This window comes from Salininema proteolyticum (assembly GCF_042685645.1).
In the GTDB taxonomy this organism is placed as follows: Bacteria; Actinomycetota; Actinomycetes; order Mycobacteriales; family Micromonosporaceae; genus Salininema; species Salininema proteolyticum.
Genome location: NZ_JBHUNX010000001.1, coordinates 1 through 56,181, shown reverse-complemented (window position 1 = coordinate 56,181; position 56,181 = coordinate 1). Strand labels below are relative to the sequence as shown.

Genomic DNA, 56,181 nt, shown 5'->3' with positions numbered 1-56,181 from the left:
AAGGGCGAAGTCCCGGACCAGGTCGGCGGGTTTGGGCCCGGCCAGCATGGCGTCGATCAGCTCGTCCACGACCTTCTGCACCGCCGGGGCCATGGCCTTGACGCTCCGCAGGGTGAACGGTTGAGTGACCATGCGCCGCAGGCGGTTGTGCTCCGGATCGTCCATGAAGAGGAAGCTGATGCCGGCGTCGCCTCCCAGGGCCGGCCCGGTGGAGGGGTATCCGGGGTTGCGGATGTCGACGCTGATCCTGGGGTCGGCCAGCAGCGAGCGCTGCTCCTCATAGCGGGTGGCCAGCCACGGCGTCGAGCCGTCCCAGAGGCGGACGCGCGCGAGCGGTCCGCTCTCCTGCAGGGCCTTGAGTCCCGGGGGCGGGTCGAAGGGGCAGCCTTCGGCCCGCCGCATCGGGTAGGAGGGTGTCTCGGTCGGGGCGGAGTCGGTCATCGCTCACCTTCTCTGTCTTCGGATGCGGGGCGTGTCGGGGCGTCTTCTTTTTAGCCCATAGATCGGAGCGGGATGCCATGGGGCTCACCAGGTCACGGGCATCTCGTGGACTCCGTAGACGAGGGAGCCGTGCCGGTAGGAGAGGTCGGCCGGGTCGCACGCCAGCGCGAGGGCCGGGAGGCGCCGGTAGAGGGTCGAGTAGACGATGTGGAGTTCGAGGCGGGCGAGGGGCTGGCCGAGGCACTGGTGGACGCCGAACCCGAACGCCATGTGGCGCCGCGCGTCGCGGTCGATGTCCAGTTCGGCGGCGCCGGGGAAGACCGACTCGTCCCAGTTGCCGCTCTCGGTGGGGATGACGAGGCCCTCTCCCCTCCTCACCTTCTGCCCAGCGACCTCCAGGTCCTCGAGGGCGACCCTGCGGCGTCCGTTGTGGACGATGCTGAGGTACCGCAGGAGCTCCTCGACGGCCCTGTCGACGACGGCGGGGTCGTCGGCCTCGCGGAGCGCGGCGAGCGCCCGGGGGTTCTGGAGCAGTGCGAGGGTGCCGAGGGTGATCATGTTGGCGGTGGTCTCGTGCCCGGCGACGAGGAGCAGGATTCCGGTCTGCGCGGCGTCGATCTCCGACAGCTCGCCGGAGTCGACGCGGGGCGCGAGGGTGGACATGACGTCGTCGGCGGGCCGGTCCCGCTTGTCCCGCAGGAGCCGGGCCAGGTACTCGACGAGCCGGTCCCTGGATTCGGCGCGGGGCGCCTGGTCGGGGCTCTGGTCGAGCAGGCGCTTGCTGTGCTCCTGGAAGAAGTCGTGGTCCTCGTAGGGGACTCCGAGCAGGTCGCAGATGACCAGCGAGGGGACGGGGAGCGCGAAGTCCCGGACGAGGTCGGCGGGTTTGGGGCCGGCGAGCATGGCGTCGATGCGGTCGTCGACGATCCTCTGGACCGCGGGGCGCATCGCCTTGACGCCGCGCAGCGTGAAGGGCTTGGTCACCATGCGCCGCAGGCGGTTGTGCTCGGGGTCGTCCTTGAAGATGAAGCTGACGTTGGAGCGCTCTCCCACGATCGGCGCCGGCGCGGGGTAGCCCTCGCGGAAGAGGTCGGCGCTGACGCGGGGGTCGCCCAGCACCGCGCGCTGGTCCTCATAGCGGGTGATGAGCCAGGGCGTCGAGCCGTCCCAGAGGCGGACGCGCTGGACGGGCGCCTCTTCTTGGATCCGCATGAGCCGGGGCGGCGGCGCGAACGGGCATCCTTCGGCCCGTTCCATGGGGTAGAAGGGGATCTCGGTCGGCGCGGTGGTGTCGGACATGGTGTGCCTTCTCTCTGCTCGTCGGTGAGCGAAGCGGATGCGGGACACCGGGGGCCGTCGGTCTTCTCCTCTCTGGTCGGGGGCGCGTCCTGGTTCAGTCGACGGGGGTGACGGCGCCCTGGTAGAGGCCGACGATCGCGTCGACGAGACCGGTCCCCGTGGCCCGCCACGTGGCTCGCGGCGGTTTGCGCCCGACGGCGAGGTGCCGCTCGTGGAGCGCGGGGACCACGATCATGAGGTGCCGGGCCATCTCCTGGCGCTCCTCGAGGACCTCCGGGGGGAGGTCGAGGCTGGCGATGAAGCGCTTCTTCGCCTCGGAGAGGGACGGCGTCGCGTTGGTCTCCTCTATAGCTATAGACCTCAGGACGGGATCTGTCATCAGCTGCGCCGAGAATCGGGCGAGATAGGTCGGTTCGCCCAGGGAGTCGAGGTGCTCGGTGTAGGGCACCACGAGGCAGGCGACCCAGTCGCGCAGGTCTCCGGAGTCGCCGGCCTGTTCGATCATCGCCATCCGACGCTCCTCCATGGGCGCGTTGTGCTTGCGGACGATGGCGCGGACGAGGTCCTCCTTGCCGCCGAAGTGGTAGCTGACGGCGGTGTTGTTGCCCTGGCCGGCGGCCTCGCTGACCTGCCGGTTGGAGACCTTGTTGAGCCCCTGTTCGGCGAAGAGCCGTTCGGCGGCGGTGAGGATGGACTCGCGCGTGGCGGCGACGCGCGTCGCGCGGGCTCCGGTCGGTTCGGGGCTCATGGGCCTGTCTCCTCGTCGTTCGGCGGGATCTCCAACAGTTGACCATATCCGTTTGCAAAAAGTCAATCAATTGACTTACTATTTCTCGGTCACGTCACCGACAGATTGGAAACACCTCCCATGGACGAACCGTCCGACACTCCCGCTCACGCCCGGGGAGCGCCGAAGCCCGGGGCCCTGGTGGCCGTGCTGGCCTTCTCCGGCATCGTGGTCTCCCTCATGCAGACGCTGGTCGTGCCGATCCTCCCCCGGCTCCCGAGCCTGCTCGGCGCGAGCGTCTCCGACACGTCGTGGACGGTCACGGCCACCCTGCTGGCCGCCGCGGTCGCCACCCCGGTCGTGGGCCGGCTCGGCGACATGTACGGCAAGCGCCGCATGCTCCTGCTGAGCCTGGTGTCGCTGGCCGCCGGATCGACGGTGGCCGCGCTCAGCGACCACCTCGCCCCGATGCTCGCCGGGCGCGCCCTGCAGGGCCTCGCGGCCGGCGTGATCCCGCTGGGCATCAGCATTATGCGCGACGAACTCCCCCGCGAGCGCCTCGCCTCGGCGATCGCGCTTATGAGCGCCTCCATGGGCGTCGGCGGCGCTCTCGGGCTGCCCGCGGCGGCCTTCCTCGCCGACCGGACCGACTGGCACGCCCTGTTCTGGGCCTCGGCCGGCGCGGCGGTGCTGGCGCTGATCCTGGTGACGGCCATCGTGCCGGAGTCGCCCGTGCGCAGCGGCGGGAGCTTCGACGTGGTCGGCGCCGTCGGCCTGTCGGCGGGACTGTTCAGCTTCCTCCTGGCGGTCACCAAGGGCGCCGACTGGGGCTGGACGAGCGGCCGGACGCTCGGCCTCTTCGCGGCCGCGGCCGTGGTCCTCGTGCTGTGGGGCTTCTGGGAGCTGCGCCAGAAGCGGCCCCTGGTGGACCTGCGCACCACCGTGCGGCGCCAGGTGCTGGTCACCAACCTCGCCTCTATCGTCTTCGGCTTCGCGATGCTGGCGATGTCGCTGGTGCTGCCGCAGATCATCCAGCTGCCGGAGGCCACCGGCTACGGCCTGGGGCAGAGCATGCTGACCGTCGGCCTCGCCATGGCGCCCTCAGGGCTGGTCATGATGGCAATGTCGCCGGTCTCGGCGAAGATCACGAACTCGCGCGGCCCCAAGACGACGCTCATGGTCGGCGCGGTCGTCGTGGCCTGCGCCTACAGCCTGGGGATCGTGATGATGGGGAGCCTGTGGCAGCTGGTCGTCGTCTCCGCGACGATGGGCGCGGGCATCGGCATCTCGTACGGCGCCATGCCGGCCCTGATCATGGGGGCGACGCCGGTGGAGGAGACGGCGGCGGCCAACAGCCTCAACACCCTGATGCGGTCGATCGGCACGTCGCTGTCCAGCGCGGTGGCGGGCATGATCCTGTCGCACATGACCATGGACCTGGGCGGGGTGGCGGTCCCCTCGCAGGACGCGTTCCGCACCATCATGGGCATCGCGGCGCTGGGAGCGGTCGCGGCCCTGGTCATCGCGATGTTCCTGCCGAAGAGGAAGGCCCCGGCGGAGGCCGTGCGGGAGTCCGGGCGTGTTCCGGCCTCGGCGGGCTCGCGGTGAGCGGCCGGGCGGAGCTCTGACGGGGCGAACGCCGACGGGGCCCGCAGCGGCGGTTCCCGTCTCCGTCAGCGGTCGTCCGGTTCCATGGCGTCGAACCGGACCCGGACGGCCGTCGCGTCGTCGTGGAGCTTCCCCGACGGCGCCGGGCCGGCGTTCTCGCGCCGGCGGACCTCCTTGACGAGCGCCTCGGGGCCGGACTCGACGATACGGAGGCAGTCGGCCCAAGTCGAGCCGTATTTGTCGATGAGCCGGGTGATTCCGTCGGTGCACAGCAGCAGGGTCGAGAGGCCCTCGCGGGGAAGGGTCCCCGTCACGGCGCGGGCGGCGGCCTCGGGGCGGGAGTCGGCCACCCAGAACCCGCCGGGCTGGTTGCGGACGCTCGCGACGTAGTCCGGCGCGTAGCGGACCAGGCCCCCGACGTCGACCGGCGCGGGCGGGTCGGGGAGCGCGGCCAGCCGGTCGTCGCTGACGCCCGAGACGGCCCCCTCCCGTTCCCACGCGATGGCGGCGTCGCCGAGGACCAGGTAGTCGACCGCGTCGGCAGTCCACCGGGCCAGGGCGACCGTGGCGCCGGGCGTCAGGGGGTTGTCGACGTCGCAGGTGGCGGAGTGGGCCCCGGTCGTGCGGCGGACGGCCTCGGCGAGGATCTCCGGGAGCGGGTGCGTCGAGGTCGAGCCGGGGATGTCGGCCGAGTCGAGGACGGCGGCCACGGACTCGGCGAGGGTGCGGACGTACCAGGGCACGTCGTGCTCGCAGCCGTCGTCGGGGTAGCGGGTGATGCCGTCCAAGACCAGCGCCCAGTGGCGCCCGGTCCGGGCCAGGTCCTCGTTGGGGCGGTGCGGATCGCCCGGTTCGCTCGCCCCGTCGACCGCTCCGCGGTGTGCCGTGCCCATCGTCGCCTTTCCGTCACCGTGCGATGACCACCGATTCTACCGCCGGCCGGTGCCCCGGGATGGACGCTCGGGGTGCGGACGGCGGGGTAGAATACCGGCAATCGACACGGAAACCGACCATCGGGCCTGCGAGTCGGGGTGAGAGCCGAGGCGGCTCGCGGCCCCGTGTTCACCGCTCCGACCGAGAGGACTGCCATGGACGTCGAAGGTGACCTGATTCCGAGCGGCCGGATAGCCCTGCGGCGGGAGATGCTCGACGGGCGGCCGTGGCTGAGCTACCCGACGCGCGTGGCCGTCCACGACTACGAGGTCACCGGCCTCTACCTGGCCCACCGCACGCCGTTGATCTTCGGCGACGGGCCGTTCTCCTGGGGGCCGCACTGCTGGTCGTCCTTCGAGCCCTACTGGATGTCCGAGGGAGTGCTGCAGCTGCAGCGGCCCGGCGAGTACTACTCGCTGTGGCGGAGGACGGAGGAGGGCGCCTTCGCCCACTGGTACGTCAACTTCCAGCGGCCGCTGAAGGTCTCCTCCGAGGGCTTCGACTCCCTGGACCTGGATCTGGACCTGATCATCCGCCCCGACGGCTCGTACGAGTGGAAGGACGAGGAGAAGTTCCAGCGGCGGGTCGACGACGGCCACATCAGCGCCGCCGAGGCCGAGGCGGTGCGCCGCTCCGGCGACGACGTTCTCAAGCAGTTGGCGGACGGCCGCCCGTGGTGGGAGGCGTGGCGCGACTGGGAACCGCCGCAGGACTGGGTCTGCGGTTAGCGGCGGTCCGGGCGACCGTCGCCACCCGGAATACGAAGGACTTCGACGATATCGGTGTCGACTTGGTCGACCCCTGGCGGAACTCCGGCTGACCGGTTCCGACAGAGGTTCCGGCGCCGAGTCCCGAACCCGCCGAGCGGGTGCCGGTCGAAGCCGGCGCTAGAGCGGACGGGCTGCCGCTGTGGCGGCCTACGCCCCTTCGGCCGGTTCGCGCTCTTCCAGGGCGGCCTCGAGAATCCTCTTCGCCACACCAGGCACGGCCGTGTAGTAGATGTACGTGCCCTCGCGGCGCGTGTGCACCAGCCCGGCGAGGCGCAGCTTCGCCAGGTGCTGGCTGATGGCCGTCGGCCGGGCTCCGGCTATGTCGGCCAGGCAGGCGACGTTCTCCTCCCCCTGGACCAGGGCCCACATGATCTTGAGACGGGTGGGGTCGGCGAGCATGCGCAGGGTCTCCACGGCGCTCGCGACGGACTCCTCGTCCGGCAGATGGAAATCGTCAATCCCCTCGTGCATGAGATCGATGGTACAGGAGCTTGCTATCTTCTTGATTGCGAAGATACGATCCTAGTCATGTTCGCACGAATATGGTCGCTCGCCGACGTCCGGTGGGCCGCCCTCGCACTCGGATTCTTCGCCGCCGCCGGAACCGCCCAGCTCTCCGGCGCGCCGACCTGGACCCACACCGCCCTCTACGCCCTCACCTACGCCGCGGGAGGCTGGGCGCCCGCCTGGGAGGGCCTCCTGGCCCTGCGCAAACCCCGCTTCGAGGTCGACCTGCTCATGGTCGCCGCCGCCGTCGCCGCAGCGGCCATCGGCCAGTGGCTCGACGGCGCCCTCCTCATCGTCATCTTCGCGACCTCCGGCGCCCTCGAGTCCGTCCTCACCGAACGCACCGAACGGTCCCTCAAGGCCCTGCTCGACCTCACCCCCGAGAAGGCCTCCGTCATCGAGGACGGAGAGGAGACCGCCAAGCCCGCCAAGGACCTCCGCGCCGGCGACGTCATCACCGTCCGCCCCGGCGAGCGCATCGCCGGGGACGGCACCGTCACCGCCGGACAATCTGAAGTGGACGAATCCACCGTCACCGGAGAGTCCCTGCCCCGGCCCAAGTCCCCCGGAGACCCCGTCCTCTCCGGCACCGTCAACGGCACCGGCGCCCTCACCGCCCGCCTCACCCGCGACGCCGAGGACTCCATCGTCGCCCGCATCGCCCGCCAGGTCGAGGAGGCGGCCGCCTCCAAGTCCCGCACCCAGCTGACCATCGAGAGGCTCGAACAGCCCTACTCGCTCGGCGTCGTCGCCGCCACCCTCCTGCTCCTGGCCCTGCCCCTGTGGCTCGGGGCGGCCTTCGAACCGACCCTCCTGCGCGCCATGACCTTCATGATCGTCGCCAGCCCCTGCGCCCTCGTCCTCGCCACCATGCCGCCGCTCCTGTCGGCCATCGCCCTCGCCGGGAGGAAGGGCGTCCTGGTCAAGAACGCCTTGACCATCGAGCGGCTCGCCGGCGCCGAGCGGGCCGCGTTCGACAAGACCGGGACCCTGACGGACGGGCGCCCGTCGGCGGCGGAGGTCGTCGTCCTGGCCGGCAGCGAGGCCGAGCTGCGCGAAGCGGTCGCCTCGGCGGAGGGACCCAGCGAGCACCCGCTCGCGAGGGCGCTGCGGGAGCTGGGAACGCCCAGGCCGGTGACGGACTTCCGGGCCGAGCCGGGCCGAGGCGTGAGCGCCGTGCTCGACGGGGAGCGCGTCGCGGTCGGACGACCCGACGCCGAAGGCGAGGACTCCTTGACCGGCGAGGCGGCCGAGGCTGCCGAGCGGTTGGAGTCCGAGGGGCTGACCGTCGTCGCCGTCCGGCGCGGCGGCAAGGCGATCGGCCTGGTGGGGCTGACCGACTCCCTCCGTCCTGACGCCGCGGAGGCCGTCGCCCTGCTGCGCGCCAGCGGCCTCGAGCCGGCCCTCGTCAGCGGCGACGGCGATGCGGCCTGCCGGCGGGCGGCGGAGGAGGCCGGCATCGCCGACCGGCGGTCGCGGCGCCTCCCCGGCCAGAAGGCCGACGACGTCGCCACCGGGAACTGCCTTTACGTGGGCGACGGGGTGAACGACGCGCCCGCTCTGGCCGGGGCGCACGTCAGCGCCGCCATGGGCAGCCGCGGCACCGCGCTCGCCCTCGAGTCGGCCGACATGGTGCTCGTCCGCGACCGGCTCACCGCCCTGCCGCGCATGGTCCGCCTGGCGCGCAAGGCAGAGCGGACGGCCAAGGCCAACCTCGTCTTCGCCGGCACCGTCATCGCCGGCCTCGTGGCCTGGGACTTGGTCGGCACGCTGCCGCTGGTGGTCGGCGTGGCCGGGCACGAGCTGTCCACGGTCGTCGTGTGCCTCAACGGCCTGCGGCTCCTGCGCTCGAAGCACTGGTAGACACCCGACGTTCCTTCCGCGGCCCCGGTCGCCCTCGGCGGCCGGGGCCGCGCCTCTTCCGGCACCGCGCCTCAGAGGCCACCGCCTACCACGCGGGAGTGCCCATGCCTCGGCACCGCCGGCTCTGCGGCCGTTACGGCACCGCGTCGCGGAGGCCTTCACCGACCAGGTAGGACGACCTACGGGTCGGCTCCAGCGCCTCGGAACGCGGGCGGTCCGCCGCCTTCGACCAGGAGTCCGACACCCACCGGGTTCAACCCGGGTTACCAGCTCGTTCACTTTACAGATATGCCTTGTTGCGCAGATTTTAAAATTCCAATATCTTTCTTCCTGCGTGTCCGGGGGCGAACCAGAGCTCCCGGCCGAAACACGACAGTGAAGGGAGAACTCTAGTGGCTGACACTAGATTCCGAAAGAGCCGGTTCGCGGCCACCGCGGCCGTCTTCGGCGCCGCGGCCATCGCCGCCCTCTCGACCTCGGCACCCGCCCAGGCCCAGGGCGACGTCCGTGGGCAGGGCCAGGCCGGTGCCATTTCGGGCAGCTACATCGTCGTCCTCGACGACGCCGAGGCCAACGCCCAGAGCCTGGCCGGACGCTACGGAGCCGACGTCGAGAACGTCTGGAGCGCGGCGATCGACGGCTTCGAGGCGACCATGAGCGCGAGCGAGGCCCGCCGCATGGCCGCCGACCCGGCCGTCGACTACGTCGAGCAGAACTCCGAGGTCCACGTCCTCGACCAGTCCTCCCCGCCCTCCTGGGGCCTCGACAGGATCGACCAGCGCGACCTGCCGCTGGACGACTACTACGGCTACGACTCCACCGGAGCCGGAGTGACCGCCTACATCATCGACACCGGCATCCGCACCAGCCACGAGGACTTCGAAGGCCGCGCCACCTGGGGCACCTCGACCGCCCGCGGCCCCAAGAAGGACTGCAACGGGCACGGGACCCACGTCGCCGGAACCGTCGGCGGAGCTCAGCACGGCGTCGCCAAGGACGTCTCGCTGGTGGCCGTGAAGGTCCTCGACTGCAACGGCTCCGGCACCTGGGCCGGCGTCATCGACGGCATCGACTGGGTGACCGACAACGCCCAGAAGCCGGCCGTGGCCAACATGAGCCTCGGCGGCGGATACAACTCCACGATCAACGACGCCGTCCAGCGCTCCATCGACAGCGGCGTCAGCTACGCCGTCGCCGCCGGCAACGAGGACACCGACGCCTGCACCAAGTCGCCGGCCTCGACCCCGGATGCGATCACCGTGGGCGCCACCGACGACACCGACACCCGCGCCTACTTCTCCAACTACGGCGACTGCGTGGACATCTTCGCTCCCGGTGTGGCCATCACCTCGACCTGGAACGGATCCGACACCGACACCACGACCATCAGCGGCACTTCCATGGCCGCGCCCCACGTGGCCGGCGCCGCCGCGCTCTACCTGGAGGGCAGCCCCGGCGCCTCGCCCGACCAGGTGACCAACGCCCTGACCGGCAACGCCACCACCGGCGTCGTCAACGACCCGCTCGGCAGCCCGAACCTGCTGCTGTACACCGGCTGACGAACACCGCCCCGCACCGGAGATGTCATCGCCACACCGTGTTATCATCGCTGTATGGCGATGACATCTCCGACACACGATGTGTCCGCTGCGGCGGCACTCTTCCACTCCCTGTCCGACCCCAGCCGACTGCGCATCCTCCAACGCCTCGCCGAAAGCGAAGCGCGCGTCACCGACCTGACCGCCGAGCTCGGGCTCGCCCAGTCGACGGTCTCCAAACACCTCGCCTGCCTGCGCGACTGCCGGCTCATCGACAGCCGCACCGAGGGGCGCCAGTCCTTCTACCGCCTCGAACACCCCGAGGTGATCGACCTCTTCGAGGCCGCCGAGACCCTCCTCGAACAGACCGGCCACGCCGTCGCCCTGTGCCCCAACTACGGCGCGGAGGCCGCCTCATGACCACCCTCTCCCCCGCCCGCCGCGAGTCGCTCCACCGCAGAGCCCGCCTACTCGCCTACGCCACGGTCGGCTACAACGTCGTCGAGGGCGTCGTCGCCATAGCCGCCGGGGCCGCCGCGAGCTCGGTCGCCCTCATCGGCTTCGGGCTCGACTCGTTCATCGAGGTCTCCAGCGCCCTCATCGTCCTGTGGCAGTTCCGCTCCCGCATGCCCGAGGCCCGCGAGCGCCTGGCGCTCAAACTCATCGCGCTCTCGTTCTTCGTACTCGCCGGATGGGTGGGCTTCGACGCCGCCCGCTCCCTGCTCGGACACGGCGACCCGTCGCCCTCCCCCGTCGGGATCGGCCTGGCCGCCGCCTCGGTCGTCGTCATGCCTCTGCTGGTGCACGCCAAGCGCCGAGTCGGACGCGAACTGGGGTCGGCCACCGTCCAGGCCGACTCGGTGCAGACCATGCTCTGCACCTACCTCTCCGCCATCCTGCTGGTCGGGCTGGTGCTCAACGCCGTCCTCGGCTGGCCCTGGGCCGACCCGGTCGCCGCTCTCGCCATCGCCGGCGTCGCCGTGAAGGAGGGCGTCGAGGCCTGGCGGGGCGAGCAGTGCGACGACTGCGCCGTGCCCGCCGGAGCCGAGGAGGACTCCTGCTGCGGTCCTTCCGAGCCCGCCGCAGACAAGTGCTGCTCTTAGACGCACGGCCGCCGTCGTCCCGGAAGACTCCCCGGCCGACGGCGACCGGTCACCGGAACACGGCGGCGCCCCGGCCAGAGGCCGGGGCGCCGCCGGACGTTCTAGATGTTGAAGTCGATGTCCTTGTCGTGCAGTGTCTTCACCACGGAGTCGTACATGCGGGCCTTGATGGTGCCGACGGTGTCGCCCTGGCGTTCGACCTGTCCGGCGGCGATCTTCACCGCCGTGGAGCGGACCTCGTCCTCGTCCACGGCCCTGTCGACGATTCCCGCAGCGGCGGCGTCCTCACCGCCGTAGCGGCGCGCGGTCACCATGGCCTCGTGAGCCGTCTGCGGGGTCAGGCGCGCCTGGATGAGGGCCGACATCCCCTGGGTGAACGGGATGTTGATGTCCGCCTCGGGCAGACACCAGAAGCCGCGGTCGGCGCGCATGACGCGGAAGTCGTGCGCCAGCGAGAGCATCGCGCCCGCCGCGAAGGTATGGCCCTGCAGTGCGGCGACGGTGCAGTAGGGGGCGGTGAGCACGCGGGCGAAGAGGCGGTGGACGCTGAGGGCGTAGTCGAGGTAGCCCTCCGGGTTCTCCATGAGCCACTCCAGGTCCAGACCGTTGGAGAAGAACTTCCCGCTGGCCGCCGTCACCAGGGCCTTCGCGCCGGAGGCCGCGTCGACCTCGTCGAGGCGGACATTCGCCTCGGTGATCCAGTCCGGGTGGAACCGGTTCTCGTCGTCCCCGATGTCGAGGACGAAAACGTCGTCGAGCCTGTCCAGCGTTGGCATCGTCGCCTCTTTCCCGCGGTCGGACCGCGTCATAAGTTACTGGTAAGTAATCTCTGTCAATGTACACCCCGACCCCGGCCCCGTGCCAGGCAGGACGCCGGGTGGGAGCCGGAACCGAAACCGTCTAGACCCCGCCGCCCGCGCGCCTTATCCTGGCCCCATGGACTTCGCGCTCGCGGGCCACCGGATCGTACTGACCGGAGGCGGCTCAGGCATCGGACACGCCGCCGTCGACTTCCTCCTCCGCTGCGGCGCCACCGTGTCCACCTGCGCCCGCGACCTCGACCGGCTGCGGGAGTCCTGGCGGGACCTCGACCCCGAGACCGCCCGGCGCCTGCACCTCTTCCGCTGCGACGTCTTCGCCAACGACCAGGTCGGCCGCTTCGCCTTCGACGCCGCCCGCGCCATGGACGGCATCGACGGCCTCGTCGTCAACGCCAACAGCTCCTCCGGCGGCGACGCTCCTAAGACCACCGCCTCGCAGTACAGCAAGGACGTCAACCAGAACATCGCCGCCGCCGCTCACCCGATCATGACGACCCTGCCCTACCTGCGCCGCTCCGAGTGCCCGAGGATCGTCATCGTCGACGGCGTCGCCGGACGGACGCCGGACCCCGCGCTCGCCTCACGCAGCTCCGCACCGGCGGCCCTCGGCTCGTACACCACGAGCCTGTCCTTCGCCCTCGCCAAGGACCGCATCGGCGTGAACAGGGTCCGGGTGGGCGTCATCGACACTCCGCACCAAAGAGAACGCCACCGCGAGTCCGGCAGCGAACTCTCCTATGAGGACTGGCTGCGGTCGGAGGCCGCCAAACGCCGCATCCCCTATAAGCGCGTCGGAACCCCCAGCGAGGTCGCCGGGCCGATAGCCTTCCTGCTCTCCCCGCTCTCCTCCTACATGACCGGCACGGCGCTCGACGTCTCCGGCGGGAAATGACCCGAAAACCGCTGTACACCCGCACACCGCCCGGCCTACCATCGCAGGACGCACTACCACCGCGACCGTAAGGACCGACCCCATGGCACCGCCCGCGCCCGAGCCGACCGTCATCACCCTCGGCGGAGGCTTCGGCATCGACGAGGACACCCTCCTCGACGACTTCGCCCTCGCCCGCACCGGAAAAGACCGGCCGAAAGTCTGCTTCCTGGCCACCGCCAGCGGCGACGCGGCCCTCTACTACGAGCGGTTCGACGCGGCCATGGCGAAGCACGACTGCGAACCCTCGCACCTGAAGCTCTTCGCCAGGGACTCCACCGACCCCAGGGAGCACCTCCTCTCCCAGGACGTCATCTACGTCGGCGGCGGCAACACCGCCAACCTCCTCGCCGTCTGGCGCGTCCACGGCATCGACGCGATCATGCGCGAAGCCTACGAGGCGGGGATCGTCCTCTGCGGCATCAGCGCCGGATCCAACTGCTGGTTCGAGGCCTCCTCCACCGACTCCTTCGGCGACTTCCGCTCCCTCCCCGACGGGCTCGGCCTCCTGGAGGGCAGCTTCTGCCCCCACTACAACACCGAGCCCGAACGGCAGAAACTCTACTCCGAGGCCATCCGCGCCGGAGAGATCCCGCCGGGCCTGGCCCTGGACGACGGCGCGCTCGCAGTGTTCACCGACGGAAAGCTCACGGAGGTCCGCACCCGCCGCACCGACTCCGAGGGCCCGACTCTGTACTCCGTCGACGGAGACGGCGTCGAGCCGCACGCCGCCCTGCCCTTCAGCTCTTGAGCACGACCACGCCGTCCTCGTCGCAGTAGACCGCGGCGCCCGGGTCGAAGACGCATCCGCCGAACTCGACCCGGACGTCGCGCTCGCCGGCGCCGGTCTTGGAGCTCTTGCGCGGGTTGGACCCGAGCGCCTTGACGCCCAGGTCGATCGTGGCCAGGACGCCCACGTCGCGCACCGCGCCGTTGATGACGACGCCCTCCCAGCCGTTGGACTGCGCCATGGCGGCGATCATGTCGCCCATGAGCGCCGTGTGGACCGAACCGCCGCCGTCGACGACCAGGACCCTGCCCGCGCCCGGCTCCCCGAGCACGGACTTCAGCAGCGCGTTGTCCTGGAAACAGCGCACGGTGACGGCGGTTCCGCTGAACGACCGCCTCCCGCCGAACTGGCGGAACTGCGTGTCGCACGAACCGAGGTCCTCCCCGTGCTCGTCGTACAGGTCGGCGGTGGCGAAAACGGTCTCGGACATCGGGCCTCCTCGGGAACGAACGTCGGCACAGTCTAACCCGCACGGCCCGAGCCGGTCCCGCGCGGCCGCCGCGGTCCGCCGGGCCAGACCGTCCGCCCCGCACGGCCGCCGCGGTCCGTCACGCCAAGCGGGCGTTGGCGGCGATGTCCGCCGCCGGGGCCTCGTAGACCACGGCCGGCTCGACGGCCTCCACCGTGGCCCGATTGCTCTCGTCCATTTCGATGCGCAGCCGGCCGTCCTCCGAGTACACGGCGGCGGCCTTCAGCATGGCCGTGACGATCGCCGGGCCCTCCGGATCGGCGGGATCGACCGAACAGCCCGCGAAGATCGGATGCGGGTCCTCCTGGGGGTCGTCGCTGAACGAGTCATTGAGAAAGCCGACGCCGACCACCTTCCCCGCCACTCGCACCTCGAAGAAGCGGCCCGCGCGGACGGAGAAGAAGTCCTCCCGCCAAATCGCGAGGTCGCGCTCGCGCGGAGGGCTCCAAGTGTGGGTCGCCTCGTAGAACCGGCCCCAGGCCTCGACCGCGTCGTCCGGCACCTCCTCCTTCGCCGGCTCGTACTCCGTGACGCCGTAGTCCCGGTCCGGCAGCGCGCCCACGTCCACGATCGGCTCGCGCACCAGCTGAATCCGGAAGAACCCCATCGCCTCGGCGAAGCGGTGGGCCGGGGTGTCGAGCAGGTACTTGGTGTCGAAGTCCCGGCCGTCGTGCCCGGCCAGCCGGCAGACCTCCGCGAAGGCCCTCTTGCCGACCCCGCGACGCCGGTACTTCTCGGCCACCTCCACATACGCGTAGAGATACGCGGGGTGGTGGTCGTTGGTGCCATAGGCGGCGACGCCGACCAGGTCGCCGTCCGCTCCGCGCATGACCCGGCACCGCTTCGGCTTCACACCGTCGCGGTCCTCGCCGAAGGTCTGGCGCCCCTGCGCCTCGGTCCACGTCCGGACGGGGCCCAGCCCGCCTATGATCTCTAGTCTCTTACTCTCGTCCCAGGGGATGAAGACAATGTCATTGATATCGATCACCACCGCACCATACCCAGTGACCAGACTGCGGGCCACCGGTTTTCCCAAGGCCGCCACGTCGTTCAAGCGACAAGGGGCGTTCCGGCCGGGCCGCGCCGGCGGTGCTTCCCCGACGGCCGAGGCCGCCGGGGCGAGCAGATCTTCCAGCCGACGGAAGCCCCTTCATCGCGCGTCACGCGATCCCACAAGACGAGATTCTATGCAGCGGACGGCGATCGGTCAAACGGGACACCGCCCCACCGCACCCCTTCACCGACCGCTCTCACCAGCGCCAATGACGTCCTGCCCGCCCGCGGACACGGCGCGTCCCTCCCTTGCGTTAATATCAAGGGTTTTCCCTTTATCACTTAACTGGCGCCGCGCCGGTTCCACTCGGCCGCCCGCCCCCGTCTAGAATCCAACGCGGCAGCCACAGCCGTGCCACCCGAAGGAGAACCATGACCACAACACCCGTCCGCATCGGCCTCGTCGGCACCGGGCACTGGGCGCGCACCGCCCACGCCGCCGCCCTCTCCGCCCACGACGGAGTGGACTTCACCGGCGTCTGGGGCCGGGACTCCGCCAAGACTGCCGCCCTGGCCGAAGAGTACGGCGTCCAGGCCTACCCGTCCTTCCGCGCGATGCTCGACTCCGTCGACGCCGTCGCCTTCGCCGTCCCCCCGAACGTCCAGGCCGGATACGCCATCGAGGCGGCCCGGGCCGGCAAGCACCTCTTCCTCGACAAGCCGACTGCGCTCACCGTCGAGGACGCCGCCGCGCTCGCCACGGAGACGGCGGAACGCGACCGGGCCTCGGTCGTGTTCTTCAAGTGGCGCTTCGACCCGCCCACCGCCGACTTCGCCCGGCGTGGCGCCGACGGCACGTGGGACTACGGCAGGGCCGTCATGCGCAATGACGCGCTCGCCGAGGGAAGCCCCTACGCCCCTTCCCAATGGCGTCATGACGAGGGCGGGCTGTGGGACGTCGGCCCGCACGCCCTGTCGCTCCTGCTCCCGGCCCTCGGGCCCGTCGACGCGGTCTCCGCCGTGGGCTCGTCGCACTCGACGACGACCGTCCTCCTGCACCACCGCGACGGCGGGGCCTCGACCATGGCGCTCAGCCTCAAGACTCCGCGCGAGGCCTCGGAGATGGAGGTCGTCATCGCCGGGGAGAGCGGCTCCGAGCGGCTGCCCGACTGGGGCAGGACGCCGGTTCCCGCCTACCACTCGGCGCTGGACGAACTGCTGCACCAGATCACGACCGGGGAGAACCGCCACGGCTGCGACGCCGCGTTCGGCCGGGACGTCGTGGCCGTCCTCTCCGCCGCCGACGAGGCGGCCCGAACGGGCGCGGTGGTGTCGCCCGCCTAGCCCGGCACGGCCCGCGGCGGGAGGAGACCGGGCACAGCCTCTCCCGCCGGCACTCCTACCATGAAACGTCCTGTGCCACAACCGCTCTACCTAACGACAGGTCCGGTGCCGCGCCCTGGCCAAGGCCCCGCTTTTGCCCTATTCTGTATCGAAATATCAGAATGTCCTGAACTACAGGGCTTCTGTCCCGGCGATAGGGAAGCGAGGACCTTCCGTATGAAAACCATCCGACACCTCCTCACCGCGGCCGCAGGAACAGCCCTGCTCATCACCGGCGCGGCCGCCCCCGCCTCTGCCGCACCGACAACCGACGCCGCCCCGGGCCCCGTGGCCCAGGCCGCCGCCGACACGGCCTCCGAACAGCGCGCGGTCGCCGAGTACTGGACGCCCGAGCGCATGCGCGAGGCCCAGCCGCTCGACCTGGTCGAAACCGACGCCGCCGACCTGACCCGGGTGCCCTCCGGATCGCCGAGCACCGTCGAACCGACCGCGTTCCCCGAGACCGGAGCCCCCTGGACCGGCGACGGCGACGTGAACACCACCGCCGGCCGCGTCTTCTTCTCCTTCGACGGCCGCGACGCCTCCTGTTCCGGCAACGCGGTCACCAGCGCCAACAAGAGCACGGTCATCACCGCCGGGCACTGCGTCAAGTACGAGGGCAGCTGGCACACCGACTGGACCTTCGTGCCCGGCTACCACGACGGCCAGGCGCCCTTCGGCATCTGGCCCGCCACCCAGACGCTCACCACCCCGCAGTGGGAGGCGAGCGAGGACATCAACTACGACGTCGGCGCCGCCGTCGTGGCCGAACTCGACGGCCGGAAGCTCACCGACGTGACCGGCGGGCAGGGACTGTCCTTCAACGGCTCCTACGACATCGACATGTACGCCTTCGGCTACCCCGCCGCCGACCCCTACGACGGCGAGACGTTCATCTACTGCAGCGGAACGTCCTTCAAGGACTTCCTCTTCTCCGACGACCATGGCCTGTCCTGCGACATGACCGGCGGCTCCAGCGGCGGGCCCTGGTTCTCCTCGTTCGACGAGTCCACCGGCACCGGACTGCAGGCGTCGGTGAACAGCTTCGGCTACGTCTTCCTCCCCGGCACCATGTTCGGCCCCTACTTCGGCGACGACGCCGAGAACCTCTACGAGACGGCTCAGAACAGCTGACCCGCCCCGCACACGCGGGCGCCGGAGCCACCGGCGCCCGCGCTTTTCGCGTGCGGGAGAACGATCCGCCCCGCAAGGCACTCCGCCGGGCTCCGCTCCGCCGTCGAGGACTCCGTGAAAAACGCGTGAAACGCCGCGCCACCATGGCCGGACGTCCCGAGAAACGCAAGAGCGCAGAAGTCTGAGGGAGATCGGATGTCCGACGGTTTCAGCATCGACATAGAGCAGGTGAGAGAGGGGGCCTCCCGGTACCGGGAAGTGAGCGAGAACTACGGCCTCATAGCCGACTACACAGAGGACACGGACGGGGACACGTCGTTCTTCGGAGTCATCGGAGAACCGCTCCTCGGCGCGTACTACGAGTCCTCCGAGAAGGTCAGGGAGATCATGAGGAACCTGGGGGACGCCGGGGCCGGCCTCGGCGACCTCATCGACAGCGCCTGCGCCACCGTCGAGGCCACCGACGAGGAGAGCGCCAACGCCATGTCCGAGATCATCGGGGAGCTGCTCGAATGAGCGACGAAGAAGAGCCCTACACCTTCGACCCCGACCAGGAGCAGTTCGACCCGGACCAGGCTCCCCAACAGTTCGACAACGACTCGACGTTCATGGGCTTCACCGGATCGGCGGGCGACTACGGCATGGCTGCGGCCGGCCAGATCCCCGCCGTCGGCCCGGTCGTGAAGATCGGCCTGAAGGTGGGCGAGACGCGAGAGACGTGGTCGCGCCTGTTCGAAGGCGAGGTGACGGTCGAGAACGTCACCCAGGTCATGGTCGACGCCCTGGACATGGTCAACAGTGCGGCCGGGCTCGTCGGCGACGTGCAGAACATGATAGTGGCCGGGGCCGACGGAATCGGCTACCTCTCGATGTTCCTGAAGAAGGTGGCGAACCTGGGCTTCGACATCGCCAAGACCTGCCAGCCGTTCATGGACTCCGTCGGGTACGTGACGGGCAATCCCGGACGGCTCAAGACGGCCGGGGAGATGTGGCGCTCGGCGGCCGCCAATATCGAGCAGGTGGAGCAGTCCATCGGCGACGCGGCCACCGGAACGATCCAGCCGGCCTGGGAGGGGTACACGGGAACCGGGGCCATGACCCGCACCCAGGACCTCCTGGACCTCAGCGCCGTGACCCGCGCCGTGGCCACGAGCCTCGCCGTCATCGTGGAGGCCTACGCGGACCTCTCCGACCGGGTCATCAACTTCGTCTGGAAGCTCATCATGGACTTCACCCTCAACGGCTTCGACGCGATCAAGGACGTCGTCACGAAGGGCTATTTCGCGGCGATCCCCATCATCATCGACGTCTGCATCATGGCGGTCCAGTACCAGGTCCAGATCATGACGATCCTGCTGCGCGTCGCCGAGGTCTTCATCACCGGGAAGATGCTGACGAAGCAGCTGGGCGACGCCTTCGCCGACAGCGCGGACCTGGTGAACCTCTTGACGAACGCCTCGACGGGCGACGGATCGAACAGCCGGTGAGCACCGGACGCAGGAAAGGAGACCCGACATGACCGACTTCCCCGACATCGACCTGGAGGGCATGGAGCGCCTCGCCGACACCGTCGAAGCGGAGGCCTCGTCCGACGACCACGCGATCACCGTCCGCTCCGGGCCGGGCGGACGGCTCCGGGAGGTCGCGTTCTCCGACCGCGCCTTCCGCATGGGCTGCGAGGACCTCAGCGAATCGATCCTCGCCCTGATCGGGGAGGCCGGACGCCGGGCGGACGAGGAGATGCGCGCGGCGACCGACCGGCAGACCCAGCAGTGAAAGACACGGCCACACCGGAAAGCGAGCACCATGGCAGAGTACGCCAATCCCTTCAAGGGCGACCCCGAAGAAGTCCTGAAGAACCTTGAGAACGTGCAGAAGTCCCTGAAGGAGCGGTTGGCATCGCTCAAGGAACTGCAGGCCGGAGTCAACGGACTGACGACCACGGCCACCGACCCGGAGGGGGCCGTCACCGTGACGGTCGTCGGACGCGGCGAGATCCAAGGGCTGGAGGTGACCCCGGCGGGGCTCAAGATGCGCAAGGACCTCGGGCCCGTGATCGTCCGGACGGTCGAGGAGGCCCGCGATAGGCACCTCGACCGCATGAACGACTTCGACCCCCTCGCCCGGCTCGACCTCTGACGAACGCCTCTGCCGGACCGGTTCCGTCAGAGGGTCTTGGAGAACGGGAACGGGGCCTCCGGCGCCGACTCGCGGACCAGACCGCGGTACTCGGCGTCGGACAGGACCCCGCCCCGTCGAAGCAGAGTGACCGCTTCGGCGAACCGCGCCGCCGCCTCGTCGGCCCGGCCCAAGGCCCGCAGCACTTCGCCCTCGGCCCAGAGGTGCTCCGCCCGTTCCCTCCGGCCGGGAATCGGAGCCCCTTCCCGCCCTGTCCCGAGTCCGGCCAGGAGTTCCGCGGCCTCCTCGACCCTTCCCGCGCGGACGTACCGGAAGACCCGGCTGCGGCGCGCGTCAGTCGTGAAGGGCGCCTGCCCGACACGGTCGGCCGCGTCCACGCACCGGTCGGCACTGCGGCAGGCCCCGGCGTGGTCGCCCGCGGCCTCCAGCGCGCGCGAGCCGAACATGAACGCGTAGTGCTCCGCCTCCGGGCTCGACACCGCCACCGCCAGGCTCGCGGCCTCTTCCGCGACCGACGCCGCCTCGGTGGAACGGCCGGCGAAATAGAGGCCGTTGGCCTTCTGGGACAGGCAGTACGCCCGCTCCACCCCGTCGAGGTCGGCCTCGGTCATGTACCTGTCCACCTCGGCGGCGGCCCCGCCGCCGTCGCCGACCCGCAGCAGGCGCATGTACCTCGCCGTGCGGACCGCATAGAGCTGCCTCCGGTCGAGCAGGCGGGGGTCCGAAGCCGCCCGGTCGATCATCCGGTCCACCGCACGAGGGGACGTGCCGTAGTCCGGGTGCAGCTGGCCCGCGCGCAATGCCATGACGGCCCACAGGGGTGCCGTCCGGGGATACGGCGCCGACATGGCCAGCAGGGCGGTGAAGTTCTCCTCCTCCCGCCCGTACCAGGACGCCGCCGACGACATGTCGGCGAAGGACTCGGGGACGGCCCCCGCGGGCAACTCCCCCGGCCCCGTCGTCGGGCTCCTCGGATTCAGCTTCGGGTTCCTCGTCCTGACGGCGCGGTCCATGGTCGCCGCGTAGTAGCCCGCCAGCCGCTCGACGAACACGGGCCGGCCCTCGTCGAACCAGTCCCGGGGCGCCCGTTCGGCGGAGTAGGCGCGGATCAGGCCCTGGACCTTGTACCTGTCGCCGTCGTGGCTCGCCAGTTCATAGGCGACGAGCCGGTCCAGGAGGGTCCGGGCCTCCCCCGGCTCCACCGCCAGTCCCGACGCCACGGCGTTGACGCTGAGGACGGTTCCCGGGAACTGCCCCAGCAACCGGAAGAGTCCGACGATGTCCGAGTCGACACCGAAGGTGCCCTCCAGCTCGGCGACGCTCATGGCGATACTCGCGCGCACGGCGAAGTCGTCGACCTCCAGCGCCTTCAAGCGGGAGGTCTCCGCCTCCAGGCGCGAGGCGAAGTCCGCCGTTCGGCCGGCGCCCGCCTGACGGCACTCGGCCGCGGCGATGCCCAGCGCGAGAGGCATTCCGGCGCAGGCGAGGACGATCCGTTCCACCGATTCCCGGTGCTCGTCCCACCGTTCCCCGCCGAGGTACTCGCCGACCAGGCGCGCGGACTCCTCGGGGCCGAGCGGTTCGAGGCGTATCGCGGCGCACGCCTGCGGCAGGGCCAGCATCCTCCGGGAGGTGACGATGACTCCGCACTCCCCGGAACCGGGCAGCAGGTCCCTCACCTGGGCGGAGTCCCTGACGTTGTCGAACACGAGCAGCGCCCGCTTGGCACTGGAGGCGGTGCGCCAGAGGGAGACGAGTTCCCGTCGGTCGGCCGACTCCGCGACCGGTGCGCCGAAGGAGCGCAGCAGCGACCGGAGCGCGTCCTCGGGGGCCGTCGGGGCCGATCCGGGCGTGTGGCCCTGGAGGTCGAGGTATACCTGCCCGTCGGGGTACCCGCCGGCTTCCCGGTGCGCCAGCTGGATCGCCGCCGACGACTTCCCCATCCCTCCGGGCCCGTTCAGGCAGACGACACCCGGTGTGCCCCGCACTTCGCCCATGGCGTGGGAGAGCTCGTCGATCTCGGCCTCCCGGCCCACGAAGACGTGGGGAGAGGCGGGGAGCTCTCGCGGCACCGGGCCGGTCGGCTCGGCTCGCGGGCCGTCGCGGCCGGACTCCTCGCGCAGCAGACGGAGATGGAGGTCGGCGGTCTCCGCGTCCGGGTCGATGCCGAGTAGTTCGGAGAGGGCGGTGCGGTGCTCCTCGAACACCGCCAGGGCCTTGGCCCGCTCCCCGGCTCCGAGGAGGCAGTCCATGAGGATGCGGGCCACCTTCCCGGACAGTCGGTCCGCGGCGAACAGCGAAGCGGCCACGGCGGCTCCCTCGCGGTGTCCGCCAGCGTGCCGCAGGCAGTCGGCGATCTCCAGGCGCAGGGTGTTCCTCAGGCTCAGCAGTCGGATCGACTCGGCGTGGAACGCCTCCCCGGCGAGGCCGCCCAACGGCTCGTCGGGAATCGACTCGGCGCAGCGGCGCAGCAGTGGAAGCGCCTGGTCGAAACGCCTCTCTCGGGCCAGGGCGCGCGCGGTCGACACGTCGGCGTCCAGGAGGTCGATGTCGGTGGCGGCCCCTTCGAGGACGCACACCCGGTTGCGGGTGGTCAGGCCCTCGAACCCCGCCGACCGGAGAGCGCCTCTCAGGACCGACAGCTGGTTGGAGACCTGCCGGTCGGCGGTGGCGGGGGCCCGGTCCGGCCACAGCATGGACCGGATGCGCTCGTGGGGGACCGTTCGGCCGGACTCCATGGCCAGGAGCGCGAGGATCCTCGGGGCCTGGGTGCCGGGCAGCGCGAGCGCGCGGCCGTTGACCGTTGCGGAGAAGGATTCGATCAGTTGCACGCGCACCATCGCATTATAAGAGTCGGCGTTCGCGCCGGATCCGGCCCGCGCTTCCTCGATCCATAACTCGGACAACGTTGTGCCGCACCGAGAGTCGTCACCGGAATCCGGGCCGGCGCAGTGGGCCGCGCCCCTCTCTGCCCGGTGGACGGCCCCCGACGGCTCACGGCGAAGCCCGGATCAATAGCCGCTGTGGGAATACGCCCGCGGTTCACCGTCGTCTCATTCCACCCCGAACTCCGGAGGACGCGGATACGGCACCGGGTTCGACGCGAGCTTCGAGTGCCGTTCGTCATCTACGATCCCGACCGTCCGGGCCAGATCCAGCGCCTCGGCCCGCAGGTCGTCCGAGGAGTCGAAATCCCCCTCCGCGTGGGCCGCCTCGGCCAGACCCCAGAGTGCTTCGGCGTAGAGCTCCGACGACTGCGCGCTGGCTCTGTCCAGTTCCCGCACGCACTCGTCGAACCGGCCGTGGGCTTCGGCGGGGCGTCCGGCGTCCAGAAGGCGGAACCCGCGATTGGACAACACGTTCACTTTCGTCAGGGAGTCCACTCGAGTGAGGAACTCCATGGCCTTCTCACTGCGGGCCAGAGCGTTCTCCGTATCGCGATTGCGGGCGCCGAGTCTCGACAGCATGATCCAGCCCCAGGCCTCCACCGTGGGGCGGTTGAGCTCGCTCCCGACCCGGCGGACGGTCTCGGCGTCGCTCAAAGCCTGGGAACGATCGTCCTCGGTCATGCTGATCGCGTACCGGGTCAAGGACGCGGTGATGACGAAGTTCTCGTTGCCCGCCGCCTCCGCGCGTTCGGACGCCGTGGAGAGCAGTTTCAACGCCTCGGTCGGAGACCCCGTGTTCGCGCGCCAGTTGGCCGCGGAGCTGTACACGAAATAGTCCCATGGCTGCGGAGATCGTCGGACGGAGTTCAACCCGATGTCGACGATGGTCTTCAACTGGAGTGGCCTGGTGGCGAGGAAGGAATAGGTGGGGTAGGTCTGTGTGCACAGCAGGGCGGCGTCCGAAGGACGCCCTCCCCGGTCGGCGAGGAATCGCAGAACGGACTCTATCGCCTCCAGCTCGCGTTCGAGCCACTCGTAGGCCTCTTCGGCACTGGAGAAAGCGACCGCCTGGTCAGAGTAGTCGGGGCCTATGATCGAGGCCGACCCCTGGCTCGCGTCATGTGCCTTGGCCGCGTTGTTGGACGTCCCGATGTAGAAACGCGCCATCCGGTCGACCGCGGCGCGGCGTCCTTCGGCGGGCAGAATCTCGGACGAAGTGAGGGCGAAGCGCCGGATCACATCATGCATCCGCCACCTTCCCAGACCCGACCGCTCGACGAGTCGATACCCGGCGAGGACTGAAAGCCGACTCTCGGTCTCGGTCTCCGATCGCTCGGACATTGCCGCGAGCGCGTCGATGCTCGCGTCATTGCCCGGATGGAGGGCGGCCAGACGGAACAGGCGTACTGTTTCGTCACCGTCGCGGTGCCTCTGGGAGACGTCGGCGAGTGAAGTGTCCAGAATCGAGCTCAATCGTCGGCGGCCGTCGTCGAAGTACTCGGCCGTGTCGCTATTCCCCAGTTCGGAGGCGAAATTCCTGGCCGACCGACCGGGGTCCAGACGTAGTCTGGCGGCCATGACGCACAGCGCCAGCGGAAGTCCTCCGCATTCCCGGGCGATCGAGGCGAGAGAGCCCCTGTCGTCCTCACGGTCGCTTTCGGTGGAGGAAACCAGAAGAGCGACGGAGTCGTTCCCGCCCAGGAGGTCGAGGTGCATGTTGGAGGCCGCGTCGATCGTGGCCATCGGCCGGCGCGATGTTATCAGAACAGCGCTGGAGCGCCCTGGGAGCAGAGGGACGACCTGAGTGTCGTCTCTGGCATCGTCCAGGACGACCAGGATCCGCCGTTCCGAGGTGAGGGCGCGGAAACGGGCGGCGACCTCGTCCACCGACGCGTTGAGCGGGATGTCGCTGTCGTAGCTGCGAAGAAAACGCCGGAGGACTTCCTCCGGCGAAAGCGGCTCGGTGCCGGGCGTGGCCCCATGGAGGTCCGCGTACAGAACGCCGTCGGGAAACCAGTCGGCAACCTTGTGCGCGACATGGACGGCAAGGGCCGATTTGCCGACCCCGCCGATGCCGTTGACGGCGCAGACCACGCCGGTCGCGCGCGGATCGGTGAGGAGGTCGGTCAGATGTGCCGCCTGGCGGCGGCGGCCGGTGAAGTGGACCGGCGGCGGGGGAAGTTGCCTCGGTACGTTTCCCTTAGTGACGGACGCCTGTGGTCTCGGTTTCGGCGCCTCGTCTCGCAGCAGGGAGGTGTGCAGGTCCTTCAGTTCGCCGCTCGGGTCCAGACCGGTCTCCTCCGCCAGACGGGCCTGGAAATCCGCGTACGCCTGGACGGCCCGATGCGTGTTCCCCTGTGCCCGGAGGGCCGTCATCGCGGCCTTCACGGCGTCCTGGTTCATCGGATCGGCGGCCAGGATCGTCTCCGCTTCGCGCAGCGCCTCGGCGGAGTCCCCCGCCTCGGCCAGTGCGACGGCGAGGAGCGCGCGGGCCTCGGCCGCCATATTTGCCAAACGGGTCGCTTCGAGGCGGAAGACATCGCTCTCCATCTGAGGAAACGGGCTTCCGGAGCAAAGGGCCAACGCCTCCTTGCACGCCGTGGCCGCACGCCGGTGCTCACCGCCGCGGTGAGCGTTGACGGCGACGGTGATCAGGGTTTCGAACCGCTCGACGTCCGTTGTGGCGTTCCGCAGACGGTAGCCTCCGTCGCAGCTTTCGAGTCCGTCGAATCCGACTCGGCGAAGTCGCACTTTCAGTCGGCTGACGAGATTCTGCGTGAGGCGCTGGGCCAGCCGGGGAGGATCTCCTTCCCAGAGGGCGTCGATGATCGCAGCCGACGTCACCGGACGCGGAGCGTTCAACGCGAGGAGCGCCAACAGGGTTCGCGACTGTCCGCTCGACACCCGGATCGGCTCGCCGCCGATGGACAGGTTCCACGGGCTCAACAGGGAAAGGCTCAGACGTGTGGTGTCCGAAGGGGTTGGAGAGGGTGGCATGGAGTCACCCTACAGTCCGCGTGGACCCGCCCCGGATCGACAATGTCCAGGCTGTGAACTGTGCGTGCCTGCCATGCGGCTCTGTGACTTCGGACGGGGCCCGGTCGCGGCCGGGCCCCGTGTCAGTCCTTAGTAGACGTAGGCGAAGTAGTAGGAGCCTCCGAGGTTGGAGCATCCCATCGTGATCGTGGCTCCCGCGTTCTCGGCCTCGATCTGGTTGCGGTAGCACTCCCTGAACGTGTCGTACGGGCCGGAAGAGTAGGCCAGCACGCCGATTTCGGAGGAGTGGGGCGACTGCGCCGCGGGAGCGGCAGTGGCCGGCCCGGCGAACGCGGCCGCAGCAGAGACACCGGCGGCCGCGACGGCCAATGCGGTGGCCGTGCGCTTGATGTTGAACTTGACCATGGGATTCCTTCCATTCGAGGGATATCGAATTGACGATTGACATCGTAGGAGCCGCCATCCTGCGCGCGGCATGTTCGCTGCATGTTTCGAGTTCAGGGGCGCAGATCAGATCAGGCGAACGTCCGTCGCGCACCTCGGAATCAACACGGCCGCAGGCGCAATCGTCTAGCGCCGCAGAAGAGGGGGCGGTGAAGGCTCCACCTCGCTCGTCGGCAGGGACCGCGTATTGACGGCCCGCGCAAAAGGCCTCCTGGTTCGGCGCATGCCCACGGGAGGCCCCTTCCCCACTGCATCGGGGATCGTCAGTTCATGGATCCTGTACGGAGGCAGCCGCGCACGAGCCCGGTAACCTGAGTCAAAAGCCGCGCAGGGCGACCGAGGAGATCGGAGAGGGCACATGTCGATCAGGTACTACGTGTACATAGGCGATACGAAGGTGGACATGATGCTGCCCCAGATCGACCCGGGGTTCGCGCACTCCCGGGAGACCGAGGTCCGGGCCGGCGTCAGCCTCGTCGGAGCGACCCGCAAGGTGGCCAAGGCCGTCCCCGACCGCGTCGCCCGCCTGGAGAGGGTCGTCCGACACCTCCAGGACCACATGGACATCGGCACGCCCGACGCCCCGGGAGCGTACTTCGCCGGGATCCTTCCCGCGCGGATGCTCGTCCAATCGCCCGACTCGGTGTACTTCGGCGGCGCGACCGAGACCACGGAGATCGGCCTGGGAGGCTCGGCCTCCCACCTGGTGACGCCGTCGATGCCGGCCTCCGAGGAGATCCCCATGGGCTCGCATATGCCGGGCATCCTGCGGGTCCTGGCCGCCGTGTCGGAGACCGGGGAAACGGCCGAGGAACCCGGACTAGCCGACGACGTCCACCAGGCCAACCGCCGCATCCGCGGACCGCTCCAGAACATCGAGGTCCTCGCCAAACTACTGGCCTACGAGCCGGGCGCCCACGACGGGAACGCGGTCGTGGTGGGCAGCCCGATCTACGTGGCGCTCGCGGACTAGCAACCCGCCGTGGAGACCTTCGGCGACTTCGCGAACCAGACCCACCGCTGCGGCTTCATATGGACGTACCTCTTCAGGCGCTGTGTCAGCCGGACCGAGGTCACGGTCCAACTGAGGGTGAGGCTCACCGCAGTCGACTTGCCGGGCAATCGCCTCAACGACGGAGGCGTCTCTCCCCTACGCCGGAGAGGCTCCCGGACCTGCAAGGTGACGCGGCTTCCTCCGTCCCGCGACCGGTGGAACCGTGCGGCGACGCCGCGGCCGCTTCGCCGGACAGGAGCCACTCGACCGAATCGGGCCCTGCCGTCCCCACCTCAGCCGGAAGGCACTGCATTCAAACCTGTTAGTATGCAGGGCGACTGGGGCGGAGTCGGCCCACAGCCACAGCTTCGGCGATCCCAATGGAGGTAACGTGCTCGATATCAGTCCGTTGACATGGGCGGTGACGGTCGGCCTGACTGTCGTCCTCCTCCTGATCGACCTGGTCCTGGCGGCCTGGCGCCCCCACAAGGTGGGTTTCCGGGAGGCCGCCGCCTGGTCGGTGTTCTACATCGCGATAGCCGTCGCGTTCGGCCTCTGGTTCGGGTCGCAGTACGGCAGCGCCGCCGGCACCGAGTACTTCGCCGGCTACATCATCGAGAAGAGCCTCTCGGTCGACAACCTGTTCGTGTTCGTCATCATCATGGCGACGTTCGCCGTCCCCGAGGAACACCAGCACAAGGTGCTCACCTTCGGCATCGTGATCGCGCTCGTCATGCGCGTGATTTTCATCGTGCTCGGCGCAACCCTCATCAGCCTTTTCTCCTTCATGTTCCTCCTGTTCGGGCTCCTGCTGATCTACACCGCGGTCCAGCTGTTCCGCCACCGCGACGAGGACCCCGACATCGAGTCGAACCCGATGGTGCGCGGCGCGAAGCGCGTCCTGCCGGTCGGCTCGGACTACGTCGGCGGGAAGCTGTTCGCTCACGAGGACGGCCGCCGGGTCGTCACGCCGCTGTTCATCGTGTTGATCGCGATCGGCTCGGTCGACCTCCTTTTCGCGCTCGACTCGATCCCCGCCGTCTTCGGCGTCACCGACGAGACCTACATCGTGTTCACCGCGAACGCTTTCGCCCTTCTGGGCCTGCGAGCCCTGTTCTTCCTCGTGAAGGGCCTCCTCGACCGGCTCGTGTACCTCTCGGCGGGCCTGGCGCTGATCCTGGCGTTCATCGGCCTGAAGCTGATCATGCACTGGGCCCATGTGGACCTCAATGAGTCGATACCCGAGATCCCCACTCCGCTGAGCCTCGGCGTTGTCATCGGCATCCTGGTCATCGTGACCGTCGCGAGCCTCGTGAGGACCCGTTCCCACCCCGAGGAGAAGGCCCACGCCGGATCGCTCACCGCGACCAAGTCCGACCGGAAGGACCGGCCGCAGTAGGAGAGCGCCTTCACCCGCAATGCCGGAGCCGCGTGCCGCGAGGACGCGACCGCGGAGGGGTCGTCGTCCTCGGCCAGGAGTTCAGCTACGTCGCGGCCGGTCCCGATGTGGAAGGGACGGGCCGGACCAGACCTTCGACGGCGCGGGTGAAGCTCTTGTCCCCGTGCCCGTCGGCGACCTGGTCGGCGAAGACGCGCCGCAACGGGGCGAGCAGGGAGGGGTCGACCTTCTGCACCTCCGCGGTGGCGATGACGTCCTCCAAACCGGACCGATTGGTCGACAGGTCCGAGAACGTCACGGAATACTCCCCGGAGTCGATCTCGGAGGCGAGCGCGGGAGCCAGGTCCATGATGGAACGCAGCCAGGGCGTCATGAACTGCTCGGAGAATCCGCCGAACTCCACGCCCTCGGCCCGCATCATGGCGGCCGCCTGGAACAGGCCGCCGAGGAGTCCGTACATGGCGGCCAGCACCGCCATGTCGTGGGCGGCGGCCAGGCCGACGTCCTCGCCGAGATGGCGGGCGTCGCCCAGGTCGTCCAGCGCGCCGCGCACGCCTTCGGACGCCTCTCCGCTGTACACCAGGAGGTTCTCGTCGGTTCCGACCGTCTGCGGAACGCCGAAGACGGCGGCGTCGACGAAGGCGGCGCCCCGCTCCGACAGGCGCTCTCCCAGGGCTCGTGACTGGTCGGGGCGGGACGTGGCGACGTTGACGATCGTCTTGCCGCCGAGGTCCACCGAGGCGGAGGCGAGGAGTTCGTCGGCGGCGGGCAGGTCGGACAGGACCAGGAAGGCGGTGGAGGAGGCCTCGAGGGCCTCGGCGACGTCTCCGGCTACGGTCGCTCCGGCGGCGGCCAGCGGCTCGGCCTTGGCCGTCGACCGGTTCCACACCGTCGTGGTGTGCCCCTTCTCGATCAGTCGCTCGGCGATGGCGGAGCCCAGGCGGCCGAGTCCGATGACGCTGACGGTGGTCATGGTTGTTCTCCCTTGCGAAAAGCTTCGATCTGTTCGGGATCCATGGTGCCGCTTGCCGGTCGATGCCGCGACAGCTCTCGCTGCCAAGGAGCGCAAGGATTCTGCCTAGTAACCTGAGGGCATGGACCATCGCAGGGTAGCCGTCGCCGTTTCGGAGGGGCCCCTCCATCCTTGGGCGCAGTACGAACTGGGCGTCGTCGCGTCCGTTTTCGGTACGCCGCAGCCCGATCTGTCCGACCAGTGGTACGAGCTGGTCGTCTGCGAACCGGGCATGAGCTGGAGCCCCCTGGAAGAGGCGGGGACCGTCTTCGTGCCCTCCGTGACCGGAGGCTGCCTGACGCCGGAGAAGCCTTTGGCGGACAATGTCATCCAGGCGCTGCGGAACGCGTACCAGTCCGGCGCCCGCATGGTCGGGCTGTGCGACGGGACTTTCGCCCTGGCACAGGCCGGCCTGTTGAAGGGCCGGCGGGTCGCCGTCCACTGGGAGCACGAGGCCGAGCTCCGACGCCTCCATCCCGAGGTGGACATCGACTCCGGCAGGCTCTTCATCGACGACGGCGACATCGTCACCAGCGCGGGCATGTCGGCGGCCCTGGACTTGAGCGTCCACCTGGTCGCCACCGACTTCGGCGTCTCCGTCGCGAACGAGTTGGCGCGTCGGCTGGTCCTGCCTCCCTTGCGGGACGGTTCCCACGCACAGCGTTCCGTCGGGGTGGAACGGCGCCCCGACGAAGGCATCGGCGGCACGCTCGAGTGGGCGAGGACGAGGCTGGAGCGCCGCATCGACATCACGGACCTGGCCCGCCACGCGAAGGTCAGCCCGCGGACGTTCTTCCGGCGCTTGGAGGAGGCCACCGGGCAGACTCCGATGAAGTGGCTGCTGCGCCAGAGGCTGGCGATGGCGAAGGAGCTGCTGGAGTCGACGGCGCTTCCGGTCGAGGCGGTGGCGAGGCGTTGCGGTCTGGGGACGGCGGCCAACCTGAGGAGGCATTTCCAGAGGGTCGAAGGGACGTCGCCCACGGCCTACCGGAAGGCGTTCGCCTCCGCCGGATCGGCCTGACCCCCTTGGTCCTTCCGCGCCATCCCTGAGCGCCTTCCCGATGAATCGCCGATGAAAGACGTCTACGATCACCGCTCTCGCGCCCTCCAGTGCTCGATCACCCTCATCGGTGAAACAGCAGACGCCGTGGGAAGGTGCGTGACCGAGTTCAGTGAACGAGCAAAAGGTGCGAGCAAAGGTGCGTCCCAGAACCAACGCACCCGGACTCGAGGCGCACGAGACGAAAAAAGACCCGCGCAGCGACTCGCTGCGCAGGTCTGTGTGGCGCCCCCGGCAGGATTCGAACCTGCGCACCCGGTTCCGGAGACCGGTGCTCTATCCCCTGAGCTACGGGGGCCTGTGGAAAACCCAGGCCGATGACCGCTTATTAGGCGATCCTTCTGGGACCGCAGCAATCTTACCAGCCGCGACCGGCTCGACAGAGGGAGGGCGGTGTAGCGAAGGACACACGGCCACCGAAGGGGTGGACCCCGGGGCGCGGAGGGGGCTTTCTGTCGGAGGCTTGCCCTAGGCTGAGTCGGGGCCGGGGCGTCCGGCCGGGTTGCCGAGCTGCGGCTTTGACCGTCCGGCACGCAGTGGAATATGGGTCGGGCACAATATCTTGGGTCGTGCCCCGCTATGGAACACAAGATGTATGATTTCTTCCGGCCGGGTGCATGAGGCGCACACGGCCGCAATCGCGGCTCGGGAGAGCGAAAGTCGGACTCGTCACAAGAGGAGACATCGATGACCATCGAAACAATGTCCCACCTGTCGGCCCCCTCAGAGGTCGGTGTTCCGAACCAGAAGTCCGGCGCGCAGCCCTCGACGAGACGGGGTGAGCCATTGGAGGCGGTGGCGGCGCATTTGCGCGTCCACGCCGAAGGCATCGACCTGGACCCGGCGAAGGTGGAGCAGAGCCTCAGGCGCGGCGTCTGGAACGGCGCGACGGAACAGGACCTGAGGGAGCGCGCGGTCGCGATCGCGGCAGACCTGGTCGCCGAGGACCCGGCGCACTCGAAGCTGGCGGCGAGGCTGCTGGCCACCGAGATCGCCAGGGAGACGGCCGGAGAGGGCGTCACGAGCTTCTCCACGTCGGTCAAGCTCGCCCACTGCGAGGGACTCGTCCACGACCGCCTCGCCCAGTTCGTCGCGGAGAACGCGGAAACGCTCGACGGCCTCATCGACGGCGACGCGGACGACAGGTTCGAGTACTTCGGCCTGCGCACCGTCTACGACCGCTACCTGATCCGCCACCCGCAGAGCCGCAAAGTCCTGGAGCGCCCGCAGTTCTTCTTCATGCGCGTCGCCTGCGGCCTCTCGGAGACCACCGAGGAGGCCAACGAGCTCTACCAGCTGATGAGCTCCCTGAGCTACCTGCCGAGCTCCCCGACCCTGTTCAACTCCGGCGGCAGCCACCCGCAGCTGTCGAGCTGCTTCCTGCTCGACTCCCCACAGGACTCCCTGGAGTCCATCTACGAGCGCTACACCCAGGTCGCCCGGCTGTCCAAGTACGCCGGCGGCATCGGCATCGCGTGGTCCAAGATCCGCTCGCGCGGCTCCCTCATCAAGGGCACCAACGGCCACTCCAACGGCATCGTCCCCTGGCTGCGGACCCTGGACTCCTCGGTCGCGGCGGTGAACCAGGGCGGCCGCCGCAAAGGAGCCGCCTGCGTCTACCTCGCGACGTGGCACGCGGACGTGGAGGAGTTCCTGGAGCTGAGGGACAACACCGGATCGGAGGACCGCCGGACCCACAACCTGAACCTCGCCAACTGGGTCCCCGACGAGTTCATGCGCCGCGTCGAGGCCGACGGCGAGTGGTCCCTCTTCGACCCCAAGCGCGTCCCCGAACTGGCCGACCTGTGGGGAGAGGCCTTCGACGAGGCCTACCGCCGGGCGGAGCGGGACGGCAAGGCCGAGAAGACCGTCAGCGCCCGCGAACTCTACGGCCGCATGATGCGCACCCTCGCCCAGACCGGCAACGGCTGGATGACCTTCTCCGACACCGCCAACCGCACCTCGAACCAGACGGCGCGGCCCGAGAACACCATCCACCTCTCCAACCTCTGCACCGAGATCCTGGAGGTCACCTCGGACGCCGAGACCGCGGTGTGCAACCTGGGCTCGGTCAACCTGGCCCGGCACTGCGACGCCGACGGCTTCGACTTCACCCGCCTGGAGCGGACGGTCCGCACCGCCATGAAGTTCCTCGACAGGACGATCGACCTCGGCTTCTACCCGACCGAACAGGCCCGCAACGCCAACATGCGCTGGCGCCCGGTCGGCCTCGGAGCCATGGGCCTCGCCGACGTCTTCTTCAAGCTCGGCCTCGACTTCGACGGACAGGAGGCCCGGCGCCTCTCGACGAGGATCGCCGAGACGATCCAGCTGACCGCGCTGGAGACTTCGGCGGAACTGGCCGAGAGGCTGGGCGCCCACGAGACGTTCCCCGAGACTCGTGCGGCCCAGGGCGTCCTGCACCACGACCACTACGACACCGAGACCACCCTGGGCGGGCGCTGGAACGCGGTGCGCGAGAAGATCACCGACACCGGCCTGCGCAACTCCCTCATGATCGCCATCGCCCCGACCGCCACCATCGCCTCGATCGCCGGCTGCAGCGAGTGCATCGAGCCCGTCGTGTCCAACGTCTTCAAACGGGAGACCCTCTCCGGAGAGTTCCTCCAGGTCAACAAACACCTCGTGGGAGAGCTCAAAGAGCGCGGGCTCTGGACCGAGGACCTGCGCCGCGCCGTCCTCGTCGCCGAAGGGTCGGTCCAGGACGTGCCCGGCGTCCCCGAGGACATCAAGCGCCGCTACCGCACCGCGTGGGAACTCCCGCAGCGCGCCCTGATCGACATGGCCGCGGCCCGAACCCCGTTCATCGACCAGGGGCAGTCGCTCAACCTCTTCATGGCCCAACCCACCATCGGCAAACTCTCGTCGATGTACCTCCACGCCTGGAAACAGGGCCTGAAGACCACCTACTACCTCCGCTCGCGCCCCGCGACGCGGATCAACCAGACCACGGTGGCGGCGCCGGCCGCGACCGAGGCGGAGGCCTGCTCCCTGGAGAACCCGGAGAGCTGCGAGGCCTGCCAGTAAGACCCGACGAACACCGCCCGCAAGGCGGACAAGGGGCCGAGACGCGCTGGCCGCCGTCCCGGCCCCTCATTCACCGTGCCACGAAAAAGGAGGACACCATGCTGCTGGACCCTGGAATGGACCTGACGCTGCGGCCGATGAAGTACCCGGACTTCTACGAGCAGTACCGGGCCGCGATCCGCAACACCTGGACGGTCGAAGAGGTCGACCTCGCCTCGGACCTCGCCGACCTCGCCGGCTTCACCGAACAGGAACGCCACCTGATCCACCGGCTCGTCGCCTTCTTCGCCACCGGCGACACCATCGTCGCCAACAACCTCGTGCTCAACCTCTACCAGCACGTCAACTCCCCCGAAGGCCGCCTCTACCTCTCCCGGCAGCTGTTCGAAGAGGCCGTCCACGTGCAGTTCTACCTGACCCTGCTGGACACCTACCTGCCCGACCCCGACGACCGCGCCGAGGCCTTCGCCGCCGTCGACAACATCCCCTCCATCAAGCACAAGGCCGACTTCTGCTTCAAATGGATCGACTCGGTCTTCGAACTGCGGGAGCTCAAGACCCCCGAGGACCGCCGCGCGTTCCTCCTGAACCTCATCTGCTTCGCCGCCTGCATCGAAGGCCTCTTCTTCTACGGCGCCTTCGCCTACGTCTACTGGCTGCGCTCGCGGGGCCTCCTGGACGGACTGGCGACCGGCACCAACTGGGTCTTCCGCGACGAGTCGTGCCACATGAACTTCGCATTCAGCGTCGTCGACGTGGTCCGCCGAGAGGAGCCCGAGCTGTTCGACGACGAGATGCGCGACCGGGTCACGGAGATGATGGAGGAGGCGGTGACCGCGGAGCTCCAGTTCGCCGAGGACCTCATCGGCGAGGGCATGCCCGGAATGACGGTGGAGGACATGAAGTCCTACCTCGAGTACGTCGCCGACCAGCGTCTGGAGCGCCTCGGCATGCCGAAGAAATGGGGTTCGGAGAACCCGTTCGGGTTCATGGCCCTGCAGGACGTCCAGGAGCTGACGAACTTCTTCGAACGCCGCCCGACGGCCTACCAGGTGGCCGTCGAAGGCCGGGTCGACCTGGACGAGGACTTCTAGCACGCGAAGGAAGAGGCGGCGGGCCGGCGGCCCGCCGCCTTTCGCATGCCACCGGTCAGAACCGGTCCAGCTCCGCGGCGACCTTCTCCAGCGAACCGCGGAGGACGGCCCGCTCCCGGTCAGTGAGGACCTCGGCGATCCGCCGCTCCACGGCCGACACCCGGACGTCGGCCGTCGCTATGAGGTCGGCGCCGTCGTCGGTGAGGGTCAGCTCTATGACGTGCGCGTGGACGGGATGGCGTTCGCGGCGCACCAGGCCCCGACTCGTCAATCCCTTGAGGACGGATGTCATCGCCTGCGGCGTCACCAGGCACTGCCGGGCCAGGGTGGCGCCGGAGACGCCGGGCGCGAGCTTCAACCCCAGCAGCGCCGCGTACTGGGCGACCGTCAGGTCGAACTCCTTGAGCACACGGCCCTTGGCGCCCATGAGCGCCTGCTCGGTCCTCTTGATATCGAGCCCGATCCGCTCTTCCGGTGGAAGGTCCATGGCCCGAGTATACCGATACTGATCAGAATAAAGGTTTTACTTACTATCAAGGTCTTGATACTATGCGGGCATGAAACAGATGTCACTTCACGGAAGAACCGTGCTGATCACCGGTGCCACCGACGGGATGGGGCACCGCCTCGCCGAGTTGGCGGCCGAGGCGGGCGCTACGGTGCTCCTGCACGGACGGGACGCCGCCAAGCTGGGCAAGACGGAGGGACGAGTCCGCGCGAAGGCCTCCGGAGGAGGGGTCCGGACCTACCGCGCCGACCTGTCGGACCTGGAGGAGGTCCGGGCCCTGGGAGAAGAGCTGAACGCCCGCGAGCCGCACCTGGACGTCCTGGTCAACAATGCCGTCGTCGGCGGAGGAGCGGACACCTCGCGGCGTGAGGTGAGCGCACAGGGACACGAACTGCGATTCGCGGTCAACACCTTGGCGCCGGCGCTGTTGACGCGCCTGCTGGAACCCCTCCTCTCTGCGGCGGCCGCGGCCCGCGTGGTGAACGTGGCGTCGATGGGCCAGGCGCCCTTCGACCTCGACGACCTCATGTTCGAGCGCGGCTACGAGGGTGTGGAGGCCTACTGCCGCTCCAAGCTCGCCCTCATCGCGCACACCTTCTCCGCGGCCGCGAGGCTGCGGGAGCGGGGGACGACGGTGAACGCGATCCACCCCGCCCACCTCATGGACACCTCGATCGTCCGGGAAAGCGGCTTCGCGCCGGCCGTCGGCGTCGACCACGGGGCGGAACCGACCCTGCGGCTGGTCGCCGACCCGGCGCTGGAGGCGGTCACCGGGAGGTATTTCGACCGTTTCGACGACGCCGAGGCCCATTCCCAGGCCTACGACACCGAGGCCCGGGAGCGTCTGGAGGAAAGGCTGGCGGACCTGCTCGGCGGCCACGGCTTCTGAGCACGCGAAAAGGCGGCGGACACCGGGGGAGGTCCGCCGCCTTTTCTCTGTGAAGGCCTCTCTTCGTTCGGGCCTTAAGCCGCGGCCTCCTCGGCCTTGGGGTCGTACGGCGTCAGGTCGACCTCGGGCTTGGCGCCGAAGAGGCTGCCGATAGCGATGCCGAGGACGGCGGCCACGAGACCCGGGATGATGGAGTACAGGTCCGCGAAGATCGCGTTCGGCGGGGTCTCCATCGCGCCGAGCTGCTCCCACGTGATGACGGTGGCCGCGCCGAGCACCATGCCGGCCAGCGCGCCGACCCAGGTCATGCGCTTCCAGTAGAGGCTGGCGACGATGACCGGGCCGAAGGCGGCGCCGAATCCGGCCCACGCGTAGGAGACGATGCCGAGCACCGAGTCGTTGTTCGTGAGCGTCAGCAGGTAGGCGACGAGCGCGACGCCGACCACGGAGAAGCGGCCGACCCACAGCAGTTCGGAGTCCGAGGCGTCGCGGCGGAAGTAGCGGCGGTAGAAGTCCTCGGTGACGGTGGTCGAGCTGACCAGCAGCTGGCTGTCGGCGGTGGACATGATCGCCGCGAGGACCGCCGAGAGGATGATGCCCGCGATGATCGGCGGGAACAGGTCGGTGGTCAGGGCGACGAAGACCATCTCGGGGTCCTCGAGCGGCTGGTCGAAGTAGAGGATGCCGACCAGGCCGATGAAGACGGCGGCGGCGAGGGTGACGACGATCCAGGTGGTGCCGATGCGGCGGGCGGCCGGCACGTGGGCGGCGGACTTGATGCCCATGAAGCGCGCCAAAATGTGCGGCTGGCCGAAGTAGCCGAAGCCCCAGGCGGCCAGGCTGACGATGCCGATGGCACCGAGGGTCGTCCCGGAGGTCAGCCACGAGCCGTCGACGATCTCGATGGACCGCCGCGCGTTGAGGATGTCCGGATTGAGCAGCTGGAGCTCGGAGAACACCTCGCCGAACCCGCCGGTCTGCCAGACGACGAGCAGCGGCACGAGCAGGAGCGCGAAGAACATCAGGATGCCCTGCACCGCGTCGGTGATGGACACGGCGAGGAAGCCGCCGAGGAAGGTGTAGACGACGATGACGACGACGGAGACGGCGATGGCCGTCTTGGCGTCGACGCCGAAGATCGAGTTGAAGAGCTTGCCGCCGGCGACCAGTCCGGAGGCGACGTAGACGGTGAAGAAGACCAGGATGACCGCGGCGGAGATGAGCCGCAGCAGGCTCGTCCTGTCCTGGAACCGCGCCTCGAAGTAGGCCGAGAGGCTGACGGAGTCGCCGAGCCGCTGGGTGAAGGTGCGCAGGCGCCCGGCCACGATCAGCCAGTTGAGGTAGGAGCCCAGCGCGAGCCCGCCGGCCATCCAGATATTGCCGATGCCCGAGGCGTAGACCGCTCCGGGGAGTCCCATCAGCAGCCAGCCGGACATGTCGGAGGCCTGCGCCGACAGGGCCGCGGTGGTCGGGCCCAGGGAGCGCCCTCCGAGTGCGTAGTCGGACAGGCTGTTGGAGCGGCGGTAGAGCCAGGCTCCGATGGCGATCATGCCGATCAGATAGACGATGAACGTCGAAAGGATCGGTACGGACAGGTCGAACATTCTATCTTGTCCCCACTATGGTCGGGCTTTTCTGCGGATCGGGTCCGTGCCGCCACGATGGGTCGCCGGGCGGCGGGCAAGAGGTGTTTCGTGGAATGCGGTGATCCGTATTCCCAAGGTAGAGAGTGCTGTGACGGTCGTCTAGGACGTGGAGAACACGTTTTCGTAACGGTTGGGTCACTAAAGCTTCACCGGCGGCGCCTGTGCGCAGGAAAGTGGAAAACCAGACAGGGGCCGGCGTGTGGCGGCCGACTCAGAGCGGCGGGGATCCGGGCCCCGGGGGCGGGTGTTCGCGCAGCGGGGAGTGCCCATGACGGTCGCGGGACAGGGCGGGGTGCGGGCCGCGGCGCCGTGTGGCGCGGCCGGGGCGGTCGGTGGGGAGCATCGTCGATCCCTTTCGTCGGCTTTATCCAAGAATGCCGCGAAAGGGACGGTCTGTAAAGCGGAAACGGCCGAGCGGGAGCCGCTCGGCCGTGGATGTCTCGCGAGCGCCCGTTGCCGCCGGGCGCCGGAGAACGCGGTCTTCGAGAGCGCCCGACGCCGGCGGCGGGGCCGCCTCGGACGCGGTGCCGGGTCAGGCCGCCTTGGCAGAACCCTTGGAGGTCGAGCCCTTGGACGCCGAGCCCGCGGATTCCGAGCTCTTGGCGGATCCCTCCGACTTGGAGGACCCGGTCGCGGACTCGGCCTTCTTGTCGGCGGGCTTGGAGGCGTTGGAGCTCAGCTTGCCGGAGTTGGAGGAGCGGGAGTCGTTGCGGTAGAAACCGCTGCCCTTGAAGCTCACGCCCACGTTGCCGAACACCTTCTTGAGGCTGCCCTCGGCGCTGCAGGAGGGGCAGTCGGTCAGACGGGGGTCGTTGAAGCCCTGCCTCTGGTCGAATTCGTGGCCGCAGTCCGAGCAACGATATTCGTAAACGGGCACTGTCGTTCTCCTTGTTTCCTAGGCCGGCGGTGGCCGGGTCCGCCCGGCTCACGACGATATCTCGACATTAGCACTAACCGCCTCCGGCGCCGTTTTCATTCCCGGGCCGTGTGGCCTGGCAAAAGACGCGGCATTCCTCACGCGCCGACCGCGCGGGCCCCGCCGGGGGCGATGAGGTGCGTCACGGGCCGGTCGTGCTCCTCGCCGGGGACCTCGTCGAGCAGCTCGTGGTCGTACAGGAGGGCGACGACGGGGGTCCCCTCCAGGACCCGCGCGAGCGCCCTGTCGTAGGAGCCGCCTCCCCGCCCGAGGCGGATACCGCTGCGCCCCACGGCGAGAGCCGGTACGACGACCAGGTCGACGGCGGCTATCGCGTCGGGCCCCAAGGGGGTTCGCGACTCGTCGTACGCCGTCCAGTCGAGGTCCCGGTCCTCGAGCGTGAGCGGCACCAGGACGGTTCCGAACTCCCCCAAGCGCTCCGGCAGGGGCGGGTCGAGGGTCCGCCCGGGCTCGGTCCCGAAGGGCTCGTAGGCCGCCAGGCGTTTACAGGGAGTGATTTCACGCATATACTCGGTGAGATGTTCGAGGATTTCCGCATCGTATCGTTGTCGTGTACCAGTCGGAATCTCTCGGCGCTCCGCGATAAGCTGAGCCCGCAGGGTCCGCTTCTCATCCCTTCGCCCCATGCTCCCCCTCCACTGAACGGTTGGTTCTCCGGATCACCCGCACGATAATGCGATCGGCGTCCGGTATTCGATCGACTGCGGTGTGTAATCTGCTTATAGTGGGCCGTTCAGTCCCACAGGACATCCCCGCCCCGAGACCATGAGCGAACGCGACGAGAACGAAGGAGGCACCGTGTCCTTGCGCGGTCGACTGACCTCTGCCTTCCTCGTCGTCGTGCTCGGCCCCGTGCTGGTCGGCGCGATCTTCGTGGCCCTCACCGTCTCCTACATGTCCGACGTCCGCACCGACGAGCAGCTCGACGCCGCCGTCAGCACGGTCGACAGCCGGATCGGCATGTTCTGCGAGCGCATCCACACCGCCGACACGGCCCTGGCCATCACCTACCGCGACGGCCATCTGGACACCGTGCGCTCGATGGCCGAGCTGGTCGTGGCCCGGGGCGTCGCCGACGGGGTGTCGATCCGCTCCGAGGACGGACCCACGACCGTCATCGGCGCCGCCATGCCCGAGGGGCAGGGCGTCGACTGCATCGAGCCCGCCGACTCCGGCTCTGACACCATAGCCGCCGTCGTGGCCTCCCAGTCCGTCTCCACCCCCGACGGAGAGGTCACCATCTCGGCCTACCGCTTGGTCAACGCGAACTTCCTGGCGCGGCTGGCCAGCCACTCCCACGCGGCCGTCGTGCTCGACGACGCCCGGGACCCGCAGCTGGCCGCCGGGGAGGGCGACCCCGACAAGTGGGCGGTGGCCGACACCTATCTCCCTCTGCGCGTGGGAATCCCCAATGTCAACGTGACTCCGATGTACGCGGTCCTGGGCGGCATGCTCGCCGCGTCGATCGGCCTGGCGGTCGGACTGGCCGCCTGGCTGGCCCGTTCCACGACCAAGCCCCTGGCGGAGCTCTCCGACGCGGCGGAGAAACTGGCCGAGGGCGACCTGGCCATCCGCGTCCCGGTCCACGGGCACGACGAGATGAGCCAGCTGGCCGGGTCGTTCAACCAGATGGCCTCGCAGACGCAGAGGTACGTGCAGGCGTTGACCGCCAGCCGCGACCAGATGCGCGGGCAGCTGAGGCGCCTGGGCCAGACCCTGTCGGCGACGCTCGACCTGGACCGCATCATGGAGGTCATCCTCGACACCGCCATCGTGGCCACCGGCGCGCAGGCGGGCGTGGTCATGCTGGTGGACGTCAACGACTCCAACCGCCTCATCCAGCGCGCCGGGGAGGGAGACCTGGGGCTGGCCGAGCCGGCCACGGTCCGCTTCGGGGAGGGCATCATCGGCGCCATAGCCGCCCGGGGCGAGCCGGCGGCCGGGCCGATCGAGGACGGCGCCTTCGGCGCGTGGACGCGCGCCCAGACCGAGCCGTCGGGCCGCTCCATCATCGCCGTCCCCTTCCGCGGCAAGGGCCCCAGCGACAACCTCCCGGCCGGGGAGGGCGACTTCCAGGACGAGCGGGGCCCGGTCATGGGCGTCCTCGTCCTCTACGAGCGTGTCGGGGCGCCGGACTTCGACGAGAGCGACTTCGAGACCCTGGAGACCTTCGCCGGGCAGGTGTCGGTGGCGGTGGAGAACGTCCTCCTGCACCGCCAGGCGCAGCGGCTGAGCCTCACCGATCCGCTGACGGGGCTGTGGAACCTGCGGTTCATGCAGTCGGCAGTGCAGCGCGAGATCGAGCGCGCCCGGCGCTACTCCCACTCCTCGGCCCTGCTCGCGATCGACCTGGACCTCTTCAAGGCCGTCAACGACACCTACGGCCACCCGGTGGGCGACCAGGTGCTCATCGAGCTGGCGCGGAGGGTCAACGGGCAGATCCGGGAGGTCGACCTGGCCTTCCGGCACGGCGGCGAGGAGTTCATGGTGCTGCTGCCCGAGACGGACGAGGCCGGGGCGGTGGCCGTCGCCGAGCGGCTCACCTCCGCGATCAACTCGCGTCCGTTCACCGTGCGCAGCCACGAGGGTACCCTCGACCTCGACATCACCATATCGGTGGGCGTGGCGGTCACCGGTTCGCACGGTGACACGGCTCCCGAACTCATCTCCGCGGCGGATCAGGCGCTGTACCAGGCGAAAGAAGCGGGGCGCAATACGTGGCGGGTCGCGCGCCTGTAACGCGGCGGGTGTGGCTCCCGGGGCCGGGGCGCGGAACGATAACCTCACTGTATGTCGGAAAACAAGCGCGCCGTCAAAGCCGTCGTCCCCGCTGCGGGCAACGCCACGCGATTCCTGCCGTCCACCAAGTCCGTCCCCAAGGAGCTCTTCCCTGTCGTCGACAAGCCCGTCCTGCACCACATCGTGGAGGAGGCCGCCGCCGCGGGCCTGACCGACGTCCTCATGGTCACCGCGCGGGGCAAGGAGTCCCTCGTCGACTACTTCGACGTCCGGCCCGACCTGGAGCAGGCGCTGGAGCGCAAGGGCGACTCCGCCCGCCTGGAGCGGGTCAAGGAGGCCGAGGGCCTGGCCGACATCACCGCCATCCGCCAGGGCGGTCCGCTCGGACTGGGGCACGCCGTCGGGCGCGGCGCCTCCTTCGTCGGTGACGAGCCCTTCGCCGTCCTGCTCGGCGACGAGTTCTGCGAGGTCGACGACAAGCTGCTCCCCCGCATGATCGACCTGCAGGCCGAGACCGGCGGCGTCGTCCTGGCGCTCATGGAGGTCCCGTGGGAGGACGTCAGCCGCTACGGCGTCGCCTCGGTGGAGGCCACCGACAGCGACGACGTCGTGCGCGTCTCCGGGCTCGTCGAGAAGCCGGCGCGCGAGGACGCCCCCTCGAACCTCATCGTCATCGGACGCTACGTCCTGCCGGGCGCCATCTTCCCCGAGATCGACCGCACGCCCCCCGGAAAGGGCGGCGAAATCGGACTCACCGAGGCGATGGACGCCATGCGCGACAACGGGACTCCGGTCCACGCGATCGTGTTCCGCGGACGCCGCTACGACACCGGGGAACCGGTCGGATATCTCAAGACCCTCGTCGAAATCGCCGCGAAACGGGACGACCTCACGCAATTCCGCGACTGGTTGCGGGAATTCGCGTCGGAGCTCTGACGCGCACCGTACAGCGCACATCCACCGTCTGGTTGTCGGATGGGATATATCCAACAACCGGACGGTGCTTTATGCGTTTCACGGACGGAGCGGTGCACTATTTGGCACAGTTTTATATAGGTCGGGCAATTAGTCGACAATCAAGGGGACGGGAATGACAGGATCAGAACGGGGCGTCGCATTCGCCGACTTTCTCACGCAGTCGCTCTCCCAGGTCCGCCCGCTGCCCCCGACCGATATCGACCTGATCCAGTCCACCGGGTCCGTCCTCGCCGCCGACGCGGCCGCCCCCGCCCCGCTGCCCCCGTTCGACTACGCCGCCATCGACGGCTATGCCGCCAACATCGACGACGTCCTCGGCGCCAGCGCCGACCACACCATCGGGATCAAGGTCCTCGGCGACCTGTCCGCCGCCTCCTGGCGGCCCGTCCGGCTCGTCCCCGGCACCTGCTTCTCCGTCGCCGCCGGCGCCCCGCTGCCGATCGGCGCCAACGTCGTCATCCCGCAGGCCTGGACCGACGAGGGAATGGCCACTGTGGAGGTTCGGCGCACGCCCAAGAAGGGCCACGGCGTCACCTACGCCGGGTCGCAGCGAGCCCAGGGCGAGGCTCTCGCCCACGCCGGGCGCCGCGTGACGCCCCAGCTGATCGCGCTGCTGGCCGCCTCCGGCATCGCGGACGTGACGGTGCGGCCGACGCCGCGCGTGGTCGTCATCGCCACCGGCGACGAGCTGGTCGACACCGGCCGGCCCTCGCAGCCGGGCCAGATCATCGACGTGGACTCGCACCTGGTCACCGCCGGCGCCAGCGAAGCCGGCGCCCACGCCTACCGCGTGGGAATCTGCGACGACGAGCCCGAGGCGCTGCGCAACGTGCTCGACGACCAGGTCGTGCGCGCCGACTTCGTCATCCTCACCGGCGGCACGTCCACCGGCCCGGGCGACATGGTCCGCCGCACCCTCTCGCGCGACAAGACCGTCTCCTTCCCCGGCCTGGCCATCTACCAGTGCGAGAACATCGGCTTCGGCACCATCGGCCCCGAGGAGATCCCGATCCTCTGCCTGCCCGGCGACCCGGTCTCGGCCAGCCTCGGCTTCGAGATCCTCGGCCGCCCGGCCATCCTGCGCCTGGCCGGCGCCGAGCCGGTCTTCCGCCCCAGCGTGCGCGCCAACCTGACCGAGGCCGTCAGCTCGCCCGGCGGCAAGCGGGAGTTCCGCCCCGTCAAGGTCACCGAGCGGCGCGGCGGCGGCTACACCGTCGCCCCTCTTGGGCCCCAGTCGTATACACTCAGTGGACTGGCCGAAGCCACCGGGCTCATGGCCGTCGGCGAGAACTCCACCGAAGTCCCAGCCGGATCGACCGTCGACGTCATGCTGCTCGACCGCCACAGATGACAGCCCGCACTCTCTGATCCGGACCACCGCCATGAACCTCAAGAACCCGGGTTGGCCCGCCGTCCTCCGCGACGGCCCGGTCAGCCTGCGCCCCTTCCAGCGCCGCGACTCCGCCCGCTGGTCCGACCTGCGCCGCGCCAACGAGGCCTGGCTCGCCCCCTGGGAGCCCAGCCCCCACGTCAGCTGGTACGAGGCCCACTCGAAGGCGTCGTGGCGCTTCGTCTACAAGTCCTACCGCAAGAGCGCCCGCGAGGGCACCAGCTGGCCCTTCGCCGTGTGCTACGAGGACCGGCTCGTCGGGGGCCTCACCATCGGCAACATCGTCCGCCGCGCCTCCGGCAACGCCTACGCCGGCTACTGGATCGACCACGGACACGCCGGGAGGGGCATCACAACCACCGCCCTGGCCCTGTCGATCGACCACGCTCTGACGACCGGGCGCCTGCACCGCATCGAGGTGAACATCCGCCCGGAGAACGGGCCGTCCAACCGCGTCGTCGAGAAGCTCGGGCTGCGCCGGGAGGGCCTGCACGAGCGGTACCTCTACATCGACGGGGCCTGGCGGGACCACTACGGGTACGCCGTCACCGCCGAGGAGGTCATGCAGCAGCGCCTCATCGACCGCCTCAAGAGCCGCAACAACCGCTCGTTCCACTGAGGGCCCGACGACGCGCGTCACCCCGGATCGTCGAGAAGATTCGTAGGACGACCGTTCGCGCTTAGAATGATGCGGTGGACCCGAATACACAGCTCCCCGCCGTCGGCATGATCGGCGGCGGCCAACTCGCCCGCATGACCCACCAGGCCGCCATCAGCCTCGGCCAGAGCCTGCACGTGCTGGCCGCCGACGAGAGCGACTCGGCCGCCGTCGTCACCCCCCGGACCACGGTCGGGGACTGGAGCGACGCGGCGGACGTGCTGGCCTTCGCCGAGGGCAAGACGGCGGTGACCTTCGACCACGAACACGTGCCGCAGGAGGTGCTACGCGCCCTCGAGGACGCCGGCGTGCGCATCGAACCGGGCGCCGACGCCCTGCTCTACGCGCAGGACAAGCAGGCCATGCGCGAAAGACTGTCCAAACTAGACCTTCCCATGCCGCGCTGGGCCCCGGTCTCCTCCGTCTCCGACGTCGAGGCCTTCGGCTACCCGTGCGTCCTCAAGGCCGCCACCGGCGGCTACGACGGCAAGGGCGTGTGGATGGTCGACAACCCGACCGAGGCCCAGGAGGTGCTCTCCTCCGGGGTCCGGCTGATCGCCGAGGAGCGGGTGCCGCTGCTGCGCGAGGTCGCCGTCCAGATCGCCCGCACCCCCTCCGGGGAGACGCGCGTCTACCCGGTCGTGGAGACGGTGCAGCGCGACGGGATCTGCGTCGCCACCATCGCACCCGCCCGCATCGGGGAGGAACTGGAGGCCGAGGCCCGCCGCGTCGCCGAGACCGTCGCCTCCGAGCTCGGCGTGACCGGCATGCTCGCCATCGAGCTGTTCCAGACCAACGACGGCCTGCTGATCAACGAACTGGCCATGCGGCCGCACAACTCCGGCCACTGGACCATCGAAGGGGCGGTGACCTCCCAGTTCGAACAGCACCTGCGGGCCGTCCTCGACTACCCGCTCGGCTCGGCCGACCTGACCGCCCCGGTGGTCGTCATGGCCAACATCCTCGGCGGCCCCGACGGCGGGCCGCGCCTGGACGAGCGGATCCAGAAGATGGCGGCCGAGATCCCCGAGGCCCGGCTGCACCTCTACGGCAAGGCCATCCGCCCCGGGCGGAAGATCGGCCACGTCACCGTCTCCGGCGCCGACGTCGACTCCGCCCGCCGCAGCGCCCTGCGCGCCGCGCAGTGGATCCGCGAGGGGCGCTGACCCTCCACCACCGTCCAGCCATGAACCAGGGAGAGAACATGTCCGAGACCAAGGCCCGCGTCGGCGTCATCATGGGTTCCGATTCCGACTGGCCCACCATGGAGCCCGCCACCGAGATTCTCGCCGACTTCGGCGTCCCCTACGAGGTGCGGGTCGTCTCCGCGCACCGGACCCCGCACAAGATGGTCACCTACGCCGAGTCCGCCGTCTCACGGGGCCTGCAGGCGATCATCGCCGGCGCCGGAGGCGCGGCGCACCTGCCGGGCATGGTCGCCGCCGCGACCCCGCTGCCCGTCATCGGCGTCCCCGTGCCGCTCAAGCACCTCGACGGCATGGACTCGCTGCTGTCCATCGTCCAGATGCCCGCCGGCGTCCCCGTCGCCACGGTGTCCATCGGCAACTCCCGCAACGCCGGGCTGCTCGCCGTGCGGATGCTCGGCGCCACCGACGAGGCCCTGCGCGACAAGATGACCGGCTACCAGTCCGACCTGGAGCGCCTGGTGGCCGACAAGGAAGCGGCCCTCCGCTACCGCATCGCCCACCCCGACGAGTAGACGGCGGCCGTTCCGGTCCGAGCCGATCAGTCCGGAACGGCCCTTCTCCAGCCGCCGGCGAGCGCCGCCCCGGCGGAGTTCCCGTATCGAATACACACATTTACAGTCATACACTCGTGCTGATAGCATGTGCGAATGCCGACCGGATTTCGCTTCCTGCTGCACACCCTGCAGTCGCTCTCCCTGCTCGCCGCGCTCTTCTTCGCCTTCGTCTACTTCGACGTCGAGTTCGCCATGACCGGCACCTCCTGGGCCGCCCCCGCGCGGATGGCCCCGCTCGCCTTCATCGGCTTCGCCGTCCTGTCGGTCGCCCTCGCACCGCGGCAGTGGTCCATCGACCCCGCCCCCCACGTCGCCCAAGCGCCGTCGCTCGCCCAGCCGGCGGCGCCCGCCGGCTCCTCCCAGCCCGCGCCCGCGAGCCCGCCCAGCGCCTACGGCAACCCGCAGCAGCCCGGCGCGCCCACCGCCGGCCGCCCCTCGGCGGGACAGCCCTCCGCCGGAACCCCGCCGCGCTTCCCCTCCTCCCAGCAGTTCCCGAACGGCTGACCCGGACCCGACCGCCGTCCCGTTTCGACGGACTCCCGGTCCGACCGATACCGGGTCGGCGGCGCGCACCACCGACTACCATGGGGGCGTAACCGGTTGCGAAAGTAGGGCGTTCCATGGGATCCATCGACTGCAAGGCCATCCTCTTCGACCTCGACGGCACGCTCGTCGACTCCTTCCCCATGGTCGAACGCGTACTGCGCGGCTGGGCCGCCGAGAAGGGCGTCGACCCCGAGGCCGTCCTCGCCGCCTCGCACGGGCGGCGGGACGTCGACGTCATCGCCATCGTCGCCCCCGACCTCGACGCCCCGTCCGAAGCCGCCGCCATCGCCGAGCGCGAGGCCCGCGAATCCCACGGCCTCAAGGAGATCCCCGGCGCCCTGCACCTCGTCGAGTCCCTCCCCGCCCACCGCTGGGGCGTCGTCACCTCCGGCATGAGGATCGTCGCCACCGCCCGGCTCGAAGGCGCCGGCTTCCCCCTCCCCCGGACCCTCGTCACCGCCGACGACATCCGCGAGGGCAAACCCCACCCCGCCCCCTTCCTCGCCGCCGCCGCCGACCTCGGATTCTCCCCCTCCGACTGCCTCGTCTTCGAAGACGCCCCCGCCGGAGTGCGCGCCGCCCAGGCGGCCGGCATGGACTGCATAGGAATCGGACCGGAGGTCCACACCCTCGTCGGCTCCGGAATGACCGCCGCCGTCCCCGACCTCGCCGGAGTGAAGGTCGCCTCCGGAGAGGGCCTGACCGTCACCTGGACCGACTGAGCCGACCGCCTCCGAGAGAAGAGAACCGCGTCCCACGGCGATACGGAACCGCCTCGGCCGTGGATGGACGCCACAGGGCGCGGACGAGGCGGCCGGGCCCGACGACGGCTACCATGGAAGGCCCCCGTCCCCTCCCCCGAAGGACCGACCGCATGGACCGCGCCTCCACGTCCGCGAAGAGCCCCGCCGCCATCGCCATCGCCGTCATCGCGACACTGGCCATCGCCGGCCTCGCCCTCCTCTTCCTCCGCGGCACCGGAGAAGAGGACGCCGGAAGCATGCCGCAACCCCCGGACGCCCCCGACGCCTCCCCCGACCCCGAGGACCGCGACCCCGACTCGGACGACCTCTCCGACTACACCCCTCCCCCGAACTTCTACACCGCCGACACCTGCGAGCGCCTCGAACTCACCGCCGTCGTACAGTACTTCGGCACCTCCGCCAAAGGCGACCGCGGCCTCCAGCCCGCCGGCGACGCCCAAAGCGGCTATACCCTCGACACCCCCGACGACCGAGGCCTCATGGCCGAACTGAAATGCGGCTACTACGGCCCCGGATCCACCTACATCGACGTCACCGTCACCGGCTGGGCCGACGACGAGGCCGCCGCCGCACACGCCGAACGCACCCGCGACACCTGGGAGACCTACGAAGACCCCGCCCTCTCCGACCGAGAGTCCGACGGCAAGACCGGCTTCCTCGGACACCTCGACACCACCACCGAACTCCTCCTCGCCGACGGACCGGTCACCTACTCCGCGTACCTCGACGGCCGCAAGAGCAACGCCCGCGACGAAGCGGAGAACGCCGCCGCCACCGCCCTCCAAGAGATCGAACGCCGCTACGACGAAGTCGCACAAACCGACTGAGACAACCCATGCCCCACCGCCCCCGCACCGGGCTCTGGGCCGGATACGCCGTCCTGACCGCCTGCTTCCTCACCGGCTTCTTCTACCGCTTCTCCCCGGCCACCTTCGCCGAGGAGCTCGGCCGCGACCTCGGCACCTCCGCCACCGCGCTGGGAGCACTCGCCTCCTGGCACTTCTGGGTCTACACCGCCGCCCAGATACCCGCCGGAACAGCCGTCGACCGATGGGGAGCACGCCGATCCGCGGCGGCCGGCTCGGCGATCGCCGCCGCCGGAGCCCTCTCCCTCGCCACCGCCGACGGCTTCCTCCAGGCCTCACTCGGCCCGATCCTCACCGGACTCGGCATGTCGGCGGTCTTCGTGGCCGCCATGAAGTACAACGCCGCCCGGTTCGAGCCCCGCCACTACGGACTCGTCACCGGCCTGACCATGCTCCTCGCCAACATCGGCAGCGTCGCGGCCGGCAGCCCCTCGGCCATCCTCCTGGAGCACTTCTCCTGGCGCGCGGTCTTCCTCGGCGCCGCCGCCCTCTCGACCGCACTCGCCCTGGCGAGCGTCGCCGCCGTCCGCGACCAGACCCCCGACACCGCCGCAAGGCCACCGAGAGAGGGACTGAGCGCGCTCGCCGGAAGGAAAGGCCTCTGGCCCGTCTTCTGGTGCACCATCGGCACCAACGCCACCTTCTACTCCTTCTCCGGGCTATGGGGCACACCGCTCCTCGGCGACGGCTTCGGCCTCGCCACCTCCACCGCGGCCGTTTACTCCACCGTCGCCCTGACCCTCTACGGACTCGGCTCCCTCCTCATCGGCATCGCCTCCGACAAGGCGGGCCGCCGCAAACCCTTCCTCGTCGGCACCTCCGCCGCGGCCGTCGCGGGCTGGGCCGCACTCGCCGCGGCGCCCTGGAGCCCCGGCCCCTCCGGCCTCCTCCTCTACGGCCTCGTCGGACTGGCCGCCTCACAGGTCACCGTCTCCTTCGCCGCCGTCAAGGAACTCGCGCCCGGCACCGCCGCGGGCAAGGCCCTGGCACTGGTCAATGCCGGCGTCTTCGGCGCCACCGCCGTCCTGCAACCGCTCTTCGGCAGAGTCCTCGACGCCGCCGGAGGCGACTCACCCGACCTCGCCGACTACCGAACCGCCCTGGCACTGCCGCTGGCCCTCAGCGCCATCGGCCTCGCCACCTCCCTCCGCACCACGGAGACCCACTGCCGCGACCTGCACCCGCGACCCGAGCCCGCCCGCTCCTGAACCCCGCCGGAGGACGCCCCGGTGGCGACGGAGGCCTATGCTGTAAGGCACAGGGACACCGCACCATGAGGGAGAGAGACATGCAGCCGGACCACCTCGTCACCGTCGCCGACTTCCAGGAGGCCTCGCGCCACGCGATCTCCGAACCCGCCTGGGACTACATCACCGGCGGCTCCGGCGACGAGATCACCGTCCGGGCCAACACCAGCGTCTTCGAAGAACGGCGCATCCTCCCCCGAATGCTGCGCGAGACCTCCTCGATAGACACGCGCACGACCATCCTCGGCGCCGAATCGGGCAAACCCTTCGCCATCGCCCCCATGGCCCTGCAACGGCTCTTCCACCCCGAGGGCGAGATCGCCACGGCCCGCGCCGCCGCACGCAACGACATCCCCTTCAGCCTGGCGACCCTCAGCAGCATCGAGATGGCCAAGGTCGTCGAGCACGGAGGACAGTTCTTCTTCCAGCTCTACTGGCTGCGCGACCGCGGCCTCATGGCCGAGATGCTCGCCGGCGCCGAGACCTTCGGCTGCCGAGCGGTGATCCTCACCGTTGACGCCCCGCCCCTCGGCCACCGCCTGAGGGACGTCCGCAACGGCTTCCGACTGCCCGACGACGTCTACCCGGCCAACATCGTCTCGGAGGACGACGAGGCGGCCGAAAGCCTGCGCGACTCGGTGGACCTGACCTTCGACACCTCCCTCAACTGGGACGACCTCGAATGGATCAAGGAGCACTGCTCCCTGCCGCTGGTCATCAAGGGCCTCCTGCACCCCGACGACGCGCGGGCCGCCGTCGAGCACGGGGCCGACGGCATCGTCGTCTCCAACCACGGCGGCCGCCAACTCGACCAGGCGGTCACGAGCCTGGAGGTCCTCCCGCTCATCCGCGAGGCGGTCGGCCCGGACCTGGAACTCGTCCTCGACAGCGGCGTCCGCTCCGGACGCGACGTCCTGCTGGCGCTCGCCAGGGGAGCCGACTCCGTCTTCATCGGGCGCCCGGCACTGTGGGGGCTCGCCGTCGCGGGCGCCGACGGCGTCTCGCAGGTGCTCGGGATCCTCGAGGCCGAGCTCCTCGACGCGATGTCCCTGTCGGGGACGCGCACCATCGCCGAGGCCAAAGAACTGGCCGTTTGGTAAGGAATCCTCAACGGTCTCCTGGAAATCTCTCCGGCGGCGGGCGATAATAGGGCCACGCCGCCGAGAGGGGGTTCCCGTGGCCGACGCCGTCCTGGCCGACATCGTCATGGCCGTCCACTTCGCCTTCGTCGTCTACGTCCCGCTGGGCGGATTCCTCGCCTGGAAGTGGCCGAAGACCTGGTTCCTGCACGTCCCCGCCACGATCTACGCGCTGGCCATCGTCACCTGGGACTTCACCTGCCCCCTCACCCCGCTGGAGAACCACCTCCGCGAGAGGGCCGGCCAGGATCCGCTGGAGCCGGCGGGCTTCATGGCCACCTACATCGAGGGCGTCGTCTACCCCGAGAGCGCCGTTCCCCTGATCCGGGTGCTGACCGGGCTGGCCATCATCACCTCCTGGGTCGGCGGCATCGTCCTCCACCGCCGCCGGGCGCTCGCCCGGGCCTGAGTTGAATGTTTACCATCGGCGCCGCGCGGAGCGTCGACGCGGGCGGACGGCCGTCGGCACGGAGAAGGGGCCCGGCGAACCGGGCCCCTCTGTCTCCGCCTCCTCGTCAGTGCTTCCCCTCCTCCGGAAGGTCCGGCTCACCGAAGGTCGTGTCCTGCGGCAGCGGGTTGAACCCGGGCGTCTCACGGCTGATGCGCAGGAACTCCAGGTGGTGCTCGTAGTGGTCGAGGATGTCGCTGATCAGCTGCGTCGTCGTGTAGCCCATGACGTCGTAGCCCTGGTTTCCCTCCGCGAGGTGCACCTCCAGGCGCCAGTACTCCTCGGTCTCCGAGACCACCCCCATGGCGAAGGCCGGCATCTTGGCGGACTCGGGCTGCAGCGCGTACTCGAAGTGCTGCTCCTCCCCCATGTCCACCTGCAGTTCCAGGTAGGGCAGCCCGGAGGCCTCCAACTCGGTCTGCCTCAGGTAGGTCTCCACGCCGCTCTCCTGCAGCTCCTGCGAGACCTGCTGGAAGGCCGGCACCGCCGTCGCCTGGATGTAGCGGCGCACCTGCGCCTTGGTCGGATAGCTCATGGCGCGCGAGATGCGCTGCCTCCAGGTCCGCGCCACGCCCCGCACGTCTCCGCGCGAGCGCTCCGAGAGCGACCCCTGCAGCGAGGCCCTCTTCGCCTCCACACGCATCGACTCGACCCGCAGCGCCTTCCACAGTCCGTAAGCGACCAGGTAGAGGACGAACGAGAACGGCAGGCCCATGATGATCGTGGCGTTCTGCAGCGCCGTGACCCCGTCCACCAGGAGCATCGCCATGGTGATCAGGCCGAGCAGGACGGACCAGAAGATGCGCATCCACCGGTTGGGGTCCTGGGTCGGCTCCTTGATGTCGGAGGTGAAGTTGCCCAGCACGATCGCCGCGGAGTCCGCCGAGGTGACGTAGAAGAGCATGCCGACGAAGGTGGCCAGGCCCGCCACGAACATGACGCCCGGATAGTCGTCCAACAGCGTGTAGAACCCCTGTTCGGGGAAGTTGACGGTGAGGTCGCCGAACTCGGTGTCGCCGCCCATGACCCGCGAGAGCGCCGCGTTGCCGAACACCGCCAGGAACAGGAGCGTGAACAGGAACGGGATGACCATGGCCGCGCCGACGAACTGGCGGATGGTGCGTCCGCGCGAGATCTTGGCGAGGAACAGGCCGACGAACGGCGCCCAGGCGATCCACCAGGCCCAGAAGAACAGCGTCCAGGCGTTGAGCCACTCGGTCGGCTGGTCGTAGGCCATGGTGTCCATGGTCAGGAACACGAACCGCGAGATGTAGTCGCCGACGTTCAGGACGAGCTTGTTGAGCGTCTCGACCGCGCCCTCGGCGAAGAGCATGTACAGCATCAGGCCGATGGCGAGGATGACGTTGAGCTCCGAGAGGCGGCGAATGCCCTTGTCGATGCCCGCGACGGCGGAGATCGTGGCGATGCTGACGGCCAAGGCGATGAGCGCCACCTGCATGGCGACGTTCTGCGGCATGTCGAACATGAAGTGCAGGCCGAAGTTGAGCTGGACGACGCCGATGCCGAGGCTGACGGCCACGCCGAAGACGGTGCCGAGGACCGCCGCGATATCCACCGCGTCACCCAGGCGGCCCTCGACTCGTTTACCGAAGATCGGGTAGAGCGCCGAGCGGATCGTCAACGGCAGCTGGTGGCGGAAGGAGAAGTACGCCAGGGTCATGCCCATGAGCGTGTACATCGCCCAACCGGTGAGGCCGTAGTGGAACAGCGTCCAGACGATCGCCTGGCGCGCCGCCTCGGTCGTCTCCCCCTCGCCCGTCGGCGGCAGGAGGTACTGCGTGACCGGCTCGGCCACTGAGAAGAACATGAGGTCGATGCCGATGCCCGCGGCGAAGAGCATGGCCGCCCAGGCGAAGACGCTGAAGTCGGGCGTGGCGTGGTCGGGCCCCAGCTTCACCTTCCCGAACTTCGACAGGGCCAGGACGAGGACGAAGATGACGATCAGCGTCCCGGTCAGGAAGTAGTACCAGCCGAAGTAGTGGGACACCCAGCCCACGACCGAGCCGAGCACCTCCGCCGCCCGGTCCGGCAGGGCGATGGCCCAGAGGCTGACGGCGAGGATGAGCAGGGCCGACCCGTAGAAGACGGCCGGTCGGACTGTTGGCTTGGACTGCTCCCCGGGAGGGCTCTCGCCCTCCCCCTGGGAGCGCGTGTCGATCTCGGTCATGGCCGGGCTCCTTTATCGCGACGTGGGCGCCGAGGCGTCGTGCCGGTAGTAGGGCACTTTGTCGGCCGATAGCGGCGTGTTGCCGAGAACGAGGTCGCTGGCCTTCTCGGCGAGCATCATGACCGGGGCGTAGATGTTCCCGTTGGTCAGATACGGCATGGCGGAGGCGTCGACGACGCGCAGGCCCTCGAGGCCGTGGACCTTCATGGAGGCCGGGTCGACCACCGCGTCCTCTCCCACGCCCATCTTGGCGGTGCAGGAGGGGTGGTAGGCGGTCTCGGCGTCCTCGGCGACCCAGTCGAGGATCTGCTCGTCGGTCTCGACCGAGGGCCCCGGACTGAGTTCTCCGTCGTCGTACTCGGAGAACGCCTCCTGCGCCATGATCTCCCGGCCGACCCGGATCGCCTCGATCCACTCCTTGCGGTCGTTGGGAGTGGACAGGTAGTTGAACCGGAGCGCCGGCTTCTCCTTCGGGTCGGCGGACTTGATCTTGAGGTCCCCGCGCACGTCGGAGTACATGGGTCCGATATGGATCTGGTAGCCGTGCTTGGCGTCGACCTTGGTGCCGTCGTAGCGGACCGCGATCGGCAGGAAGTGGAACATGAGGTTCGGGTAGTCGACCACGTCGTTGCCGCGCACGAAGCCGCCGGCCTCGAAGTGGTTGGTCGACGCCGGACCCCGCTGCCCCCACAGCCATTGCGCGCCGATGACCGGATAGTAGAGCGGGTTGTAGATCGGGTTGTAGCTCACCGGCTGGGAGCAGGCGTGCTGGATGTAGACCTCCAGGTGGTCCTGGAGGTTCTGCCCGACGCCCTTGAGCTCGTGGCGGGCCTTGACTCCCACGCTCTCCAGGTGCGCGGGATCGCCGATGCCCGACAACTGGAGCAGCTGCGGCGTGTTGATCGCACCGCCGGCCAGGATGACCTCGCCCGCGAGGACCGTGTGCGTGACCCCCGCCTGCCGGAACTGGACCCCGACGGCCTTCTTGCCCTTCATGAGGATCTTGGTGACCATCGAGAGGGTCTTGAGTTTGAGGTTCGGACGGTGCTTGACCGGGTGGTAGTAGGCCCGCGCCGACGACCAGCGGCGGCCGTTCTTGATGTTCCGGTCGAAGTGCTGGAAGCCCTCCTGCTGGAAGCCGTTGACGTCCTTCGTGATCGGATAGCCGGCCTGCTGTGCGGCGTTCAGGAACGCCTTGAACAGCGGGTTGGCCGCCTGCCCCCGTTCCAGCCAGAGCGGGCCCTCGTCGCTGCGCCAGTCGTCGGGGCCGACGGTGCAGTTCTCCATGCGCTTGTAGTAGGGCAGGCAGTGGGCGTAGTCCCACGTCTCCATGCCCGGGTCGGAGGCCCAGCGCTCCAGGTCCATCGGGTTGCCGCGCTGGAAGATCATGCCGTTGATCGACGAGGAACCGCCCAGCACCTTCCCGCGGCCGTGGTAGACGCGCCGTCCGCCCATATAGGGCTCTGGCTCCGACTCGTAGCGCCAGTCGTAGAGCGGATTGCCGATGATCTGCGTCAGCGCCGCCGGCATGTGGATGAAGATGTCCCAGATCCAGTCCGCGCGTCCCGCCTCCAGCATGAGGACCGTGTTGGTCCGGTCCTCCGACAGCCGGTTGGCCAGCACGCAGCCGGCCGATCCTCCGCCGACGACGATGTAGTCGTACTTCTTGACCGTCATGGGCCTACCTCTCCTCTCCCTGGAACCAGCGCATGGGTTCGGGGGCCGTGTTCTGCCAGATGTGCTTGGTCTCCCGGTACTCGTCGAGCCCGTGGTGCCCCAGCTCGCGTCCGACGCCGGACTTGCCGAAGCCGCCCCACTCCGCCTGGGGGACGTAGGGGTGGAAGTCGTTGATCCACACCGTGCCGTGGCGCAGCGCGCCGGCGACCCGCTGGCCGCGCGAGGCGTCCGAGGTCCACACGCCGCCGGCCAGGCCGTACTCGGTGTCGTTGGCCAGCGCTATCGCCTCCTCCTCCGAGGTGAACGTCTCGACCGAGAGCACCGGCCCGAAGACCTCCTCGCGCACGATGGTCATCTCCCTCGTGCAGTCGTCGAAGACGGTCGGCTCCAGGAAATAGCCGTCCCGGTACTGGTCCCCTTCGGGCCGTTTGCCGCCGCAGCGCAGTGTGGCGCCCTCGTCCAGGGCCGACTGGATATAGCCCTCGACCTTGTCGCGGTGCTGTTCGGAGACCATGGGGCCGACCTCGACGCCCTCGTCCTGGCCGCGTCCGAGCTTGATCTTCCCGGCACGCTCGACCAGCTCGTCGACGAAGCGGTCCTTGAGGGACTCCTCGATGATCAGGCGGGCGCCCGCCGAGCAGACCTGCCCGGAATGGAAGAACACCGCGTTCAGCGCGAAGTCCACCGCCGTGTCGAAGTCGGCGTCGGCGAACACGACGTTCGGGTTCTTCCCGCCCAGCTCCAGCGCGATGTTCTTCACGTCTGCGGCGGCGGTGGCCATGATCCGCTTACCCGTCTCCAGGCCCCCGGTGAACGACACCATGTCCACACCCTTATGGGACGTCATGGGCGCACCCACCCCCGGACCGTCGCCCAGCACCAGGTTCACCACCCCGGCCGGAACCCCGGCCGCCTCGATGATCTTCACCAGCTCGACCGTCGCCAGCGGAGTCACCTCCGAAGGCTTGATGACACAGGTGTTACCCGCCGCCAGAGCAGGCGCCAGCTTCCACGACATCTGCAGCAGCGGATAGTTCCACGGCGCGATCAGCGAACACACGCCGATCGGCTCGTAGACCACACGGCTGATCGAGTTCGGAACACCGGTGTCGACCATGCGGCCGGCGTCCTTGTCGGCCATGTCCGCGTAATAGCGGAACACGTTTGTAATGTCATCGACGTCGGTCTCCGCCTCGGCGACGGTCTTGCCCGTGTCGAGGGACTCGATCCGCCCCAGCTCACCGCGCCGTTCTTGGAGGCCGTCCGCCACCGTGCGGAGGTAGTCCCCCCGTTCGGCGGCCGTGGTGCTCCGCCAGGGGCCGGCGTCGAAGGCCTCCCTGGCGGCACGGACGGCGGCGTCAACGTCTTCGGACGCGGCCTCGGCCACTTCGGCGAGCGGCTGCGCGTTGGCGGG

At 69.5% G+C, this 56,181-nt stretch carries 51 protein-coding genes and 1 tRNA gene (1 of these 52 only partly in view); 32 read left to right on the top strand and 20 right to left on the bottom strand.

Going from position 1 to position 56,181, the window contains the following annotated elements:
- The 3 genes from ACFTE1_RS00260 to ACFTE1_RS00250 form a co-directional block, all read right to left on the bottom strand.
- Positions 1-441: the start of a cytochrome P450 gene (locus ACFTE1_RS00260; protein WP_380618757.1), read on the bottom strand. It extends 768 nt beyond the left edge of the window; the window shows 441 of its 1,209 coding nt (coding positions 1-441); its start codon is at positions 439-441; its stop codon lies off the left edge, out of view.
- 84 nt (positions 442-525) lie between these two features.
- Positions 526-1,740, bottom strand: coding sequence for a cytochrome P450 (locus ACFTE1_RS00255; RefSeq protein WP_380618759.1), 1,215 nt, complete (start codon positions 1,738-1,740; stop codon positions 526-528).
- A 94-nt stretch (positions 1,741-1,834) separates the two neighbouring features.
- Complete coding sequence (locus tag ACFTE1_RS00250) at positions 1,835-2,488, bottom strand: TetR/AcrR family transcriptional regulator (protein ID WP_380618761.1); 654 nt, start codon at positions 2,486-2,488, stop codon at positions 1,835-1,837.
- Positions 2,489-2,608: 120 nt separating this feature from the next.
- Between ACFTE1_RS00250 and ACFTE1_RS00245 the strand changes: the two genes are divergently transcribed.
- Entirely contained in the window at positions 2,609-4,075 is a 1,467-nt protein-coding gene (locus ACFTE1_RS00245; RefSeq protein WP_380618763.1) for an MFS transporter, read from the top strand.
- Positions 4,076-4,140: 65 nt separating this feature from the next.
- Here the strand turns inward: ACFTE1_RS00245 and ACFTE1_RS00240 are convergent, their stop codons facing one another.
- Positions 4,141-4,968 (bottom strand): protein phosphatase 2C domain-containing protein, encoded by an 828-nt coding sequence (locus tag ACFTE1_RS00240; RefSeq protein ID WP_380618765.1) that lies wholly within the window; start codon positions 4,966-4,968, stop codon positions 4,141-4,143.
- Positions 4,969-5,163: 195 nt separating this feature from the next.
- On the opposite strand from ACFTE1_RS00240, the gene ACFTE1_RS00235 reads away from it, so the two are divergent.
- Positions 5,164-5,736 carry a DUF402 domain-containing protein gene (locus ACFTE1_RS00235; RefSeq protein ID WP_380618767.1) on the top strand — a complete coding sequence of 191 codons (573 nt, stop codon included), beginning with the start codon at positions 5,164-5,166 and terminating at the stop codon, positions 5,734-5,736.
- 189 nt (positions 5,737-5,925) lie between these two features.
- On the opposite strand, the gene ACFTE1_RS00230 is transcribed toward ACFTE1_RS00235, so the two are convergent.
- Positions 5,926-6,249, bottom strand: coding sequence for an ArsR/SmtB family transcription factor (locus tag ACFTE1_RS00230; protein ID WP_380618769.1), 324 nt, complete (start codon positions 6,247-6,249; stop codon positions 5,926-5,928).
- Between the two features lie 57 nt (positions 6,250-6,306).
- Here ACFTE1_RS00230 and ACFTE1_RS00225 point away from each other — a divergent pair, with 57 nt between their 5' ends.
- From ACFTE1_RS00225 to ACFTE1_RS00210, 4 genes are all read left to right on the top strand, one after another.
- On the top strand, positions 6,307-8,148 hold the full coding sequence (locus ACFTE1_RS00225; RefSeq protein ID WP_380618771.1) for a heavy metal translocating P-type ATPase: 1,842 nt from the start codon (positions 6,307-6,309) through the stop codon (positions 8,146-8,148).
- 392 nt (positions 8,149-8,540) lie between these two features.
- Positions 8,541-9,707, top strand: a complete 1,167-nt coding sequence (locus ACFTE1_RS00220; protein WP_380618773.1) for a S8 family peptidase — start codon at positions 8,541-8,543, stop codon at positions 9,705-9,707.
- 54 nt (positions 9,708-9,761) lie between these two features.
- Positions 9,762-10,106 (top strand): ArsR/SmtB family transcription factor, encoded by a 345-nt coding sequence (locus ACFTE1_RS00215; RefSeq protein ID WP_380618775.1) that lies wholly within the window; start codon positions 9,762-9,764, stop codon positions 10,104-10,106.
- Complete coding sequence (locus ACFTE1_RS00210; RefSeq protein WP_380618777.1) at positions 10,103-10,789, top strand: cation diffusion facilitator family transporter; 687 nt, start codon at positions 10,103-10,105, stop codon at positions 10,787-10,789. Before ACFTE1_RS00215 ends, ACFTE1_RS00210 begins: the two co-directional genes overlap by 4 nt.
- Before the next feature lie 101 nt (positions 10,790-10,890).
- Here ACFTE1_RS00210 and ACFTE1_RS00205 read toward each other — a convergent pair whose 3' ends face one another.
- A complete protein-coding gene (locus ACFTE1_RS00205; RefSeq protein ID WP_380618779.1) occupies positions 10,891-11,565 on the bottom strand; it encodes an enoyl-CoA hydratase-related protein in 675 nt (224 codons plus the stop codon).
- 160 nt (positions 11,566-11,725) lie between these two features.
- On the opposite strand from ACFTE1_RS00205, the gene ACFTE1_RS00200 reads away from it, so the two are divergent.
- A complete protein-coding gene (locus tag ACFTE1_RS00200; RefSeq protein ID WP_380618781.1) occupies positions 11,726-12,502 on the top strand; it encodes an SDR family oxidoreductase in 777 nt (258 codons plus the stop codon).
- An 82-nt stretch (positions 12,503-12,584) separates the two neighbouring features.
- On the top strand, positions 12,585-13,292 hold the full coding sequence (locus ACFTE1_RS00195; protein ID WP_380618783.1) for a Type 1 glutamine amidotransferase-like domain-containing protein: 708 nt from the start codon (positions 12,585-12,587) through the stop codon (positions 13,290-13,292).
- On the opposite strand, the gene rraA is transcribed toward ACFTE1_RS00195, so the two are convergent.
- Both rraA and ACFTE1_RS00185 read right to left on the bottom strand, forming a co-directional pair.
- Positions 13,282-13,761, bottom strand: a complete 480-nt coding sequence (gene rraA / locus ACFTE1_RS00190) for a ribonuclease E activity regulator RraA (protein WP_380618785.1) — start codon at positions 13,759-13,761, stop codon at positions 13,282-13,284. The genes ACFTE1_RS00195 and rraA overlap by 11 nt on opposite strands.
- A 118-nt stretch (positions 13,762-13,879) precedes the next feature.
- On the bottom strand, positions 13,880-14,788 hold the full coding sequence (locus ACFTE1_RS00185) for a GNAT family N-acetyltransferase (RefSeq protein WP_380618787.1): 909 nt from the start codon (positions 14,786-14,788) through the stop codon (positions 13,880-13,882).
- Positions 14,789-15,225: 437 nt separating this feature from the next.
- Here ACFTE1_RS00185 and ACFTE1_RS00180 point away from each other — a divergent pair, with 437 nt between their 5' ends.
- The 6 genes from ACFTE1_RS00180 to ACFTE1_RS00155 all read left to right on the top strand — a co-directional run bounded on the left by ACFTE1_RS00180 (position 15,226) and on the right by ACFTE1_RS00155 (position 19,449).
- Complete coding sequence (locus tag ACFTE1_RS00180; RefSeq protein WP_380618789.1) at positions 15,226-16,137, top strand: Gfo/Idh/MocA family protein; 912 nt, start codon at positions 15,226-15,228, stop codon at positions 16,135-16,137.
- 216 nt (positions 16,138-16,353) lie between these two features.
- Complete coding sequence (locus tag ACFTE1_RS00175; protein WP_380618791.1) at positions 16,354-17,310, top strand: trypsin-like serine peptidase; 957 nt, start codon at positions 16,354-16,356, stop codon at positions 17,308-17,310.
- Positions 17,311-17,505: 195 nt separating this feature from the next.
- Positions 17,506-17,826, top strand: coding sequence for a type VII secretion target (locus ACFTE1_RS00170; RefSeq protein ID WP_380618793.1), 321 nt, complete (start codon positions 17,506-17,508; stop codon positions 17,824-17,826).
- A complete protein-coding gene (locus ACFTE1_RS00165; RefSeq protein WP_380618795.1) occupies positions 17,823-18,797 on the top strand; it encodes a hypothetical protein in 975 nt (324 codons plus the stop codon). The genes ACFTE1_RS00170 and ACFTE1_RS00165 overlap by 4 nt, the downstream gene beginning before the upstream one ends.
- A gap of 28 nt (positions 18,798-18,825) precedes the next feature.
- Complete coding sequence (locus ACFTE1_RS00160; protein WP_380618797.1) at positions 18,826-19,086, top strand: YbaB/EbfC family nucleoid-associated protein; 261 nt, start codon at positions 18,826-18,828, stop codon at positions 19,084-19,086.
- Positions 19,087-19,116: 30 nt separating this feature from the next.
- On the top strand, positions 19,117-19,449 hold the full coding sequence (locus tag ACFTE1_RS00155; RefSeq protein ID WP_380618799.1) for a YbaB/EbfC family nucleoid-associated protein: 333 nt from the start codon (positions 19,117-19,119) through the stop codon (positions 19,447-19,449).
- 26 nt (positions 19,450-19,475) lie between these two features.
- On the opposite strand, the gene ACFTE1_RS00150 is transcribed toward ACFTE1_RS00155, so the two are convergent.
- The 3 genes from ACFTE1_RS00150 to ACFTE1_RS00140 all read right to left on the bottom strand — a co-directional run bounded on the left by ACFTE1_RS00150 (position 19,476) and on the right by ACFTE1_RS00140 (position 25,739).
- A complete protein-coding gene (locus tag ACFTE1_RS00150; protein WP_380618801.1) occupies positions 19,476-22,286 on the bottom strand; it encodes an AfsR/SARP family transcriptional regulator in 2,811 nt (936 codons plus the stop codon).
- Between the two features lie 216 nt (positions 22,287-22,502).
- On the bottom strand, positions 22,503-25,334 hold the full coding sequence (locus ACFTE1_RS00145) for an AfsR/SARP family transcriptional regulator (RefSeq protein WP_380618803.1): 2,832 nt from the start codon (positions 25,332-25,334) through the stop codon (positions 22,503-22,505).
- Positions 25,335-25,463: 129 nt separating this feature from the next.
- The gene (locus ACFTE1_RS00140; RefSeq protein ID WP_380618805.1) at positions 25,464-25,739 is read right to left on the bottom strand and encodes a hypothetical protein; all 276 of its coding nucleotides are present in this window, start codon (positions 25,737-25,739) and stop codon (positions 25,464-25,466) included.
- A gap of 397 nt (positions 25,740-26,136) precedes the next feature.
- Between ACFTE1_RS00140 and ACFTE1_RS00135 the strand changes: the two genes are divergently transcribed.
- Positions 26,137-26,751 (top strand): DUF7019 family protein, encoded by a 615-nt coding sequence (locus ACFTE1_RS00135; protein WP_380618807.1) that lies wholly within the window; start codon positions 26,137-26,139, stop codon positions 26,749-26,751.
- A 412-nt stretch (positions 26,752-27,163) separates the two neighbouring features.
- Positions 27,164-28,171 (top strand): TerC family protein, encoded by a 1,008-nt coding sequence (locus tag ACFTE1_RS00130; protein ID WP_380618809.1) that lies wholly within the window; start codon positions 27,164-27,166, stop codon positions 28,169-28,171.
- 85 nt (positions 28,172-28,256) lie between these two features.
- Here ACFTE1_RS00130 and ACFTE1_RS00125 read toward each other — a convergent pair whose 3' ends face one another.
- Entirely contained in the window at positions 28,257-29,231 is a 975-nt protein-coding gene (locus ACFTE1_RS00125; protein WP_380762529.1) for an NAD(P)-dependent oxidoreductase, read from the bottom strand.
- A gap of 34 nt (positions 29,232-29,265) precedes the next feature.
- Between ACFTE1_RS00125 and ACFTE1_RS00120 the strand changes: the two genes are divergently transcribed.
- On the top strand, positions 29,266-30,204 hold the full coding sequence (locus ACFTE1_RS00120) for a GlxA family transcriptional regulator (RefSeq protein ID WP_380618812.1): 939 nt from the start codon (positions 29,266-29,268) through the stop codon (positions 30,202-30,204).
- A 262-nt stretch (positions 30,205-30,466) separates the two neighbouring features.
- Here the strand turns inward: ACFTE1_RS00120 and ACFTE1_RS00115 are convergent.
- Positions 30,467-30,541, bottom strand: a tRNA-Arg gene (locus ACFTE1_RS00115).
- Between the two features lie 389 nt (positions 30,542-30,930).
- On the opposite strand from ACFTE1_RS00115, the gene ACFTE1_RS00110 reads away from it, so the two are divergent.
- Together ACFTE1_RS00110 and ACFTE1_RS00105 are read left to right on the top strand one after the other, a co-directional pair.
- Positions 30,931-33,291: a ribonucleoside-diphosphate reductase subunit alpha gene (locus ACFTE1_RS00110; RefSeq protein ID WP_380618814.1), complete on the top strand. Its 2,361-nt coding sequence runs from the start codon at positions 30,931-30,933 to the stop codon at positions 33,289-33,291.
- A gap of 98 nt (positions 33,292-33,389) precedes the next feature.
- Positions 33,390-34,385 (top strand): ribonucleotide-diphosphate reductase subunit beta, encoded by a 996-nt coding sequence (locus ACFTE1_RS00105; RefSeq protein ID WP_380618816.1) that lies wholly within the window; start codon positions 33,390-33,392, stop codon positions 34,383-34,385.
- Positions 34,386-34,440: 55 nt separating this feature from the next.
- Here the strand turns inward: ACFTE1_RS00105 and ACFTE1_RS00100 are convergent, their stop codons facing one another.
- Positions 34,441-34,872: a MarR family winged helix-turn-helix transcriptional regulator gene (locus ACFTE1_RS00100; RefSeq protein ID WP_380618818.1), complete on the bottom strand. Its 432-nt coding sequence runs from the start codon at positions 34,870-34,872 to the stop codon at positions 34,441-34,443.
- Positions 34,873-34,942: 70 nt separating this feature from the next.
- Between ACFTE1_RS00100 and ACFTE1_RS00095 the strand changes: the two genes are divergently transcribed.
- Complete coding sequence (locus tag ACFTE1_RS00095) at positions 34,943-35,782, top strand: SDR family NAD(P)-dependent oxidoreductase (RefSeq protein WP_380618820.1); 840 nt, start codon at positions 34,943-34,945, stop codon at positions 35,780-35,782.
- 74 nt (positions 35,783-35,856) lie between these two features.
- On the opposite strand, the gene putP is transcribed toward ACFTE1_RS00095, so the two are convergent.
- The 3 genes from putP to ACFTE1_RS00080 form a co-directional block, all read right to left on the bottom strand.
- A complete protein-coding gene (putP, locus tag ACFTE1_RS00090; RefSeq protein ID WP_380618822.1) occupies positions 35,857-37,386 on the bottom strand; it encodes a sodium/proline symporter PutP in 1,530 nt (509 codons plus the stop codon).
- Positions 37,387-37,960: 574 nt separating this feature from the next.
- Positions 37,961-38,305: an FmdB family zinc ribbon protein gene (locus ACFTE1_RS00085; protein WP_380618824.1), complete on the bottom strand. Its 345-nt coding sequence runs from the start codon at positions 38,303-38,305 to the stop codon at positions 37,961-37,963.
- A gap of 137 nt (positions 38,306-38,442) precedes the next feature.
- On the bottom strand, positions 38,443-38,991 hold the full coding sequence (locus tag ACFTE1_RS00080) for a 5-formyltetrahydrofolate cyclo-ligase (protein WP_380618826.1): 549 nt from the start codon (positions 38,989-38,991) through the stop codon (positions 38,443-38,445).
- Between the two features lie 172 nt (positions 38,992-39,163).
- Here ACFTE1_RS00080 and ACFTE1_RS00075 point away from each other — a divergent pair, with 172 nt between their 5' ends.
- The 12 genes from ACFTE1_RS00075 (at position 39,164) to ACFTE1_RS00020 (ending at position 50,863) form a co-directional block, all read left to right on the top strand.
- Positions 39,164-41,104 (top strand): diguanylate cyclase, encoded by a 1,941-nt coding sequence (locus tag ACFTE1_RS00075; protein ID WP_380618828.1) that lies wholly within the window; start codon positions 39,164-39,166, stop codon positions 41,102-41,104.
- 51 nt (positions 41,105-41,155) lie between these two features.
- Complete coding sequence (locus ACFTE1_RS00070; protein WP_380618830.1) at positions 41,156-42,040, top strand: UTP--glucose-1-phosphate uridylyltransferase; 885 nt, start codon at positions 41,156-41,158, stop codon at positions 42,038-42,040.
- Between the two features lie 154 nt (positions 42,041-42,194).
- Complete coding sequence (locus tag ACFTE1_RS00065) at positions 42,195-43,433, top strand: molybdopterin molybdotransferase MoeA (RefSeq protein ID WP_380618832.1); 1,239 nt, start codon at positions 42,195-42,197, stop codon at positions 43,431-43,433.
- A 31-nt stretch (positions 43,434-43,464) separates the two neighbouring features.
- On the top strand, positions 43,465-44,091 hold the full coding sequence (locus ACFTE1_RS00060) for a GNAT family N-acetyltransferase (RefSeq protein ID WP_380618834.1): 627 nt from the start codon (positions 43,465-43,467) through the stop codon (positions 44,089-44,091).
- A gap of 74 nt (positions 44,092-44,165) precedes the next feature.
- A complete protein-coding gene (locus ACFTE1_RS00055) occupies positions 44,166-45,296 on the top strand; it encodes a 5-(carboxyamino)imidazole ribonucleotide synthase (protein ID WP_380618836.1) in 1,131 nt (376 codons plus the stop codon).
- A 20-nt stretch (positions 45,297-45,316) separates the two neighbouring features.
- Positions 45,317-45,850, top strand: coding sequence for a 5-(carboxyamino)imidazole ribonucleotide mutase (gene purE / locus ACFTE1_RS00050; RefSeq protein ID WP_380618838.1), 534 nt, complete (start codon positions 45,317-45,319; stop codon positions 45,848-45,850).
- A 135-nt stretch (positions 45,851-45,985) separates the two neighbouring features.
- Entirely contained in the window at positions 45,986-46,396 is a 411-nt protein-coding gene (locus ACFTE1_RS00045) for a hypothetical protein (RefSeq protein ID WP_380618840.1), read from the top strand.
- Positions 46,397-46,512: 116 nt separating this feature from the next.
- Positions 46,513-47,160: an HAD-IA family hydrolase gene (locus ACFTE1_RS00040; RefSeq protein WP_380618842.1), complete on the top strand. Its 648-nt coding sequence runs from the start codon at positions 46,513-46,515 to the stop codon at positions 47,158-47,160.
- Positions 47,161-47,312: 152 nt separating this feature from the next.
- Positions 47,313-48,029, top strand: coding sequence for a hypothetical protein (locus ACFTE1_RS00035; protein ID WP_380618844.1), 717 nt, complete (start codon positions 47,313-47,315; stop codon positions 48,027-48,029).
- A gap of 8 nt (positions 48,030-48,037) precedes the next feature.
- Positions 48,038-49,276, top strand: a complete 1,239-nt coding sequence (locus ACFTE1_RS00030; RefSeq protein WP_380618846.1) for an MFS transporter — start codon at positions 48,038-48,040, stop codon at positions 49,274-49,276.
- A gap of 65 nt (positions 49,277-49,341) precedes the next feature.
- Positions 49,342-50,415, top strand: a complete 1,074-nt coding sequence (locus ACFTE1_RS00025; RefSeq protein ID WP_380618848.1) for an alpha-hydroxy acid oxidase — start codon at positions 49,342-49,344, stop codon at positions 50,413-50,415.
- 76 nt (positions 50,416-50,491) lie between these two features.
- On the top strand, positions 50,492-50,863 hold the full coding sequence (locus tag ACFTE1_RS00020; protein ID WP_380618850.1) for a DUF2784 domain-containing protein: 372 nt from the start codon (positions 50,492-50,494) through the stop codon (positions 50,861-50,863).
- Positions 50,864-50,969: 106 nt separating this feature from the next.
- On the opposite strand, the gene betT is transcribed toward ACFTE1_RS00020, so the two are convergent.
- The 3 genes from betT to ACFTE1_RS00005 form a co-directional block, all read right to left on the bottom strand.
- Positions 50,970-53,090 (bottom strand): choline BCCT transporter BetT, encoded by a 2,121-nt coding sequence (gene betT, locus ACFTE1_RS00015; RefSeq protein WP_380618852.1) that lies wholly within the window; start codon positions 53,088-53,090, stop codon positions 50,970-50,972.
- Between the two features lie 12 nt (positions 53,091-53,102).
- The gene (gene betA, locus ACFTE1_RS00010; RefSeq protein WP_380762525.1) at positions 53,103-54,767 is read right to left on the bottom strand and encodes a choline dehydrogenase; all 1,665 of its coding nucleotides are present in this window, start codon (positions 54,765-54,767) and stop codon (positions 53,103-53,105) included.
- A gap of 4 nt (positions 54,768-54,771) precedes the next feature.
- A partial coding sequence (locus ACFTE1_RS00005; RefSeq protein WP_380762522.1) for an aldehyde dehydrogenase family protein occupies positions 54,772-56,181 on the bottom strand: 1,410 nt, incomplete at its 5' end.

Excerpts from the sequence above, each read along its gene's own strand:
- ACFTE1_RS00235 (WP_380618767.1), top strand. The coding sequence starts at position 5,164 with ATGGACGTCGAAGGTGACCTGATTCCGAGCGGCCGGATAGCCCTGCGG.
- betA (WP_380762525.1), bottom strand. The coding sequence starts at position 54,767 with ATGACGGTCAAGAAGTACGACTACATCGTCGTCGGCGGAGGATCGGCC.
- ACFTE1_RS00175 (WP_380618791.1), top strand. The coding sequence starts at position 16,354 with ATGAAAACCATCCGACACCTCCTCACCGCGGCCGCAGGAACAGCCCTG.
- ACFTE1_RS00110 (WP_380618814.1), top strand. The coding sequence starts at position 30,931 with ATGACCATCGAAACAATGTCCCACCTGTCGGCCCCCTCAGAGGTCGGT.
- ACFTE1_RS00205 (WP_380618779.1), bottom strand. The coding sequence starts at position 11,565 with ATGCCAACGCTGGACAGGCTCGACGACGTTTTCGTCCTCGACATCGGG.
- ACFTE1_RS00225 (WP_380618771.1), top strand. The coding sequence starts at position 6,307 with ATGTTCGCACGAATATGGTCGCTCGCCGACGTCCGGTGGGCCGCCCTC.
- ACFTE1_RS00245 (WP_380618763.1), top strand. The coding sequence starts at position 2,609 with ATGGACGAACCGTCCGACACTCCCGCTCACGCCCGGGGAGCGCCGAAG.
- ACFTE1_RS00040 (WP_380618842.1), top strand. The coding sequence starts at position 46,513 with ATGGGATCCATCGACTGCAAGGCCATCCTCTTCGACCTCGACGGCACG.
- ACFTE1_RS00135 (WP_380618807.1), top strand. The coding sequence starts at position 26,137 with ATGTCGATCAGGTACTACGTGTACATAGGCGATACGAAGGTGGACATG.
- ACFTE1_RS00030 (WP_380618846.1), top strand. The coding sequence starts at position 48,038 with ATGCCCCACCGCCCCCGCACCGGGCTCTGGGCCGGATACGCCGTCCTG.
- ACFTE1_RS00170 (WP_380618793.1), top strand. The coding sequence starts at position 17,506 with ATGTCCGACGGTTTCAGCATCGACATAGAGCAGGTGAGAGAGGGGGCC.
- ACFTE1_RS00045 (WP_380618840.1), top strand. The coding sequence starts at position 45,986 with ATGCCGACCGGATTTCGCTTCCTGCTGCACACCCTGCAGTCGCTCTCC.
- ACFTE1_RS00100 (WP_380618818.1), bottom strand. The coding sequence starts at position 34,872 with ATGGACCTTCCACCGGAAGAGCGGATCGGGCTCGATATCAAGAGGACC.
- ACFTE1_RS00240 (WP_380618765.1), bottom strand. The coding sequence starts at position 4,968 with ATGGGCACGGCACACCGCGGAGCGGTCGACGGGGCGAGCGAACCGGGC.
- rraA (WP_380618785.1), bottom strand. The coding sequence starts at position 13,761 with ATGTCCGAGACCGTTTTCGCCACCGCCGACCTGTACGACGAGCACGGG.
- ACFTE1_RS00060 (WP_380618834.1), top strand. The coding sequence starts at position 43,465 with ATGAACCTCAAGAACCCGGGTTGGCCCGCCGTCCTCCGCGACGGCCCG.
- ACFTE1_RS00230 (WP_380618769.1), bottom strand. The coding sequence starts at position 6,249 with ATGCACGAGGGGATTGACGATTTCCATCTGCCGGACGAGGAGTCCGTC.
- ACFTE1_RS00145 (WP_380618803.1), bottom strand. The coding sequence starts at position 25,334 with ATGCCACCCTCTCCAACCCCTTCGGACACCACACGTCTGAGCCTTTCC.
- purE (WP_380618838.1), top strand. The coding sequence starts at position 45,317 with ATGAACCAGGGAGAGAACATGTCCGAGACCAAGGCCCGCGTCGGCGTC.
- ACFTE1_RS00250 (WP_380618761.1), bottom strand. The coding sequence starts at position 2,488 with ATGAGCCCCGAACCGACCGGAGCCCGCGCGACGCGCGTCGCCGCCACG.
- ACFTE1_RS00065 (WP_380618832.1), top strand. The coding sequence starts at position 42,195 with ATGACAGGATCAGAACGGGGCGTCGCATTCGCCGACTTTCTCACGCAG.
- ACFTE1_RS00195 (WP_380618783.1), top strand. The coding sequence starts at position 12,585 with ATGGCACCGCCCGCGCCCGAGCCGACCGTCATCACCCTCGGCGGAGGC.
- betT (WP_380618852.1), bottom strand. The coding sequence starts at position 53,090 with ATGACCGAGATCGACACGCGCTCCCAGGGGGAGGGCGAGAGCCCTCCC.
- ACFTE1_RS00200 (WP_380618781.1), top strand. The coding sequence starts at position 11,726 with ATGGACTTCGCGCTCGCGGGCCACCGGATCGTACTGACCGGAGGCGGC.
- ACFTE1_RS00070 (WP_380618830.1), top strand. The coding sequence starts at position 41,156 with ATGTCGGAAAACAAGCGCGCCGTCAAAGCCGTCGTCCCCGCTGCGGGC.
- ACFTE1_RS00180 (WP_380618789.1), top strand. The coding sequence starts at position 15,226 with ATGACCACAACACCCGTCCGCATCGGCCTCGTCGGCACCGGGCACTGG.
- ACFTE1_RS00160 (WP_380618797.1), top strand. The coding sequence starts at position 18,826 with ATGACCGACTTCCCCGACATCGACCTGGAGGGCATGGAGCGCCTCGCC.
- ACFTE1_RS00255 (WP_380618759.1), bottom strand. The coding sequence starts at position 1,740 with ATGTCCGACACCACCGCGCCGACCGAGATCCCCTTCTACCCCATGGAA.
- ACFTE1_RS00120 (WP_380618812.1), top strand. The coding sequence starts at position 29,266 with ATGGACCATCGCAGGGTAGCCGTCGCCGTTTCGGAGGGGCCCCTCCAT.
- ACFTE1_RS00140 (WP_380618805.1), bottom strand. The coding sequence starts at position 25,739 with ATGGTCAAGTTCAACATCAAGCGCACGGCCACCGCATTGGCCGTCGCG.
- ACFTE1_RS00025 (WP_380618848.1), top strand. The coding sequence starts at position 49,342 with ATGAGGGAGAGAGACATGCAGCCGGACCACCTCGTCACCGTCGCCGAC.
- putP (WP_380618822.1), bottom strand. The coding sequence starts at position 37,386 with ATGTTCGACCTGTCCGTACCGATCCTTTCGACGTTCATCGTCTATCTG.
- ACFTE1_RS00095 (WP_380618820.1), top strand. The coding sequence starts at position 34,943 with ATGAAACAGATGTCACTTCACGGAAGAACCGTGCTGATCACCGGTGCC.
- ACFTE1_RS00215 (WP_380618775.1), top strand. The coding sequence starts at position 9,762 with ATGGCGATGACATCTCCGACACACGATGTGTCCGCTGCGGCGGCACTC.
- ACFTE1_RS00155 (WP_380618799.1), top strand. The coding sequence starts at position 19,117 with ATGGCAGAGTACGCCAATCCCTTCAAGGGCGACCCCGAAGAAGTCCTG.
- ACFTE1_RS00035 (WP_380618844.1), top strand. The coding sequence starts at position 47,313 with ATGGACCGCGCCTCCACGTCCGCGAAGAGCCCCGCCGCCATCGCCATC.
- ACFTE1_RS00165 (WP_380618795.1), top strand. The coding sequence starts at position 17,823 with ATGAGCGACGAAGAAGAGCCCTACACCTTCGACCCCGACCAGGAGCAG.
- ACFTE1_RS00210 (WP_380618777.1), top strand. The coding sequence starts at position 10,103 with ATGACCACCCTCTCCCCCGCCCGCCGCGAGTCGCTCCACCGCAGAGCC.
- ACFTE1_RS00080 (WP_380618826.1), bottom strand. The coding sequence starts at position 38,991 with ATGGGGCGAAGGGATGAGAAGCGGACCCTGCGGGCTCAGCTTATCGCG.
- ACFTE1_RS00105 (WP_380618816.1), top strand. The coding sequence starts at position 33,390 with ATGCTGCTGGACCCTGGAATGGACCTGACGCTGCGGCCGATGAAGTAC.